The 54,815-nt window shown below is 68.7% G+C and carries 57 protein-coding genes, 1 tRNA gene and 1 riboswitch (1 of these 59 running past the window's edge); of the genes, 30 read left to right on the top strand and 28 right to left on the bottom strand.

Features of this window, described 5'->3' with window-relative positions; all coding sequences use genetic code 11:
- From ACIRPU_RS00290 to ACIRPU_RS00280, 3 genes are all read left to right on the top strand, one after another.
- Positions 1-774, top strand: partial view of an MFS transporter gene (locus ACIRPU_RS00290; RefSeq protein WP_403859614.1) — the 3' portion only. The gene continues 654 nt to the left of window position 1, outside the view; only the last 774 of its 1,428 coding nucleotides appear in the window; its start codon lies off the left edge, out of view; the stop codon is at positions 772-774.
- A gap of 286 nt (positions 775-1,060) precedes the next feature.
- Positions 1,061-1,816: a hypothetical protein gene (locus ACIRPU_RS00285; RefSeq protein WP_403859611.1), complete on the top strand. Its 756-nt coding sequence runs from the start codon at positions 1,061-1,063 to the stop codon at positions 1,814-1,816.
- Positions 1,809-2,192, top strand: coding sequence for a GntR family transcriptional regulator (locus ACIRPU_RS00280; RefSeq protein ID WP_403859608.1), 384 nt, complete (start codon positions 1,809-1,811; stop codon positions 2,190-2,192). Before ACIRPU_RS00285 ends, ACIRPU_RS00280 begins: the two co-directional genes overlap by 8 nt.
- An 88-nt stretch (positions 2,193-2,280) precedes the next feature.
- On the opposite strand, the gene ACIRPU_RS00275 is transcribed toward ACIRPU_RS00280, so the two are convergent.
- The gene (locus ACIRPU_RS00275; RefSeq protein ID WP_403859605.1) at positions 2,281-3,078 is read right to left on the bottom strand and encodes a class E sortase; all 798 of its coding nucleotides are present in this window, start codon (positions 3,076-3,078) and stop codon (positions 2,281-2,283) included.
- Positions 3,079-3,413: 335 nt separating this feature from the next.
- On the opposite strand from ACIRPU_RS00275, the gene ACIRPU_RS00270 reads away from it, so the two are divergent.
- The 4 genes from ACIRPU_RS00270 (at position 3,414) to ACIRPU_RS00255 (ending at position 8,606) form a co-directional block, all read left to right on the top strand.
- Entirely contained in the window at positions 3,414-4,889 is a 1,476-nt protein-coding gene (locus ACIRPU_RS00270) for a beta-1,6-galactanase (protein ID WP_403859602.1), read from the top strand.
- A 169-nt stretch (positions 4,890-5,058) separates the two neighbouring features.
- Positions 5,059-6,087, top strand: a complete 1,029-nt coding sequence (locus tag ACIRPU_RS00265) for an SEC-C domain-containing protein (protein WP_403859599.1) — start codon at positions 5,059-5,061, stop codon at positions 6,085-6,087.
- Positions 6,088-6,213: 126 nt separating this feature from the next.
- Positions 6,214-6,738: a very short patch repair endonuclease gene (locus ACIRPU_RS00260; protein WP_403859596.1), complete on the top strand. Its 525-nt coding sequence runs from the start codon at positions 6,214-6,216 to the stop codon at positions 6,736-6,738.
- 146 nt (positions 6,739-6,884) lie between these two features.
- Complete coding sequence (locus tag ACIRPU_RS00255) at positions 6,885-8,606, top strand: DUF262 domain-containing protein (protein WP_403859593.1); 1,722 nt, start codon at positions 6,885-6,887, stop codon at positions 8,604-8,606.
- A gap of 285 nt (positions 8,607-8,891) precedes the next feature.
- On the opposite strand, the gene ACIRPU_RS00250 is transcribed toward ACIRPU_RS00255, so the two are convergent.
- The 3 genes from ACIRPU_RS00250 to ACIRPU_RS00240 all read right to left on the bottom strand — a co-directional run bounded on the left by ACIRPU_RS00250 (position 8,892) and on the right by ACIRPU_RS00240 (position 12,980).
- A complete protein-coding gene (locus ACIRPU_RS00250) occupies positions 8,892-9,665 on the bottom strand; it encodes a protein NO VEIN domain-containing protein (RefSeq protein WP_403859590.1) in 774 nt (257 codons plus the stop codon).
- A gap of 61 nt (positions 9,666-9,726) precedes the next feature.
- Positions 9,727-11,571, bottom strand: a complete 1,845-nt coding sequence (locus ACIRPU_RS00245; protein WP_403859587.1) for a DEAD/DEAH box helicase — start codon at positions 11,569-11,571, stop codon at positions 9,727-9,729.
- Positions 11,571-12,980 (bottom strand): transcriptional regulator, encoded by a 1,410-nt coding sequence (locus ACIRPU_RS00240; protein ID WP_403859584.1) that lies wholly within the window; start codon positions 12,978-12,980, stop codon positions 11,571-11,573. Before ACIRPU_RS00240 ends, ACIRPU_RS00245 begins: the two co-directional genes overlap by 1 nt.
- Positions 12,981-13,103: 123 nt before the next feature.
- Here ACIRPU_RS00240 and ACIRPU_RS00235 point away from each other — a divergent pair, with 123 nt between their 5' ends.
- The gene (locus tag ACIRPU_RS00235) at positions 13,104-13,790 is read left to right on the top strand and encodes a hypothetical protein (RefSeq protein ID WP_403861519.1); all 687 of its coding nucleotides are present in this window, start codon (positions 13,104-13,106) and stop codon (positions 13,788-13,790) included.
- A gap of 235 nt (positions 13,791-14,025) precedes the next feature.
- The gene (locus ACIRPU_RS00230) at positions 14,026-15,393 is read left to right on the top strand and encodes a DNA cytosine methyltransferase (protein ID WP_403859581.1); all 1,368 of its coding nucleotides are present in this window, start codon (positions 14,026-14,028) and stop codon (positions 15,391-15,393) included.
- 60 nt (positions 15,394-15,453) lie between these two features.
- On the opposite strand, the gene ACIRPU_RS00225 is transcribed toward ACIRPU_RS00230, so the two are convergent.
- The 3 genes from ACIRPU_RS00225 to ACIRPU_RS00215 all read right to left on the bottom strand — a co-directional run bounded on the left by ACIRPU_RS00225 (position 15,454) and on the right by ACIRPU_RS00215 (position 18,363).
- Entirely contained in the window at positions 15,454-16,047 is a 594-nt protein-coding gene (locus tag ACIRPU_RS00225) for a hypothetical protein (RefSeq protein WP_403859578.1), read from the bottom strand.
- Positions 16,048-16,164: 117 nt separating this feature from the next.
- Complete coding sequence (locus ACIRPU_RS00220) at positions 16,165-17,583, bottom strand: PIN-like domain-containing protein (RefSeq protein WP_403859575.1); 1,419 nt, start codon at positions 17,581-17,583, stop codon at positions 16,165-16,167.
- A 147-nt stretch (positions 17,584-17,730) separates the two neighbouring features.
- Positions 17,731-18,363: an ATP-binding protein gene (locus ACIRPU_RS00215; RefSeq protein ID WP_403859572.1), complete on the bottom strand. Its 633-nt coding sequence runs from the start codon at positions 18,361-18,363 to the stop codon at positions 17,731-17,733.
- 220 nt (positions 18,364-18,583) lie between these two features.
- On the opposite strand from ACIRPU_RS00215, the gene ACIRPU_RS00210 reads away from it, so the two are divergent.
- The 11 genes from ACIRPU_RS00210 to ACIRPU_RS00160 all read left to right on the top strand — a co-directional run bounded on the left by ACIRPU_RS00210 (position 18,584) and on the right by ACIRPU_RS00160 (position 26,678).
- Positions 18,584-19,429 (top strand): helix-turn-helix domain-containing protein, encoded by an 846-nt coding sequence (locus tag ACIRPU_RS00210; protein ID WP_403859569.1) that lies wholly within the window; start codon positions 18,584-18,586, stop codon positions 19,427-19,429.
- Positions 19,430-19,627: a DUF397 domain-containing protein gene (locus ACIRPU_RS00205; RefSeq protein WP_403859566.1), complete on the top strand. Its 198-nt coding sequence runs from the start codon at positions 19,430-19,432 to the stop codon at positions 19,625-19,627.
- A gap of 229 nt (positions 19,628-19,856) precedes the next feature.
- Positions 19,857-20,597: a DUF6879 family protein gene (locus tag ACIRPU_RS00200; protein ID WP_403859563.1), complete on the top strand. Its 741-nt coding sequence runs from the start codon at positions 19,857-19,859 to the stop codon at positions 20,595-20,597.
- Positions 20,594-21,442: a helix-turn-helix domain-containing protein gene (locus ACIRPU_RS00195; RefSeq protein WP_403859560.1), complete on the top strand. Its 849-nt coding sequence runs from the start codon at positions 20,594-20,596 to the stop codon at positions 21,440-21,442. The genes ACIRPU_RS00200 and ACIRPU_RS00195 overlap by 4 nt, the downstream gene beginning before the upstream one ends.
- A gap of 656 nt (positions 21,443-22,098) precedes the next feature.
- Entirely contained in the window at positions 22,099-22,593 is a 495-nt protein-coding gene (locus tag ACIRPU_RS00190) for a hypothetical protein (RefSeq protein WP_403859557.1), read from the top strand.
- Positions 22,594-22,660: 67 nt separating this feature from the next.
- Positions 22,661-23,101, top strand: coding sequence for a hypothetical protein (locus ACIRPU_RS00185; RefSeq protein WP_384111874.1), 441 nt, complete (start codon positions 22,661-22,663; stop codon positions 23,099-23,101).
- Positions 23,102-23,179: 78 nt separating this feature from the next.
- Positions 23,180-23,560 (top strand): hypothetical protein, encoded by a 381-nt coding sequence (locus tag ACIRPU_RS00180; RefSeq protein ID WP_403859554.1) that lies wholly within the window; start codon positions 23,180-23,182, stop codon positions 23,558-23,560.
- A gap of 270 nt (positions 23,561-23,830) precedes the next feature.
- A complete protein-coding gene (locus tag ACIRPU_RS00175) occupies positions 23,831-24,247 on the top strand; it encodes a polyketide cyclase (RefSeq protein ID WP_403859551.1) in 417 nt (138 codons plus the stop codon).
- Positions 24,247-24,714, top strand: a complete 468-nt coding sequence (locus ACIRPU_RS00170) for a MarR family winged helix-turn-helix transcriptional regulator (RefSeq protein WP_403859548.1) — start codon at positions 24,247-24,249, stop codon at positions 24,712-24,714. Before ACIRPU_RS00175 ends, ACIRPU_RS00170 begins: the two co-directional genes overlap by 1 nt.
- A gap of 138 nt (positions 24,715-24,852) precedes the next feature.
- A complete protein-coding gene (locus tag ACIRPU_RS00165; protein WP_403861516.1) occupies positions 24,853-25,557 on the top strand; it encodes an RNA polymerase sigma factor in 705 nt (234 codons plus the stop codon).
- Complete coding sequence (locus ACIRPU_RS00160) at positions 25,554-26,678, top strand: CU044_5270 family protein (protein WP_403859545.1); 1,125 nt, start codon at positions 25,554-25,556, stop codon at positions 26,676-26,678. Before ACIRPU_RS00165 ends, ACIRPU_RS00160 begins: the two co-directional genes overlap by 4 nt.
- Before the next feature lie 196 nt (positions 26,679-26,874).
- On the opposite strand, the gene ACIRPU_RS00155 is transcribed toward ACIRPU_RS00160, so the two are convergent.
- The gene (locus ACIRPU_RS00155; protein WP_355701738.1) at positions 26,875-27,321 is read right to left on the bottom strand and encodes an Hsp20/alpha crystallin family protein; all 447 of its coding nucleotides are present in this window, start codon (positions 27,319-27,321) and stop codon (positions 26,875-26,877) included.
- Positions 27,322-27,473: 152 nt separating this feature from the next.
- Here ACIRPU_RS00155 and ACIRPU_RS00150 point away from each other — a divergent pair, with 152 nt between their 5' ends.
- Entirely contained in the window at positions 27,474-27,776 is a 303-nt protein-coding gene (locus ACIRPU_RS00150) for a hypothetical protein (RefSeq protein WP_385674075.1), read from the top strand.
- 13 nt (positions 27,777-27,789) lie between these two features.
- On the opposite strand, the gene ACIRPU_RS00145 is transcribed toward ACIRPU_RS00150, so the two are convergent.
- Positions 27,790-28,704 carry a hypothetical protein gene (locus tag ACIRPU_RS00145; RefSeq protein ID WP_403859542.1) on the bottom strand — a complete coding sequence of 305 codons (915 nt, stop codon included), beginning with the start codon at positions 28,702-28,704 and terminating at the stop codon, positions 27,790-27,792.
- 62 nt (positions 28,705-28,766) lie between these two features.
- Positions 28,767-29,753 carry a GlxA family transcriptional regulator gene (locus tag ACIRPU_RS00140; protein WP_403859539.1) on the bottom strand — a complete coding sequence of 329 codons (987 nt, stop codon included), beginning with the start codon at positions 29,751-29,753 and terminating at the stop codon, positions 28,767-28,769.
- 314 nt (positions 29,754-30,067) lie between these two features.
- Here ACIRPU_RS00140 and ACIRPU_RS00135 point away from each other — a divergent pair, with 314 nt between their 5' ends.
- Both ACIRPU_RS00135 and ACIRPU_RS00130 read left to right on the top strand, forming a co-directional pair.
- Positions 30,068-30,517, top strand: coding sequence for a hypothetical protein (locus tag ACIRPU_RS00135; RefSeq protein WP_171397530.1), 450 nt, complete (start codon positions 30,068-30,070; stop codon positions 30,515-30,517).
- Positions 30,518-30,579: 62 nt separating this feature from the next.
- Positions 30,580-32,238, top strand: a complete 1,659-nt coding sequence (locus tag ACIRPU_RS00130) for an alginate lyase family protein (RefSeq protein ID WP_403859536.1) — start codon at positions 30,580-30,582, stop codon at positions 32,236-32,238.
- A 141-nt stretch (positions 32,239-32,379) separates the two neighbouring features.
- Here ACIRPU_RS00130 and ACIRPU_RS00125 read toward each other — a convergent pair whose 3' ends face one another.
- Positions 32,380-33,852, bottom strand: a complete 1,473-nt coding sequence (locus ACIRPU_RS00125) for an MFS transporter (RefSeq protein ID WP_403859533.1) — start codon at positions 33,850-33,852, stop codon at positions 32,380-32,382.
- Positions 33,853-33,917: 65 nt separating this feature from the next.
- Positions 33,918-35,240: a DUF445 domain-containing protein gene (locus ACIRPU_RS00120; protein WP_403861513.1), complete on the bottom strand. Its 1,323-nt coding sequence runs from the start codon at positions 35,238-35,240 to the stop codon at positions 33,918-33,920.
- 264 nt (positions 35,241-35,504) lie between these two features.
- Between ACIRPU_RS00120 and ACIRPU_RS00115 the strand changes: the two genes are divergently transcribed.
- On the top strand, positions 35,505-36,866 hold the full coding sequence (locus tag ACIRPU_RS00115) for an SGNH/GDSL hydrolase family protein (RefSeq protein ID WP_403859530.1): 1,362 nt from the start codon (positions 35,505-35,507) through the stop codon (positions 36,864-36,866).
- Positions 36,867-37,076: 210 nt separating this feature from the next.
- Here ACIRPU_RS00115 and ACIRPU_RS00110 read toward each other — a convergent pair whose 3' ends face one another.
- Genes ACIRPU_RS00110 through ACIRPU_RS00095 form a run of 4 tightly spaced genes read right to left on the bottom strand, consistent with a single transcriptional unit; the run spans position 37,077 to position 40,601 of the window.
- On the bottom strand, positions 37,077-37,919 hold the full coding sequence (locus tag ACIRPU_RS00110) for a DUF1707 domain-containing protein (protein WP_403859527.1): 843 nt from the start codon (positions 37,917-37,919) through the stop codon (positions 37,077-37,079).
- A gap of 9 nt (positions 37,920-37,928) precedes the next feature.
- On the bottom strand, positions 37,929-38,984 hold the full coding sequence (locus ACIRPU_RS00105) for an ATP-binding cassette domain-containing protein (RefSeq protein ID WP_403859524.1): 1,056 nt from the start codon (positions 38,982-38,984) through the stop codon (positions 37,929-37,931).
- A 2-nt stretch (positions 38,985-38,986) separates the two neighbouring features.
- Positions 38,987-39,751: an ABC transporter permease gene (locus ACIRPU_RS00100; RefSeq protein WP_403861510.1), complete on the bottom strand. Its 765-nt coding sequence runs from the start codon at positions 39,749-39,751 to the stop codon at positions 38,987-38,989.
- Between the two features lie 49 nt (positions 39,752-39,800).
- Positions 39,801-40,601, bottom strand: coding sequence for an ABC-2 family transporter protein (locus ACIRPU_RS00095; RefSeq protein ID WP_355701620.1), 801 nt, complete (start codon positions 40,599-40,601; stop codon positions 39,801-39,803).
- A 242-nt stretch (positions 40,602-40,843) separates the two neighbouring features.
- Between ACIRPU_RS00095 and ACIRPU_RS00090 the strand changes: the two genes are divergently transcribed.
- Positions 40,844-43,270, top strand: a complete 2,427-nt coding sequence (locus ACIRPU_RS00090; protein WP_403859521.1) for a transglycosylase domain-containing protein — start codon at positions 40,844-40,846, stop codon at positions 43,268-43,270.
- Between the two features lie 6 nt (positions 43,271-43,276).
- Here ACIRPU_RS00090 and ACIRPU_RS00085 read toward each other — a convergent pair whose 3' ends face one another.
- From ACIRPU_RS00085 to ACIRPU_RS00075, 3 genes are all read right to left on the bottom strand, one after another.
- Entirely contained in the window at positions 43,277-43,597 is a 321-nt protein-coding gene (locus ACIRPU_RS00085; protein ID WP_015660107.1) for a multidrug efflux SMR transporter, read from the bottom strand.
- 35 nt (positions 43,598-43,632) lie between these two features.
- A riboswitch (guanidine-III (ykkC-III) riboswitch) is annotated at positions 43,633-43,705 on the bottom strand.
- 46 nt (positions 43,706-43,751) lie between these two features.
- Entirely contained in the window at positions 43,752-44,054 is a 303-nt protein-coding gene (locus tag ACIRPU_RS00080; RefSeq protein ID WP_384123671.1) for a GroES family chaperonin, read from the bottom strand.
- Between the two features lie 128 nt (positions 44,055-44,182).
- Positions 44,183-44,512: a DUF3618 domain-containing protein gene (locus ACIRPU_RS00075; RefSeq protein WP_384123657.1), complete on the bottom strand. Its 330-nt coding sequence runs from the start codon at positions 44,510-44,512 to the stop codon at positions 44,183-44,185.
- Positions 44,513-44,606: 94 nt separating this feature from the next.
- Between ACIRPU_RS00075 and bcp the strand changes: the two genes are divergently transcribed.
- Together bcp and ACIRPU_RS00065 are read left to right on the top strand one after the other, a co-directional pair.
- Positions 44,607-45,074: a thioredoxin-dependent thiol peroxidase gene (gene bcp / locus ACIRPU_RS00070; RefSeq protein ID WP_384123659.1), complete on the top strand. Its 468-nt coding sequence runs from the start codon at positions 44,607-44,609 to the stop codon at positions 45,072-45,074.
- Positions 45,075-45,117: 43 nt separating this feature from the next.
- A tRNA-Leu gene (locus ACIRPU_RS00065) sits at positions 45,118-45,201 on the top strand.
- 53 nt (positions 45,202-45,254) lie between these two features.
- Here ACIRPU_RS00065 and rdgB read toward each other — a convergent pair.
- The 4 genes from rdgB to ACIRPU_RS00045 form a co-directional block, all read right to left on the bottom strand.
- The gene (gene rdgB / locus ACIRPU_RS00060) at positions 45,255-45,857 is read right to left on the bottom strand and encodes an RdgB/HAM1 family non-canonical purine NTP pyrophosphatase (protein ID WP_403859516.1); all 603 of its coding nucleotides are present in this window, start codon (positions 45,855-45,857) and stop codon (positions 45,255-45,257) included.
- Positions 45,858-45,894: 37 nt separating this feature from the next.
- Positions 45,895-46,311: a hypothetical protein gene (locus tag ACIRPU_RS00055; protein WP_403859514.1), complete on the bottom strand. Its 417-nt coding sequence runs from the start codon at positions 46,309-46,311 to the stop codon at positions 45,895-45,897.
- Between the two features lie 114 nt (positions 46,312-46,425).
- Complete coding sequence (rph, locus tag ACIRPU_RS00050) at positions 46,426-47,163, bottom strand: ribonuclease PH (protein WP_057600392.1); 738 nt, start codon at positions 47,161-47,163, stop codon at positions 46,426-46,428.
- A gap of 79 nt (positions 47,164-47,242) precedes the next feature.
- Complete coding sequence (locus tag ACIRPU_RS00045; protein ID WP_020132213.1) at positions 47,243-47,476, bottom strand: glucose PTS transporter subunit EIIB; 234 nt, start codon at positions 47,474-47,476, stop codon at positions 47,243-47,245.
- Positions 47,477-47,675: 199 nt separating this feature from the next.
- Between ACIRPU_RS00045 and ACIRPU_RS00040 the strand changes: the two genes are divergently transcribed.
- Together ACIRPU_RS00040 and ACIRPU_RS00035 are read left to right on the top strand one after the other, a co-directional pair.
- Positions 47,676-48,974: a PTS transporter subunit EIIC gene (locus tag ACIRPU_RS00040; protein WP_403859510.1), complete on the top strand. Its 1,299-nt coding sequence runs from the start codon at positions 47,676-47,678 to the stop codon at positions 48,972-48,974.
- A gap of 113 nt (positions 48,975-49,087) precedes the next feature.
- Positions 49,088-50,338: a PTS transporter subunit EIIC gene (locus ACIRPU_RS00035; protein WP_403859507.1), complete on the top strand. Its 1,251-nt coding sequence runs from the start codon at positions 49,088-49,090 to the stop codon at positions 50,336-50,338.
- An 80-nt stretch (positions 50,339-50,418) separates the two neighbouring features.
- On the opposite strand, the gene ACIRPU_RS00030 is transcribed toward ACIRPU_RS00035, so the two are convergent.
- A complete protein-coding gene (locus tag ACIRPU_RS00030) occupies positions 50,419-51,171 on the bottom strand; it encodes an MBL fold metallo-hydrolase (protein WP_355701628.1) in 753 nt (250 codons plus the stop codon).
- Between the two features lie 260 nt (positions 51,172-51,431).
- On the opposite strand from ACIRPU_RS00030, the gene ACIRPU_RS00025 reads away from it, so the two are divergent.
- Entirely contained in the window at positions 51,432-51,902 is a 471-nt protein-coding gene (locus tag ACIRPU_RS00025; RefSeq protein WP_403859504.1) for a type II toxin-antitoxin system PemK/MazF family toxin, read from the top strand.
- Positions 51,903-51,906: 4 nt separating this feature from the next.
- On the opposite strand, the gene ACIRPU_RS00020 is transcribed toward ACIRPU_RS00025, so the two are convergent.
- The 4 genes from ACIRPU_RS00020 to ACIRPU_RS00005 form a co-directional block, all read right to left on the bottom strand.
- Entirely contained in the window at positions 51,907-52,857 is a 951-nt protein-coding gene (locus ACIRPU_RS00020; protein ID WP_355701630.1) for a cysteine synthase, read from the bottom strand.
- 16 nt (positions 52,858-52,873) lie between these two features.
- Positions 52,874-53,152: a MoaD/ThiS family protein gene (locus ACIRPU_RS00015; protein ID WP_079661963.1), complete on the bottom strand. Its 279-nt coding sequence runs from the start codon at positions 53,150-53,152 to the stop codon at positions 52,874-52,876.
- A gap of 123 nt (positions 53,153-53,275) precedes the next feature.
- Positions 53,276-53,371 carry a putative leader peptide gene (locus ACIRPU_RS00010; RefSeq protein ID WP_020132206.1) on the bottom strand — a complete coding sequence of 32 codons (96 nt, stop codon included), beginning with the start codon at positions 53,369-53,371 and terminating at the stop codon, positions 53,276-53,278.
- 92 nt (positions 53,372-53,463) lie between these two features.
- Positions 53,464-54,549, bottom strand: a complete 1,086-nt coding sequence (locus ACIRPU_RS00005) for a LacI family DNA-binding transcriptional regulator (protein WP_403861507.1) — start codon at positions 54,547-54,549, stop codon at positions 53,464-53,466.
- Positions 54,550-54,815: the final 266 nt, after the last annotated feature.

Raw genomic sequence — 54,815 nt, 5'->3', positions numbered from 1 at the left:
GCGGCGGCCTTCGGCGCGGCGACCGTCGCCCTGATCGCGGCCCTGACGCTGGGCCGGGACGGCTGGCTGCGGGCGCCGGTGGGGCTGCTGCTCCTGGCGTCGCTGATCCTGCTGGGGCTCTTCGTGGTCATCGAGCGCAGGGTGGCCACCCCGATGATCGACCTCTCCCTGCTCCGCAACCCGGCGTTCCTCGCCTCCTCCACCGGCGGGCTGGTGACCGGCCTCGCGGTGATCGGCCTGTTCAGCTTCCTGCCGACGGTGCTCCAGAAGTCGCTGGGCATGTCCCCGATGGCCACCGCCTGGCTGTTCCTGCTCTGGTCCGGCCTGTCCTTCGCGGTCGCCCTCCAGGCCCGCCGACTGGCCGGCCGCGTCCCGACCCGGGTCCAACTCGCCCTCGGCTTCGCCCTGCACGCGGTGGGCGTCCTGGCCCTGCTCGGCGCGGTGGACGCGGGCTCCTGGCGCCGGATGCTGCCGGGTCTCGTCCTCGCGGGCGTCGGCAGCGGCCTCCTGAACGCGGCGCTGCCCCTGCTGGCGGTGGAGTCGGTGCCGGCGGCGCGAGCGGCGATGGGGTCGGGCGCACAACAGACACTGCGCTACGTCGGCTCGTGCGCCGGCGTGGCCCTGACGATCGCCATCGCCACCGGGACGGGCGGCGGGCTCGCCCAGGGGACGGATGTGGCGATGGCGGTGTCGGCGGGACTGGCGGCCCTCGGGGCCGCGGGCGTGCTGGTCGCACTGGGCGTGACGCGCGCGGCGACCGCGGCGAGGGGCTAGGCCACGTCGAGCTCCCGGGAGCGGAACTGACGGTTCCGACGGAACCGCGGGAATCGACGGACCCGACGGACCCGAGGGAACCGACGGACACGCCAGCACCGACACAACCGACGCAGCCCGAGGGACCTGCCGACACGGACGCAACCGACGGAACCGACGCAACCGACGCAACCGACGCAACCGACCGGACACCCGGCGGGTACTTGTATCAACCGATTGACACAAGATGCGGCTCCCGGCATCTTGTACTCACCGCTTGATACAAGTACGCACCGGGGGACCCGACATGCTGGACACCGTTCCACCTGAGCGTCTGCTCGCCCGCGCCGACCTCTGCGCCCGTTGGGCCGGGCTGACCCTGGGCGCCGTCGTCGCACAGCAACTGGCGGTGCGGGACAGCGACGATGCCGCCATGACCTTCCTCAGCGCGGTCACCGCGTTCGGACTGTGCGCGGTCGGCGGCGTACTGCTCGGCGACTCCCTCACCCCCGCCCCTCTCGAAGCGGTCCGCACCGCCAGCCTCGCCCCGCGTCGGGTCCGCGACCATGTGCCGCCCCGGATGGCCCCGCTGCTGCTCTTCCAGACGGCGTGTCTCGTCGTCCTCCTGGCGATCGGGGCCGCCGCGGCCTCTCCCGACTCCATGGGCCGGGCGGGCCGGGCCGTCACCGTCACGTGCAGGAGCGTGACCAGACCCCTCGGCCCCTGGCCCGGCATCTTCTACGCCACCCCGATCCTCGCCTCCCTCGCCCTCGGCACCGCCGCCTGCGTGTGGGCCCTGCGCCGCATCGCCCACCGCCCGGGCGAGAACCAGCGGCGCCACGACCGCTCGTGGGCGATCACCGCGGCCTGGGGACTGCTGGTCTCCAGCCAGCTGCTGCTCGTCCTCGGCATGATCGGCAGGGTGCTGTCCCGCACGACCTGCGCCGGCATGCTGGGCAACGTCACCGCCCTGGTGATCTACCCCCTGGGCCTGCTGAGCCTGTTCACGCTGGGATGGTGCCTGTTCACCATCGTGATCCCCCGGGCCGTCGGCGATGAGTGAACCCGCGGTCCGCGTCGACACCACGAGCCAGGTGCCGCCGTTCGAGCAGATCCGCGCCCAGCTCGCCGCCCTGATCGTCACCGGCCGGCTGACGGAGGGCGAGCGCCTGCCGACCGTGCGCCAGCTGGCCTCCGACCTGGGTCTGGCCCCGGGCACGGTGGCCCGCGCCTACCGCGAGCTGGAGGCCGCCGAGCTGATCCGCACCCGTCGGGGCGCGGGCACCCGGGTGGCGGCGCCCCCGGCCGAACCGGCCCGCCCCGACCCGGACCAACTCGCCACCCTGGCCCGCGACTTCACCGCCTCCGCGCGCGCCATCGGCGCCGACACCGAGGCCGTCCTGACCGCCGTCCGAGAGGCTCTGGCGGAGGGGTCCTAGGCGGAGTTCGCGACGCGTCAAGCGCCACGCGGACACGTTCGGCGTCACCTTCGTCAGCTGCGGGACCGGGCGGTGGCGCGGCGGCGCGCTACCCCCGGGGCAGGGTCGCGACGAGCATGCCCCACACGACCAGGCGGTACCGGGAGGTGTACTCGGGCGTGCAGGTGGTGAGGGTGAGATAGCGGCCGGAGGCGTCGTAGCCGTGGGCCGGCTCGGTGAGGGAACGGGGCACGGGCCGGATGACGCCCGCGTCGCGGGGTGAGGTCTGCGGCAGGATCTTGTCGACGAGGTAGGTGTAGGTCGCGTTCCGGGTCTCCACCTCCACCTTGTCGCCCTTCCTGAGGCGGTTGAGATACCGGAAGGGCTCGCCGTGGGTGTTGCGGTGCCCGGCGACCGCGAAGTTCCCCTCCTGGCCCGGCTGTTGGGTGCCGGCGTAGTGGCCGACGTACCCCTTGTTGAGCACCTTCTGCTTGCTGGTGCCCTCGGCGACGGGGACGCGGAGATCGAGCCGGGGGATGCGGAGCACGGCGTAGGCCTGGGAGGAGCGCGGGGTGGTGGACGACGACGTCGTTCCGCCCTGCCCGGCGCCGCCTTCGGACGCCGAGGGCGCGCCCTCGGACCCGCCGGCGGAGCCGCCCCCGGGCTCGCCGCCACCGGTGCCGGTGGCGTCACCGCCACCCGTGTCGGCCCCCCACTCCCGCTCCAGCGCCTCCACCCTCCGCTCGGCGCCGCCCTTGGCCTCCCGGTTGGTCCACCACAGCTGATGCACGACGAGGAGCAACACCAACACCCCTGCGGTGACGAGGAGTTCGGCGCCGCTGAACAGCACCCGCCGGTACCGGGCACGCCGCCGCCGGGTGCTGTGCTGTACGAGGGGAATCCGCACGCGGGCACGATAGGCGGAGGGGGACGAGGTCTCCAGACCGTTCGCCCCCTCGAACCCTCCCCCACCCTTTCTCCACAGGTTTGAGAAAGGGCTGTCAGAACTCTCGACAACACCACGGGCCGCACCCGATGCTTCGTGACGCACTGAACACCGACGTACTCGCCGTACGGACGGACGCACGGACGCACGGACGCACGGACGCAATGAGCACAGACGTACTGACGCACTGACGCACGCACCGGTGCACTGCCGCACGCACACCCGTGCACCGACGCACCCGACGACGCCGGTTGGGACGACCGGCGGTCGATCGCTGTCATCGAAGCGGAGAAGTCATGATCCGACGCAGGACACTGCTGGCGGCCACGGGCGGCGCGCTCTTCGGAAGCGCCCTCGCGACGGGCACCGCCCACGCCGACGCGACGATTTCCGTCAACCCGTCGACGACGTACGGGACCTGGGAAGGCTGGGGCACCTCCCTCGCCTGGTGGGCGAACGTGTTCGGCGCCCGGGACGACTTCGCCGACATCTTCTTCACGACCAAGTCGGTCTCCTACAACGGCAAGACCCTCCCCGGTCTCGGCCTCAACATCGCCCGCTACAACCTGGGCGCGTGCAGCTGGAACACGGTCGGCGGCTCGAGCATGGTGGCCTCTGCCAACATCCCCGCGTTCAAGCAGATCGAGGGCTACTGGCAGGACTGGAACAACGAGGACCCCACCTCCTCGGCCTGGGACTGGACGGCGGACGCGGCCCAGCGCGCGATGCTCCAGAAGGCGGTGTCGCGCGGCGCGACGACCGAGCTCTTCGCCAACTCCCCCATGTGGTGGATGTGCGCGAACCACAACCCGTCCGGCGCCTCGGGCGGCGGCAACAACCTCCAGACCTGGAACTACCGTCAGCACGCCTCCCACCTGGCGGCGGTCGCGCTGTACGCGAAGTCGAACTGGGGCGTGAACTTCGCGACCGTCGACCCCTTCAACGAGCCGTCGTCGTCCTGGTGGACGGCGACCGGCACGCAGGAGGGCTGCCACATGGACGCGACCGTCCAGTCGGCCGTACTGCCGTACATGCGCAGCGAGTTGGACAAGCGGGGCCTGACGGCGACGAAGATCTCGGCGTCGGACGAGACGAGCTACGACCTCGCCCGCACCACGTGGAACTCCTTCTCGTCGACGACGAAGGGGTACGTGAACCGGGTCAACGTCCACGGCTACCAGGGCTCGGGGGGCCGCCGCGACCTGCTCTACACCGACGTGGTGACGACGGCCGGCAAGGCGTTGTGGAACTCGGAGACGGGCGACAACGACGGCACCGGCCTGTCGATGGCGAGCAACCTGCTCTACGACTTCCGCTGGCTGCACCCGACGGCATGGGTCTATTGGCAGGTCATGGACCCGTCGTCGAACTGGGCGATGATCGCGTACGACGCGAGCACGCTGGCGGCGGGCGCGGTCACCACGAAGTACTACGTGATGGCCCAGTTCAGCCGGCACATCCGCCCCGGCATGACGATCCTCGACACGGGCGTGAGCTACGCGGCGGCGGCGATCGACAAGACGGCGAAGCGCCTGGTGATAGTCGCCGCCAACACCTCCGCCTCGGCCCAGACCCTGACCTTCGACCTCTCCCGCTTCACGACGGTGTCGGGTGGCTCGTCCGGCCTGGTCCCCCGCTGGAACACCGTGACGAGCGGGTCGGGCGACCTCTACACCGCCCGCTCGGACACGTATCTGAGCGGCAAGACGATCAGCGTGCCGTTCGCGGCGGGCGCGGTGCAGACGCTCCAGGTGGACGGGGTGACGATCTAGGTACCACCGGTACCGCCAGAGTCCTACCACCAGACGATCAAGGCACAGCGGCTGATCGACCTGGAGATCGACGACGCCGTCCGGTCCCTGACCGACTCGGGGAGCTGATCTGCCGCTCTGGCCAGCAGATATCTCTCTTTCGTCACCGGGCGGCGCTACGGTGTCAACCATGCGCCCCGACACGCCTGCCGAGAACGTCGACCACACCGCCGAAGCGGCACGCCTGGAGCGGACCGCCGGCCTGTATCCCGAGGACGCGGAAGCCCTGCTGTTGCAGGCCGCGGCCCACCTGGAACTGGCCGGCGACCGCCCCGCCGCGACGACCTTGTACGACCGTCTCCTGTCCTCCGCGGAGGGTCCGGAGAACCTGGACGCCCCCCACCTGGTCCGCGCCCTGAAGGCCGCCAACCTGTGGGAGTACGGCCACGAGGCCGAGGCCCGAGCCATCATCGACGGCATCCGGGCCGCGGCCCCCCGCGACCCGGCCCCCTGGGTGATCGTCGCGGAGTCGCTGGAAGCCCACGACGAGCTCGAGGCGGCGCAGAAGACGTTCACGGAGGGCGTGACCCTGCTCCTGGCGGACGTCCCCGAACCCCCGCCGCACGCCTCCCACCCCCTGCTCTTCGGCCGCCATCGGGTACGCCGGATGCTGGGCGCGGCCCACGACGACTGGGACGTCCTGGCCGACACCCTCCACTCCTCCCCCGTCTCCCTGGACGAGCTCCACGACCCCAAGCGCGTCTGGTCCCTGGGCTCGGACAACCCGGCGGAACTGGAGGCGGAGATCTCCCGTCTCCGCGCCGAGCTGGGCGCGTACCGCGAGGAGCTGTCCCGCCCGTTCCCGGTGGCCGTCCTGCACTGGCCGGCGAGCGAACTGGCGGAACTGATCGCCGCGTACCCGTCGCTGTCCGACGAGTACCCCTCGCACGAGGAGCACCTGACGGGCATAGAGGCGTCACTGCGCGAACTGTCCGCCTCGGGCACGGCCAACCTCGGCATCGTGACCGGCACAGTCCCGTCCTACGAGGCCTTCGCAGCCTCCGAGGGCACGTCCCCGGCAGACACGGACCTACTCCCCCAGTACGCGACGACACTGGCAGCCCGGGGGCGGGCGGTGGCTTGGCCACCGGAGCGGGGGGCTTCTTGCTGGTGCGGGTCGGGGCAAAAGCACGGGGTGTGCCACGGGGCGGTGGCGTAGAACGGCAAAGCAGGGGGAGACTCCGCACCCGGCACTCGGCTGGTCCGGCCGCATCGCGTCCGCGATGGACTTGACGGGTCAAACAACCGTGTCCCTCTGGCTGCGCGCCGGTACTACGCTCGTCATGTGTCCGAAGATTCCCCGTGGGAAGCGCCAGAGGGTTCCTGGGCTTCGTCCGCAGCCCGCCGCCGCAACATGCAGGCGATCCGCAGCCGTGACACGAAGCCCGAGAAACTGATCCGCCGGCTGGTCCATGCCCAAGGGCTGCGGTACCGCGTCGCGGCCCGGCCGCTCCCGGACCTTCGCCGGACAGCAGACATGGTTTTCCGCCCGGTTAAGGTGGCGGTCTTCATCGATGGCTGCTACTGGCATGGATGCCCGGAGCACTACGTCCCGCCGAGGACGAATTCCGGCTACTGGTCAGCGAAGGTACTGCGCAACATGGAACGTGACCGCGACACGGACCAGCGGCTCCGGGAAGCAGGCTGGCTAGTACTTCGATTCTGGGAACACGAGCCGGCCGAAGAATGCTCGCTTGAAGTCTCCAAGGCGGTAGCCGACAGGAAGGCGCTGCACAGCAAAGACCGGCCTGTAAGCCGTCAGGCACAGGCCAGGAGCTCAGAGGTTGAGAACCCGGCTTCCCTCAGTTAGCCAAGGGCCCCGGTCACGCACCCTTACGCTATGTCCAGCGAGCGCGGTGGTAAGCGGCTTCTGTGGGGGAGGCTGTCTGGCTGGCTCGCCAGAGGCACAGCGGATGCGGGCAAGCCAGCCGCGACGCGCGGAACCATGGGGGCAGAGTGGCGGTCGAGCGCACCAATCGCGACGTCCGAACACTGATCACGCAGATCGCGGACGGGGAGATCATGCTTCCTGAGATCCAGCGTGGTTACGTGTGGAAGGCTTCGCAAGTTGCCAGGCTTATCGAGTCGTTGTACCGCGGATATCCGGCGGGCTCGCTTCTCTTCTGGAAGACCGGCCAGCCCGCCGAAACTCGCGGGGCAGCGATCGGTGTGACTCAGGCTCTGCCAAGTGTCATGCCTCTCTACCTGCTCGACGGCCAGCAGAGACTCACCTCACTCTTCCGCGTCCTGACCGATCACGCAGAGGCTCAGGTCGTTTTCAACATCGAGACCGAGGCCTTCCAGAACCAGAGCGCGGCTACCCGGCGGAACAAGAAGTGGATCAAGGTTTACGACGTCGTAGGCCCCGAAGCCGACGTCTTCGCTATCCATAGCGACCTCAAGGGCGCCGGGCTCGCCATCCCAGACGCTGAAATCGGGCGCCGCCTGAGCGCACTTCAAAAGATCACCCAGCGTGACTTCCACATGGAAGTGCTGCACGACTTCGAATACGAAGAAGTCGCTGACATCTTCGTCCGAGTAAACAGCGGCGGCCGAGCGCTCAAGACAACAGATCTCGCGCTTGCGACGCTCTCCGCGCGCACGCCCGGCTTCCTGGGACAACTGGAGACGGAATCAGCACGCTGGGCAGAGCGCGGGTACGGTGCCCTCGATGTCAACTTCCTTATCAAAGCACTGACGTTGAGCCTGTCGACCACAGGCAAGCGTCTGGCGTCCGTAGCCAAGCTCACCGCCGCTAGCAAAGAAACTGTCGAAGCGGGGTGGGTGCACGTCCATCGAGGGCTCGCCCGCGTCGTACCTCTCCTTGAGGAGAAGCTTCAGATCCCCACCACCGCTCTGGTGCCATCGCTCGCCGCCCTCCACCCGCTGATCCTTTTCTACGGGGGCCACGAAGAGGACACGAAGATCGCCGCCGAAGTGGAGAACGGCCTTCTCTATTGGTTCCTGGCTGCTACAGCCCGCAACCGGTACGGCGGCGCATCAGACACTGCTCTGACACAAGACATCAGAATGCTCGACGCTGAAAATCCTGTGCCAGCATTGCTGTCCAACCTGGGAATCCGCGACGGCGGCATTTCCGTCACCGCAGGTGACTTGGCCGGGCGCAACCACCAAAGCCCTTACTTGATGTTCTGTTACCTCGCAGCGGTCCACGCGGGTGCTACTGACTGGTGGGACGGCGGGCCCATCTCAGGGGGTGTCGACCGGTCGGGTAAACCGCAGTACAGCCTGGTGCATCCGGCTGCCAAACTGCGCACTTGCGGCAGCGAGTACTCCTCCACCGAGATCAACGAACTCGCAAATATCGTGTTCGTGTCCGAGCAGACGGCGAAGAACATCATCGGCAGTCGCTCCCCAGCCGCCTACATGCCGAGCGTAGGCGCCAGCGACCGTGCGGCGCACGCGATTCCGAACGACCCCGCAGTACTTGAACCGGAGGGGTACCGAGACTTCCTGGCTGCTCGGAGAGCTCTGCTCGCGGAACGGATCACAGCCCTTCTCGACCGGTTCCGGCCTGACTTCCTGCCCAAGGACGCCACTGCCACATCGACCCGGCCACCGCGATCGCTGGTGTTCGCTGGATACACGGGAGCCGGCCGGAGCGTACTGGTGGCGGAGGCCCGCAGCCGACAACCAGAGCTGGATCGGGTGGATTGACCCCACGGAGTTCGAAGCAGCACTAGACGCTGCCTCGACCGGCCTCGCCAGCGATGTACCGGTTGGCGACGAGATAGCGCCGCTGCGTGTCGACGACGAGAGCAGCGTGACCTTCGGACTCGGTCCGTTCGTGATCCGAGGGTCACTCGATCAGTGGCGCACCACCGTCAAGGACGCATTCGAGGACGCGCAGCCCCTTACCGAGTGTCCAGAACCCAACGACGACCAATGGCTCGCGGAGCCGGAAGAGTTTCTGCTCTCGGATACTGGAGTGCAGAACGTGGCCTAGCGCTCGGACACTCCCCTGAGTACCTCGGGCGCCGATTCGACGAGTATCGACGCGATGCTCGGAATACCAGGCACTGGTACCTCAGGGGGGATATCAAGTCGGCATGATTGCCAGCGTCCACGTGTCGTCCTGTCCGAGGGAACGTGGTCCGCGATCCATTCCCTTGGCACTGCGGCCACTTCTTTGAGTTTCAGCTCCGGAGTCAGACGGACTGCCACAAGTTCCCACGCGGGGTCACGCAACATCGTCTCGTACTCGTTGCGCGAGATGTATATGGTGAGTCGGCCCACTCGCAACGTGGTCTTCACTTCCAGGTGGGCTGAGTGCTGAGACGCATCTACGAAGATGTCGTAGCCGTAGCCGTCAGACCATGCCGCGACGTGTTCCACTCGGCCTTCGGCTGACTCAGACAGCAGTTCAAGGAGCGCGAGTTCACCGGCTGAGCCAATCCGGGACCGCTCCTCGGTGTCCACTTTTCCCCAGACAGCACCCACTTGCGCGTACGCCTCTTCTGGGGAGAGGCCGAGGGCCTCTGCGGCGCACAAAGCGTCCTCGGGGAGCTCGTCCGGCCGACGCACGAGCAGATCAGCGTCCCGGAACCACGGCACATCGCTGTGCGCCATCGCTGAGTCGAAAACTTGGCAGTTCACAGGCACACCACTGTTCACCTTGTCCAAGAGGCCTGCTTCCCGGATCCAGGCGTACGCCGCGTCGTACTGCGTCGGCGTTATGTCACTGAAATCGCTGTGCGTGGTAAACAGAGCGCGCACTCGGGCGACCCCGCTGACTGGAAGTCTCTCCAACCAGCGGACCGCCGCACGAAGGACTGGCTCAGGCGGCACGGGCACGGAGATGACCCATCAGCGCCTGAAGGTCTCGATGGTCCAGGCCACCGCCAATCGCCGGCTCTTCCTCAAGGTCAGCCAGTTGCTGGACCGCCGGATCGTCGAGGATACTTCCCATGAACTGGAGCTTGTCACTGAGCCGTTGATCAACGACTTCGTCAATCGTCCCCTCAGAGGCAAGCACGGTAATCCGTGTCTCCGTCTCCGGAGCGAGGCCGAGACGGTGAATTCGATCGAGGCTCTGCAGGAATCGGCCTGCCGCAAAATCGCGGTCGACATAAACGGCGTCATGGCAGTGGTGGTGAAGACTGATGCCCTCGCCGAGGGTACCGGGGTTGGACAAGAGGACCATGCAGTCGGGATCGTGCCGGAACCGCTTGATTGCTGCCTCACGGTCAGCGTCGCCCAAGGCACCGTAGACAAGGGCGGGCGAGAACTCACTGAGCATGCGCTCCAGCGTGTTGAGGCTACGTACGAACGTCGACCACACCAGGGTCTTTCGTCCCTGAGCCGCGTTCCGGCTGATGATCGCGAGGACCTCACGGTACTTCGGCGACATCTCGTAACTCGGCAGGTCCCGCATCAGCTCGAAGAGAGGCGTTCCCTCAGGCACGGTCAGCGGAGGCACCTGGTATGACAGCGGTTCATAGCGGGTGGTGCCGACAGCGAGCAGCGCAGGGCTGGTCGCCGCCATCAGCATGTAGACGATGATCTTTCCCAGAGCGAGGAAGTCGCCTTCCGAACCAGCGGCACGGGCGGAGAACCGTCCGACCAGGGCCTCATACACCTCTTGGTGCAAAGGCGACATAGGCACAGGCGTCAGATTCGTGGACACAGGTGGCAGACCAAGCTCACCCTTGGTAGTGCGCGTAAACAGAGGGCGCAGAACTTGGCTTGCCTTGGCAAGATCCCCGCCGGCCACCGCCTGGATCACCTTCTGGCGTCCATGGCCAGGCCATACGAACCCGAAGAGGTTCTCCAGGTCCTTGACGCCGTTCGGAGCCGGCGTCCCCGTAAGAATGAGCCGGTGCCTGCTTCGGGGACCGAGGGCGAGGCAGGCAGCACCATCGGTGCCGTCGGCTCCGCGCTTCATCCGGTGCGCCTCGTCGAGCAGGAGCATCGAGGGTCGTGCAGCCAGCCATTGGCCGAGTTCATTCACGACGCCGTCCTGGCGCAGGCGCTCGTAGTTGACGATGAGCGCATCCGCGCCCGGATCGGCGTCCTTGGAGAACACATCCATGCTAAGCGGTTCACTGAGACATTTCTGATTCTCGTACTTCCAAGACTCGTAGCAGGACTTCGGCCCCACGATCAGAAGCCGCTCAATACTCTTGCTGCGTCGCAAAGAGTGAAATACGGCAAGACCAACACGAGTCTTACCGGCACCGGGTACGGAGAAGTTGGCTCCGTGCCGCAGGGAGAGCAATTTCGCGATATCCCGGCGCTGGAACACCGTGAGATCCGCAATCCAGTCCGGGCCGAGCAGGCTCCCAACGTCCTCTGGGGCTACCTCCCCGTCTGAACCAGCCGTTGAGTCAAGACGTTTGGCAACCGTCTGTGCATCCACAGCAGAATCTGTAGCCAGAGCGGCCAGCTGAGGATCCCATGCCACACTGCTGGGCTCGGGCCAAGTAGCGAGCGCGACCAGATTCGTCAGGAGGTCATCGATCTCAACCTCCATGGTCCCCAGTGAGCGCTGCACGCTGCTCTGAAAACGCAGGGCAAGGCGGCGAAGGTCACTCTCGTACCCGGCTCCAGCCCGGAGCCGTGCTCGGGTCACCCCGTCGCCGAAACCGATCTCAAGACTGGGCGCAGGAGACTGCCCCGCCATCAGTTCTCCCGGGTGGAGTCGAGCAGCCAGGCAACCCCATTGCCGGGCGAACTGAAGGTGCGTCCCGCCTGCTTCGCGAGCCGGGTGAGACTGGCCTTCAGAGTGAGCAGCGCGTCGTCAAAGGCATCCTCGTCAAGTGCCCGCTTGGCCTTGGCGTCGGCGAACTCGGCGGCACACTGGTTGACGTAGTCAGCGGCGTCCGTGAGGCGCTCCGGGACAGCCACCTGACGCTTCTGGAGTTCGACGTTCGCTCCGGCCAGTTTCACCGCAGCGTCGAAGGTCTTGCGCGCAGACTTGATCAGCGCATCTGCCTGGGTCACGGTCGGGCCATCCAGCGTGTCACCGGCCTGCGCCGCGGCCTTTGCCTGCAACAGGGCATCGGTAAGAGCGCGAGTGGTCTTGACCGCAGCGGTGGCGTCCTGGACCGACACACCTGCCAGACCGGGAATTGCCACAGCGGCCGACTCTTGAACTGAAGGTCGCAGTTCACCCGGCAGACGCTCTTCGAGATAACGGCTGTGGAAGTCCGCTTCCGCCAGACGCACCGTCGTCTTCGCGTAGTTCAGCACCACCATGGCCAGACGCGATTCCTTGAGCTGCTCAGCAGCGTCCGGGTCGGTCTTGGCGAGCTTGGTGTAGTCACGGTGAAGCTCGCGCAGCTTCTCTTGTTGGTCCTCAAAGTCGATCAGCCGCAAGGCGGCGCCGTTCGCGGTCTGGCTGCGGTCAATCGCGTCCTTGATCAGCTGGTAGACCCAGCGGTCCTGCTGGAGGGTGGTTTTCTTGATGTTGAAGTCACGCGCCACGTCCTCCTCACGACGGCCGTCGGCGAGCTCATCTTCGATCGCGATGAGGCGGTTGATGTACGAGTACTCTCGGCGCTTGTCGCGGCGCAACTGCAGTGCAAGCTCAACGCTGTTGATGTCACGTCGGGACGTGTCCGCGGGGAGGACGCCGACCCGGATGTTCTTGATGCCCAGGTCTTTCAACGCGGCACAGCGGGTGTTGCCATCGACGAGGATGCCGTCCGGGCTGATGATGCCGGGCTCCCTCTGGCCCACGTCGTCCAGCTCATCCTGCAGCGCCACATAGTCTGGGTCGGTCTGGCTCGGGTTCGAGGGCCGACAACGCAGCAGGTCATGCAGATACGTTTGTGCGGATTCGCTCCACGGCTCCTCTTCCAGGACCCGGTTGCGGTCGGGGTTGAGGGTGCGCTGAGCGCGAATACGGTGGGTGTCTGGGTTGAAGTAGAGCATGTCGACTGGCATGGAGATCACATGCAAGTGCTTCTGCTCACCACGCCACTCCACGGTGATCTTCGCACCGCCCTCGGCCATGGCCTGCTTGAGCCGCTCGTCCACCAGCGAGCGAATTTTCTCACCCTCGGGCGGGACGCCGAACTTCACAGCCATAACCAGAGCCTCCAAGGAGCCAGACGCAGCGTGCAGCAGCATCATTGCAGGCCCCGCTGACAGAGGGTGTACCGATGTTCCACAATCAACGTCTCGATCACTTGGAGAACGGAGCACGACGTGATGCCGCCCGCTTGGAACGACCCTGAGCTCAAGGCTGGAACCATGGTCCGCGGGGCGCTCTGGCTGGTCCAAGTGATCCGCGAGGGGAACACCTTCACCAAGGAGCAGATCCGCAACGCCTTCCCGGGAATCTCGCAGGCGGACCGGCGCATACGCGATCTCCGTGACTACGGCTGGGTCCTTCTCACGAACTCCGACGATGCAACGCTCGTCGCTGAGGACCAGCGCTTCGTCAAGGCGGGCGTCCCTGTCTGGGACCCTTCGGCCCGCCGCGCTGCGGCACCGCAGAAGACCATCTCCAACAAGGAGAAGCAGGCCGTCTTGGCCCGCGACGACTACATGTGCAGCGTTTGCGGTATCTCCGGGGGCGAGCCGTACGTGGACGATTCGAACCAGACTGCCGTGCTCTCCATTACTCGTCGCGAGACCGTACTCCCGGATGGCCGGGAGCGGACCCTGCTGATCACGGAGTGCAAGCGATGCCGGGCAGGAAGTGACAATCATCCCGCCAGGGCCGACGAGGCAGTGGCTGACATCCGGTCCCTCGACCCAAGCGATCAGCGCCGCCTCCTCCGGTGGATCGAGCGCGGGCGGCGGGGCTCTACGGCTCTGGACCGGGCCTGGAACGCCTACCGGCGGCTCCCGGCCGATGCACGGGATGAGGTACGAGCGGCTCTCGAAAGCTGATCGCCTCCTGTGCATTATGGGGTGTTTGGGGCAAGCGGGGTTCGTGCCTGCCAGTGCGTCACCGTAGACTTCACTATCTCGCCCGGCTTGCCATCCCTACTGGGTGACGACATCGAAGATCGACGACTAGGGTGCTGCTGCGGGATGTTCAAGCTTGCGCCCGCTGTGATAGTGAGCCGAGCGCAAAATGTTCGGCCCCGCGCTGGCTTAGCCTGCGCGCCTGAAAGGAGATCGAATGGCGGCGTCAGAGCGCGACAGACAGCTCGAGGTCGTCGAGATCTGCGCGGGCGCGGGGGGTCAGACCCTCGGACTGGAGCGGGCTGGATTTCGCCACCGTGTCGCAGTGGAACTCGATGAAAACGCTGCGCACACACTGCGTTGCAACCTGCAAGAAATCCTTGGCTACAGTGAGCACGAGGCAGCAGAGACCGTAGCGATCGGCGATGTTGCCGACCCAGAGACCTGGACGCCGACAGAGCACAAGGGCGTCGACCTGCTCGCCGGCGGTGTCCCGTGCCCGCCCTTTAGCATCGCGGGCAAGCAACTGGGCGCCAATGACGAACGCGATCTCTTTGCCTGGGCGGTCGAACTCTGCGGCGAGATCCAGCCGAAGGCACTCCTGCTGGAGAACGTGCGGGGGCTCAGCGCGAACCGCTTCACGGCCTATCGGCAGCATGTCCTTGATCGGCTTCACGAGTACGGCTACATCGGTGACTGGAAGCTTCTCCATGCCAGCGAATTCGGCGTCTCGCAGCTCAGGCCGCGCTTTGTGCTAGTCGCCCTCAAGCGAGAGTACGCGGAGTACTTCGAGTGGCCGACACCCCGCGAGGAGGAGCCACCCACAGTGGGAGAGCTCCTTAAAGACCTCATGGCGAGCAACGGCTGGGAAGAGGAGCAAGTCACCGAGTGGGTCAAGCGGGCCGACCGCATCGCGCCGACAATCGTCGGCGGTTCCAAGAAGCACGGTGGCGCTGACCTCGGTCCCACACGGGCAAAGCGGGCATGGGCGGACCTCGGTGTGGACGCCATGGGTGTGGCTAACGAAGCCCCGCAGAAGGGATGGCGAGCGCCAGACGGCGTCCCGGGACCGAAGCTCACCACCGCCATGGTTGCCCGAATCCAGGGCTGGCACGACATGGAGGCGCCCAAGGGGAGCGACTCGGCCACATACGGCGACTTCCGCTGGAAGTTCCACGGGCGTAAAACGTCTGTCTACCGACAGATCGGCAACGCCTTTCCTCCGCCCGTGGCCAAGGCACTGGGAGTTGCCATCCGGAAGGCCATCCGCCAGGAGGGGGAGCGTAAGACCCTCGTGGAGAATACCGACCGAATCTTGGACCCCGTTTACAAGCTGCTCCGCGGTCTGGACCGGCCTCTGACTGTCGACCAGATCATTGAGAAGCTCGCCAAGAAGGGCACCGTCCTTGAACAGCCGGATGTCGAGCGACGCCTGAACCATCTTGGTCACGACTTCGTGGTACAGATGACCGCTCGGTCCAGCGGTGTCATCGCCTACAGTCTCGGCGAGTTCAAAGCCTTCACCGGTCAGGACGACCACCAGCGGCACGATCTGTTCACTCAACTCCGGGCAAAGATCAGCTAGTGCGGTGTGAGAGCAGCAGGGCGGCGCTTCATGCGATGGCGTCGCCCCGCAGTCGGAGTGCTACTCCGCCAGTCTGGTCTTCAAGCTATCCTTCTCAACCTCGGTGAGAGACTCAGTCTTATTGATCACCTTCGCTATGAGCTCCGGCACCTTGGAGTAGTCGATTTCCAGGTTGGCCAGGGTGTAGTACTGGCTGCCATCAGCCTCAGACGTAGCGATGTTGAACCCCAGCTCGCGTAGCTCTCTCGTGCGACGCTCTGTATGGATGTTGTCGCGGGTGGCAAGGCGGAGCTTGTCGCTATCGACCGGCTTACCGAGGCTCCGCAGGAGGATCATGAACAGAAGTTCGTGCACCTTGCTGCCGTAGAGGACCTTGAGGAAACGCTCTGGGATCCGGTCGGCGTAACGGTTCTCCATCTCAGCCTGGATGCAAGCCCGCAGCTCCGCGAACTCAGGGCAATGAGACGGCAGTTGCGAAAGAAGCAGCGCCTGCATGGACTGAGCAAGTTGGCGCTTCGCAAAGAGGTAAGCGTCGATGAGGGCATCCGGCGAGGCGTCCTCCCGCTCGAAGGCAGAGCTTAGCTCGCGCACCGCGTAGGCCGATGTCGGCTTGAGGCTCCTCCAGACCTCAGACTCCTCGTTCTCTGCTGGCACGGCAGCATCCCTTCTTCATTGTGGGAGTGGGTCGGACGAAAGCGCGTGACGCAATGGATCGCGCGACGATTTTCAATCCATACGCAAGGGTCGCGGGCAACCTGACCACAAGCGCGATCAGTCAGTGGGGCGTTGGTTCTCCGCGGCCTGCTCCGAGGCTAGGGCGCTCAGAATTCCGCGGTCGGCTGGAGGTACGGCCCCCAGAAGGTCAAGAAACCACGGTGCGATCCACGAAGACTCCCGATGGATCCATTCCCCGGAGGGCAGCACCGTGCCAGGCTCCCAATCGGGTGCAGGCCGGTCGCTTCCCCGCGCAGCAGCGGCAATGTCGACCCGAGGCTCCTCCTCGGAGACTTCCCGCCGCTGCAACTGTGCTGTGACGCCGATCAGCCACCACTGGACGAGCCGAGCCGCAGCCGTCGGCGACTCCATCATGTTGCGTACGGCCGGGGAGGTCAGCCCAGCCGACCGGTAGGCGGCGATCGGCAATTTGCTGGGCGGGGCTAGTTGCGCAGCTGTCCTCGCTGTGACCACTGCGCCGTCCTCCAAAGTCGGCGGGATGAACGTCGCGGACACTCGCCGGATCTCTTCATAAGTGTCGTCTGCGAGGTCGGCATCCAAGTAAGCGCCCACACCCGCGTAGAAGTCCGGCGGGGTCTCAAGGCGCAGCTCAGCGCCAGCACGGCGATGGATCTCGTCCAGGAGCGCCGGCCAAGGGCGCTGCTTGCCATTGCTGATGTCGTACCAGTCCTCCTTGACGTCGTTCGACACAAAGAGCACTCGCCGGCTCCCTTCGGGAAGGAGAGCGGCCCGCTCGATCACTTCCTCCCATATAAGGAAGTCGCCAGCCGCCATCAGCGGAGTGCCCTTGTCGAAGTCCGCGAAGCCTGGCGGTATCTGGTTGGGGAACCGGAACGCCACAGCTTCGTCCAGTCGTTGCTGGAGCAACTGATCATCTGGTTGATTGCCGATGCGATCTCCGTAGAGGTCTGCCACCCGAGGCAGGATCGGATCGGCCGTATCGACGTTGACGGGGGTCAGGTCGTGCCCGTTCTTCAGCATGCCCAAGTGGGCCTTGAATACATCGCGGTATGCAGAAAGATGCTCGTCGACGGCAGCCTCGCTGACCAATTGGTCCAGGGCGTCGATCTCGGCTGGCACCCGCGCGTACTTCTGCAGCTGTGCCCGTACGGTGTCCTTCGCTTCGATGATTGCCTTGCGCGCGGCTGTCAGCTTGGCGTTGACGGACTTCGATGCATCGGTGAGGACCCGTTTGCGTGACTCCAAGACGCTACGGCGCCCACGCACGAATTCGAGCCCCACCTGGTATGGCATCCACAGACGCTCCGACACTTGGCCCAGGGCGGTGAGGACTTCCTCTCGGGACTCAGCCGTGTACTCGTAGAGGCTGAGCAGTACGTTCGTGTCCAGAACGATCAGAGCATCCTGGAAGAAGGCGAGGCGGGCAGTGTCCTGAGGCGACGGCACGGGTTGGAGCCAGGCATGGAACCGCCGAAGCAGTACTGGATCCTCCATGTGCACATCCCCCTGAACTCGCTTGCTCTCAGCCTGAGATCATCCTGACACAGGGGCAGCGGCGGGGCGGATGCGAGTGCCCGCCATGGGGGATGCCCCGTTGGCGGGGCATCCCCCATGGCGGGCGGACGAGCAAGGACGCGATGACTAGGCCGCGTCCGCTTCGGCTTCGTAGTTCATCTGCGCCCGGTCGAGGATGTCGTCCGGGTCGTGGCCGCGAGCAGCGGACCAGTGGAGCAGATCCGCGATCAGCTCGACCGCTGACTCCTCAAGACCAATGTCCCGCCCGGTCCCCAGAAGCGGAGCACCACGGCTTGGCCCTTGATATCCCTCAAGCACCTGGACGGCACGCTCGATGCGTCGGCATGCCTGGTCTGAGCTGACCGAGATCTCGCACCAGACCGCCTTACCCGCAGCAGTCAGCACCGTGCCCCAGTCCACCGCCAACGCCGCGAGCAGATGCAGGCCACGACCACACTCCGCGTCACAATCCGCCATGCTTGGTGACGGCATCGTGCGGCTCTTGTCGTGCACTTCGAGACGAAGCCTCTCGCCGCGCCACTCAAGAATCAAAGTCGCTGATGAGCCTTCGCCGACGTGCTTGACGACGTTGGTGGCCAGCTCAGTGACGAGGAGCTCCGCCTCATCGACGGCAACAGGCGCGCCCCATCGGCTCAACTGTCGCGCGGCAGCCCTCCGAAGTAGGCGCACTTCCGCCGGCTCCGCCTCAAACGGCAGGACACAGCGGAAGCGAAACCCGTGCGCGTCGTAGCCAGGCATGGCTACTCCTCCCTCCCAAGCCACGCACATGCTGTACCTGCCGTGTCCGTACGGCTGCACTGCGTAGCGATCACGTAAGCGAGCATGACACGGAGAAGTCTCGCTGTGTAACTTCTCACGGGAATCCATCGAGTGAATCTGATGGTGAGGACGGCTTCTGGCTGCCTAGCCTGATGCTCATCAACGGGCTCACCGCCCGGCTCATGGGCGAAGGAGCCACATGCCCCAACGGACCACCACCCGCCGCCGTCAACTAGGCGCGATGATGCGTAAGTTGCGATCCCGCAAGGGGCTGACCCTGGAGGAGGCCGGCCGGCTCGTAGGGGTGTCCAAGGCAACGGTCAGCCGGTACGAGACGCAGGCCGGACCGGTCAAGTGGCTTGTCATTGATGCGCTGTGCCGCGAGTACGGGGCGACCGACGCCGAGCACAAGGCTGTCGTCAATATCGCAAAGGACGCCAAGCAGCAGGGCTGGTGGAGCTCATTCGCCGACTCCATCCCGGAAAGCATGAACCTGCTCCTCACCCTTGAGGACGAAGCCGTGCGCGAGAGTCACTTCTCGTGCGTCTACGTCCCGGGTCTCCTGCAGACCCGCGCCTACAGCACCGCGCTGCAGAGGGCCAACGAAGTCCCCCTGGAACCGTCGGAAATCGAGCGCCTGGTCGACATCCGCATGAAGCGGCAGGAGATCCTCGCCCGCCCGAAGCCACTCCGGCTGTGGGCGATCCTCGATGAGTCCGTGATCCGTCGCGTGGTCGGGTCACCGCAGATCATGCGTGAGCAACTCGACCGCCTGCTCGAAGCGAACGAGTCACCTCACATCACGCTTCAGGTGCTGCCCTTCGCCAAGGGCGCCCATGCCGCCGCGCTGGGAAGCTTCGTCATCATCGGCGGCCCCGAGCCGGCGCTGGATGTGGTGTACGTCGACTTCCACACTGGTTCCCTCTTCCTGGAGAAGGAAGAGGAACTGGAGCGATACAGACTTGCGTTCGAGTACCTCCAAGCACAAGCGTTGGACATGGAGGCCTCCTCCGCCATGATCCATCGCGCTCGCAAGGAGTTGTGAATGTCAGCCGGACCCCAGCCTGCCTCCGAGCCCGTCTGGTTCAAGTCGTCGTACAGCGGCGGCAATACAACCGAGTGTGTGGAGGCGGCCTTCGTGCCCGCAGGCGTGCTGGTGCGGGATTCCAAGACTCCGCATGGCCCTCGCGTCTCGGTCTCAGCTGATGCCTGGACCAGGTTCATGGGCGCCTCCGCGCTGTGATCGGAAACGTTTCGGCGATCTGAGGAGCTTCGACGGGCGCAGCGGGCATACGTCGGCTGCGCGTCTCGGGAATCTGGTTCTGGCAGTGCTTGGTGGGAGGTCCCTCGCCATATCCGCTTGCGCGCAATCTCAGACGACCGCCCGCTGGGAGCAATCTGCCGCAATTCAGAACGTGGTCTGAGGCAGTCCGCTCATCCTGGACTCCAACGACCGTAGACGGAGGGCGAGCATGACGCTTAGGTTCATCGGCACGACCAGCGAGGACGGCGACTGTCCCACCCTGTACGACATCGAGGGTACGGACGAGATGCTCGTCCAGGGTGAGCGAGAGACCGACCCGGAGCACCTGGTCCAGCTGCGGGACGTCAAGGAATCGGAGACATTCGTCCGCGTTCCCCGAAGTCTGCTGACCCGATATGCGCCCAGGAGTGATGACCCCACGCTCCAGCCGTTCGCCTCCGTCTCCGGACTGTTCCGGGACTTCAAGCACACCGCTTGGCGTCTGGAGACCCGCCGCGGCTATGCCTCTGACCGCAACAGCCCCAAGTGGGCCCGGTTCCTCACGGGCGAAGACGTCTCTCGCGATCCGGACAACCCCTGGCGGGAGAACGTCAGTACGCAGACGGCACAAGGCAAGCGGTTCGAGCGTGTCCGCGTCGTCGACGAGCCGCCCACCCAAGGACAGGGCTTCCTCCTCGCGACTGCGCCCAGCAACATCGCCGCAGGCGAGGACATCCGCAACCTGACCCGCGCCCAGGCACAGGAACTGCGGTTGCCGGAACACGACTTCTGGCTCTTCGACTCGGAGATCCTCGTCCGCTTCGCGTTCGACGACTGTGACACCACCCTCGGTGTGTACGTCACCGAAGACCCGACCGAAGTCCTTGCCGCCTGTCAGGTCCGGGACGCCGCCTGGCACCATGCCGTCCGTTCCGAAGAGTTCGCCGGGCGGGTACGTTCCCCCATGTGAGCACGGACTTCCAGACCGCCAGAGAAGCACTTGGTGCGCGACTGCGAGAGTTGCGCACCGAGGCCGGTCTGGAAGGCAGGCTTCTTGCCGTCAAGCTTGGTTGCCAGTCTTCCAAGGTCTCCCGTCTGCAGAACGGTAAACAGACCCCCGCACCAGCCGACTTGACTGCATGGGCGTCGGCGTGTGGTCGACCGGATGCCGAGGCTGAACTTCAAGGTCTGCTGGCCGGATTGGAAATGAAACAACGGCACCGCTCATGGCGACGCCAGCTGGCCGGCGGACACCGAGGCCGCCAGGAGATCGCCGTCCGGCAGACAGAAGTCACGAAGAGGATCCGCGGTCTTGAGGTCTCACGCGTTCCGGGGCTGTTCCAGACGCCGGAGTACGCCCGCGCCATCTTCGACGCCAACGCGGAGTTCCGGGGCATCACGCCGACGACCGAAGCTGCCGTCGAGGCCCGGATGCGCCGCCAAGAGGCTCTGTACGACCCCGCGAAGTCGTTCGGATTCCTCGTGTGCGAGGCCGCCTTGTACCACCGCTCATGCCCCGCCGACGTGATGGCCGAGCAACTGGACCGGTTGTACAACCTGGTGGGCCGAAGCCGGATCGAGCTCGGCATCCTGCCTTTCGGTGCGCAGCTACGCCGCACGGCCCCACATGCCTTCTGGATCTACGACCGGCGCTTGGTCATTGTCGAGACGATCAGCGAAGAGCTGTGGCTCAACGGCGAGGACGACATTCAGCTGTACGAACGAGCCTGGGATTGGCTGGCCGAGTCCGCCGAGTACGGTCCCCCCGCGCGTCGGCTGATCGGCCGTGCGCGAGCGTCCTTGGACCTCCCGTAGGCAATCAGCCGCAAGCGGCACACCGGCTCGCGCAATCACGCGCAATCGACGCGCGGACGCACAATCGCGCCGCCTAACGTCCCGGTCATGGTCATCAAGCCCGCCTGGTCCACCTGGCAGGCAAGCCGGGACTGGCTCCTGGCCTGCACTCGAAACCCGTCAGAGGTGCGCCGTGCCCCGGCCGCCGAGGAGCTCGCGCACATTTCCAACGGGGAGCACTGGCACGTAGCCGAGGGACCGGTGCTCCCCTCGCTCGGAGCGATGAGACACCCGGGCAGTCGGCGACTAGAACCCGTCCTGGTGGATGTCGCGGTGAGGTGGTCCTGGCCGCTTCTGACCGCGGGTCTCACTGACGGACTGGACGACGTGCCGCTGCCCACCCTGCACCCGCCAGGCTGGCAGCTTGCCGGTCCACCGGTCCAGTACTCGCCTGGCGAGCACGGATGGCAGGAGCGCCCGGAATGCTCCGGCCACCTCACGGACCCAACAGCCCTCGCTTCCACATGTGGCTTGGGTGGACGACTACTCGTGGAGGCACTCACGTGACGACCACTGCCGCCTCCCCGGATATGGCAGGGGACCACACGAGCACTCGGGCTCCGCAACCCGCCCCGCCGGAAGCAGGGACCCGTGTCCACACCCGCGCTGTTCGCGAGTTGGCCACTGCCTACTGGCTGTTGTCGGCTCACCCCGTACCCGGCCGCGCGGCGGCGGAGTGGACGGAGCGGGGCATCGCGCTGCTGCCCCTCGGCACCCTCATGTCGGCCGTACGCCTGCCGGAGGACCTCGTGCGCGCCGTGGCCGACCGCTATGGGCGCGAAGACGTCGACTCGTTTCTCGAGGAGGTCCTGGACGGTGGTCCGGTCATCTGCGATCCGCGGGGGGCCCGGGCTCGGTACTACGCTCTCGTCCCCGCCGGCATGCCCACCAGGTGGCGCATGGCCGTCATGGAATGGCGCGCGCTGGACGTGAAGTGCCTGGGCCTCGGCTCCTGTCTCGGCGTACCGAGACCGCAGGCCGTCTCGCTCGAACCCGGTACGTGGAAATCCTATTGGGCCGTGCCCATGCCCTCGGCGGGCGAACTGTGCCGCCCCCTCGACCTCGCACGGCTCATCGCCGCCGGAAAGCAGCTGACGGGCGATGAGCGGTGAGAGGCAAGTCAACGGCCCCCATGGCCGGCGGCCGGACCTCACGTTTCGTCTCGAAGGAGCTCACCCCATGGCCCCCACCACCGTCACCAGTCAGATCCGAACCGGCCGCTCCCTCGTCACCGACGTCGAGTTCGAGACTCTCGCCTCGTTCTGCGCCGACGAGTACGGCCTGGAACGCTGTGTCGCCGACCGGGTCGTCGACCAGGCCCTCGCTCTCGTCTTCGTCATGGGGTCGAGCGGTGAGGGCGTGAGCATGGCGCCGTCGCAGCAGGTCGACCCCGGATGGCACACGCTCATCCTGCACACCGGGTGGTACGCCGACTGGTGCGAGCGCAGCTTCGGCTACTTCCTGCATCACCAGCCGAAGTCCAAGGTCCGCACACGCGGGCTCATGGTCGACGTCGTCGGCAGGATCCGGGCCGCGGGCTTCGACGTCGACGAACGGCTGTGGGGTACGGCCGCCGAGTGCAACCCGCCCGCCTGCTGCGGCGACGGCCCCTGCTGCTGAACACCCCCTCCCCTCCCCTCCCACGCGGGCCGGCCGTCCCCTCGGCCGGCCCGCCCCTCGCCGCGCCAGAACGGACCCATGCCCGTGTCGCTGACCGTGCTGACCGCCACCAGCCGCGTCACCGTCTTCCCCCTGGAAGGCCTCAGCGTCGCTTACACCACCCGGTCCAGCGATGTACGCGGCCTTGGGGACATCGGGATCGTCACCGTCGTCGGCGAGCAGACGGACGGCGAGGAACTGTGGCGGCTCGCTCGTGACCTGGGCGGGCGAACCCTGGGCGCGGACCAGGCCCGTTGGATCCTCACGCAGGCGAGCCGGGCCCGCGTGGTCACGTCGTACACGGACCTGCGGAACGCGGCGTGGACGGCGCACATCCGTCGGCGCTTCGAGCTCAACGCCCTCTTCGCGAACCACCAAGTCCTCATGACCGGCCGGATCACCCTGCCGGGAAAACACTGATCCGGGGGAGCGGTCCCGCTGCGTCGAAGCCGGTACCGGGACCGGCCGGGAGATCGGGCCTACGCGTAACCCCGACCGGAGTCCGCGACGGCTGCTCGCCCTTGCCACGACACCCCTCGGCTCGCCGAAGTACGGCGGGCACTCGCCCGGTTGTGGCGGCACGAACGGGAGGTGATCGCGCGCCGCACGATGCGGGTCATGCCTGCCACTCGACAGATAGTCTGCGCGCAGATAATCTATGGATACATCATCTGATCGAGGAGGCCCCGCATGTGGACGTGCGAGCACAGCATCGAGACCAGTGCCACGCCTGAGGCGATCTGGGGGCTCTGGGCCGACGTCGAGCACTGGGGTGCCTGGAACGCCGAGATCGAGAAGATCGAGATCAGTGGCCCGTTCGCGGTGGGCAGTCAGATCACGATGACGCCGCCCGGGGACGACCCGATCGTGCTGCGCATCGCCGAAGCGGTCGAAGGCGAACTGTTCGTCGACGAGGCCCGCTTCGGCGACCTGCTGCTGCGCACCAGCCACCGGATCGACCGGATCGATCAGGGCCGGAACCGGGTGGTGTACCGGATGGAGATCACCGGCACGGGCGCCGACGAGATCGGCCCTCAGATCGGCCCGGGCATCACCGCCGACTGGCCGGACACCATGGCCTCGCTGGTCGAACTGGCCCTGCGCTGATGGCTCTCAGCCCCGGCGAGAGCCCCGGATTCCTGTTGTGGCACGCCACTCTGCGCTGGCAGCGTGACGTCGCCGCGGCCCTGGCGCCCCTCGGCCTCACCCACGTGCAGTTCGTGCTGCTCGCCTGTACCTGGTGGTTCAACAACCAGGGCGAACGCCCCAACCAACTGGCCCTCGCCCGCCAGGCCGGCACCGACGTCAAGATGACCTCCCAGGTTCTGCGCGCCCTGGAGAGCAAGGGGCTCATCGAGCGGGAAGTAGACCCGGCCGACACCCGCGCCAAACGGCTGCGCGTCACCGACACCGGCGCCGAACTGGCTCCCCGCGCGATGGCCGCCGTCGAGCACGCGGACGCGCTCTTCTTCGAGCCGGTGCCTCTCGACGACGCCGTAGCCCTGCTCGGTCGCCTGGCCCATCCTCAGCCCGGCCCTGAAGCTCCCGCCGGCGCCGACCACCTGGACGGATAGGGCGGGCACACGGGGTGTCGGATGCGGTGGCGAGTGTGAGCCACGCCACGGGAACTCTCTGTGCGGTCCCGGAGAGGTACATGTGTGAGTTCCAACGAAGACGATGACGGTGGCGACGACCGTGACGACGACGGGCGTTTGCGGGCGCGAGTTCGGGGTGGGGAGCGGGCCGCCTTCGGGGAGTTGTACGAGTCGTACGCGACGGCCGTGTACAACCATGCCCTCCGGCTGACCGGTGACTGGTCCGCCGCCGAGGAGGTCATGTCGGAGACGTTCCTGGCCGCGTGGCGGGGGCGCGGGGCCGTGGAGGCCGAGGGCGGGTCGTTGCGGCCCTGGTTGTTCGGTATCGCCACCAACAAGGCGCGCAACGCCGACCGGAGTCTTCGGCGGCGGCTCGCCTTCCTCGCCCGGCGGGCCGAGGCCGGAGCCGGTACGGCTTCCGGTTCCGGAGGGGACGAAGCGGTCGGCGACTTCGCCGAGGACGTCGTCGGGCGGATCGACGACGCCCGTCGGCTCGCCGAAGTGCGGCGGGTGCTCGGGCGGTTGCGGCGGCACGAGCGGGAGGTCATCGCCCTGTGCGTGTGGGGCGGGCTCGACTACGCGCAGGCCGCGGAGGCGCTCGGCGTGCCCGTCGGGACCGTTCGCTCCCGGTTGTCCCGGGCCCGTGCCCGGCTTCGGGAGATCGTCGAGCGGGAGACCCGGCAGTCCGGGCGTACGGAGGGACGTATGGAGGGACGTGCCGAGCGGCGTACGGAACCGCGTGCGGAACCCCGCTCCCGTCGCGGAGAGGTAGAGAGTGAGACCGCGTTCGCGGTCCTGCCCATTCAGGAGGAAGCCCGATGAACGCCGTTCCCGCCGGGTCCGAGCAGGAGGAGCGCGCGGAACTCGAGGAACTGGCCCGGCTGTTGCCGGCCGGTCCCGTCGAGCAGGTGCTGCCTCCCGGGCGTCGCTCCCACCACAAGGACGTTCTGATGCAGCTCATCGACCGCGATCACGAGACAGACAGCGGCGTTTCGCCGGTCCGGCCCCGTCGGCGGCCGGCGCGACCCGCTCTCGTCGCCGGTTCCGTCGCCGTCGCCGTCGCGTTGGCCGCCGGGCTCACCGTCGGGATCGGCGCGGGGCGGGGCGACGGGGGTACCGCGGGCCGGCCCGGTGCGAGCAGCACGACGGGCGGCACGGCGGGCGGCACGGCGGGCGGGAGCCGTGGCGCGGTCGTGACCCTCGACCGTATCGCCGCCGTCGCCCTGCGGACGGACGTCGAGCCCGTGGACGACGGTCAGTTCGTGTACGTGCGCAGCAAGGGCGCCGGGAACGAGGGCGTCTTCGACGGACCCGTCGAGCTCGGGAAGATGCACGAGCGGCAGGTGTGGTTCTCGCAGCGGCAGGGGCCCGTGACCGACGTCGGGTTGATCCGCGAGTACGGGCAGGACTGGCCGATCGAGGTCGGCGTGCCGAACGGTACGGATCCGGAGGACGCCGCGGTGCCGGCCGGGTTCGACCGGCCCACCTACGCCTGGCTCGCCTCGCTGCCCACCGACCCCGACGCCCTGTTGAAGCTGCTGTACGCCGATACGCGCGTCGAGCAGGGGGAGGACGAGGATCAGGAGGTGTTCGGCCGGATCGGTGATCTCGTCGGCGAGCAGATCATGCCGTCCGCTACCGCTGCCGCGTTCTACCAGGCCACCGCGCGGATTCCCGGGGTGACCGAGGTGGCCGACGCGGTGGACGCCGTCGGCCGGCACGGTATCGCCATCGCCCGGGAGGACACCCGGCACGGCACCCGCACCGAGTGGATCTTCGATCCCGGCACGCTCGACTACCTCGGCGTACGTACCGTCTTCAGCCGGGACACCGAGCGGGCCGAGGCGGGGACGGTCTACGACACGAGTGCGGTGCTGGAACGGGCCGTCGTGGACAAGAGCGGTCAGGAACCGGGAGCGCGGCGTCGGGCCGGGCGCGGCTAGCCCAAGACGCCGGGCGGCGCGGGCACGGCGAGGACTTCCTCCCGGGCCCCGCGCTCGGCAGGGGACTTCCTCGTGCGGCGGCTCGGGGCCCGGTGGTGCGGGGGCTCAGGGGCTCAGGGGCTCAGGGGCTCAGGGGCTCAGGGGAGCGTCGGGATGTGGGTGCCTCGGCGCTCCCCCGAGTCCCGTCAGGCACCCGTCATCCGCTGAGCTGCCTGCGGTCGTTCCTCGCGCCGCCCGTGATCTGGATACGGCGCGGCTTGGCCTGTTCGGCCACCGGGATGCGGAGGGTCAGGACACCTGCCTCGTAGGACGCGTCGATGCGGTCCGTGTCGAGGGTCTCGCCCAGGAAGAGCTGGCGGGTGAAGGTGCCGGTCGACCGCTCGGCGACGATCAGCTCCGCGCCCTCGGGGGCGGGGGAACGGCGCTCGGCGCGCACGTTGAGGACGTTGCGTTCGACGTCGAGTTCGATCGTCTCCGGGTCGATGCCCGGGAGGTCGAAGTGGACGAGGAACTCGTCGCCCGACCGGTAGGCGTCCATCGCCATCGCCGCGGGGTGGTGGTCGGTGCCTGTTCCCGTGCCGGGACCGAAGAACTGCTGGGCGAGTCGGTCGAATTCACGGAACGGGTCGGTCCGCATGAGCATCACGGGTCACTCCTTTCCTAAGTGCTGGGTGCGATGCCCTACGCCTTCTTATATAGCTCGCGAGAGGAAAGTTGACAAGCCTCGGCTCATGTTCGTGGTGTCGGCGGGCCCGCGCGTTAGCCTCGGGGCGACCGAGGAGAGGGCAGGCACACATGGCGAAGGTTCCCAGTGCGGTGATCGCGGCGGGCGGTTTGGTCGGCGGGTACGGCGTGGCCCGGTGGACGAGGAAGCGGCCGCTGGGCGGGGCCGTCCTCGCCGTCGCGGGGGCCGCGGCCGCGCGGCAGTGGCGGCAGCAGGCGGGCGGGAAGGCGGCGGGGGCGCTGACCGTCGCGTACGTCGCCGCCTTCGCGGGGTCGCATCCGCTGGCGAAGAAGGTCGGCGCCTGGCCGTCCGTGTTCGGCGTGGCCGGCGCGGTCGCCCTCGCGTCGTGGGCGGTCGCCGACCGGCACGCCTGACCGGAGGCCGATCTCAGGAGGACGGCGGGTAAGGAGGGTAGGGGGCCGAGGGCGCCGTATACGGCGATGCCCCGTGACCGGGGTCCTGGCCCGCTACCGGCAGCGTCGGCTCCCACTCCGGCTCCGGCTCCGGCGTCCACTCCGGCCCTCGTCCCATCGCCGACGTGAACGTCATCCCGTACCGCTGGTTCAGCCGTCGTGTCTCCCACACCGACAGAAGAGTCACCGACAGGGGGCCGCCCAGCAGGAACGGGTAGAGGACGAGCGGCGGGGCGGCCACTTCGGGGCCGTCGAGGCAGCTCAGGACGAACAGGGACCACACCAGGACCGGGGAGATCAGCGCGGGCAGCAGCTCATGCACGTCGCCGAGGCGGAAGCAGGAGTTGAAGGAGTACCAGACGCAGCTGAGCACCGAGAATCCCCCCATGACCACGACGACGAGGCAGAGGGGCAGGACGAGGACGAGGAACGGCACGAACGCCGCCACCGTGGCGAGGATGCCGTGGGAGTGGATGTCGCTCCACGGGATGATCTCTCCCCGCAGCAACTTGGCCAGCAGCGTGCCGCCGCCACCGGCCAGGATCGCGCCGATCAGCAGAGCGCGAAGCGTCTCTCCCGGCGCCTTGAGACGGCTGACGTAGACACGACGCAGCGGAGGACGGGTCGCGGTGATGAAGACCGCCACGGCGACCAGACCGGCCACGCAGAGGATTCCGAAGCCGGCCACCAGGTCCACCAGCTTGCCCAGGACGAACTCCGCGCGCCCTTCGGCGAGCGGGTAGGACACCAGCATCCATCCCGTCGCAGCGAGCCCGGCCACCGTACGGCCGGACTGGAGCCGCTTGATGACGGGGTCCTGGATCTGACCCGGGCGCGGGTCGGCGGCGCCGGCGCCGATCTCGAGGAACTCGCGAACAGTACGGAACATGCCGTTGAGATCCCTGCCGTCGCTGTTGACCAAGACGTTCGGCGGATCACCTTATACGATCTTTACTCCCCCGAGCTCGGTTCCCGCCCCCTGTCCGGCTCCCCCGAGCGGAACGCCCGCCGGTACCCCTGTGGGCTTGTGCCGACCACCTTGCGGAAGCGTTCGCGGAAGGCCGTCGGGGAGCCGAAGCCCGCCTGGGTGGCGATGCGTTCCACCGGGTACGCCGTCGACTCCAGCAGGTACTGCGCGCGCCGCACCCGCGCCCTGTGCAGCCAGCGCAGCGGTGTCGTGCCGGTCTGTTCGCGGAAGCGGCGGTTGAGGGTGCGGGCGCTCATACCGGCCCGCCCGGCGATCTGCTCCAGCGTCACCTCCCGGCCGCAGTTGTCCTCCAGCCAGGCCAGCACGGGTTCGAGAGTCGCCCCGGCCGGTGCGGGCGGCAGGTCGTGGGCGATGAACTGGGCCTGACCGCCCTCCCGTTCGAGTGGCATGACACACATCCGGGCCGCCTGCGCGGCGACCGCCGAGCCGTAGTCGCCGCGGATCATGTGCAGGCACATGTCGAGGGCCGCGGCGGCGCCCGCCGAGGTGAGGAACTGGCCGTTGTCGACGTAGAGGACGTTCGGGTCGACCGTCACCTTCGGGTAGCGCTCGGCCAGTTCACGCGCCGCGATCCAGTGCGTCGTCGCGCGCAGTCCGTCCAGCAGGCCCGTCGCGGCGAACAGGAACGCGCCGACGCAGACCGAGGCGATCCGGGTGCCGTCCGCCGCCGCGTCCCGCAGGGCCTGCGCGACGCCGATCGGCAGCTCGTCCGGCGGGTTCGCGACCCCGGGCAGGATGATCGTGTCCGCCTCGGCCAGCGCCTCGAGCCCGTGCGGCGCCCGCACGGTGAACGCCCCCGCGCTCACCTCCCCGGAGGGGGACGGCGAGCAGACCCTGACCCGGTACGCCGGTCGCCCGTCGGGCAGCCGCGGCCAACCGAAGGCGTCGATCGGGGCGGACATGTCGAACGGGACGACCCCGTCCAGGACCAGTACGGCGACGGTGTGCATGGCAAGAGGGTAGGCACACGACGGATTACGGCCACCTCGGCCCCCTCGGCCGCCTGGGCCACCACTGCTCCCTCGGCCCCCTCGGCCCCCCTGGTCGCCGACGGCCACCGCCCGCGCCCCGCCCTCGCCTGGACCGCGCCTCGCCCGCGCCCCGCCCTCGCCCCGCACCCGCCCCGCACCCCCACTCACGGCCCGCCGCCCCACGCCCACACCCACGCCCACACCCACACGCTCACCCCCCACTGGCGAGAACCCGTCGCCCCCTGGCATTTCCGCCGCTTCTGCGGGTCGCCCCTGCCGCCTAGCGTCGGGGCGTGACCAAGTTCCTCCTCGCCGTGCACGTCCTCGCCGCGATCGTCGCGATCGGGCCCGTCACCGTCGCCGCCAGCATGTTCCCGCCCGCCGCGCGCCGCGCCCTGGCCGCGCCCGACGACGCCCGCGCGAGCGAGACCGTACGGCTGCTGCACCGCATCTGCCAGGTGTACGCGGCCGTCGGCCTCGCCGTCCCCGTCTTCGGGTTCGCCACGGCGGGCGCGATGGGCGTGATGGGCGACCCCTGGCTGATCACGTCGATCGTGCTGACCGTGCTGGCCGCGGGAGTGCTGCTGGTCCTCGTGCTGCCCCGACAGGAGGTGCTCGTCGAGGGCACGGGGGCGCGCGAGACGACGGTGCAACTGGCCATGTTCACCGGGGTGTTCAACCTGCTGTGGGCGACCGTGACGATTCTGATGATCGTCCGGCCGGGGTCGACGACGGGGGCCTGACCCCGGGCCGGCCGACGGCCAGGTTTTCGTTATCGGCCCGGCCTCTCGGCCGTCTCCCCGGCATGCATCCGCAACCGCACCTGAACCGACCCGCACAGATCAGCCTCCGCCAGAACGGCCCCCGACAGGACGGCCTCCGCCAGAACGACCCCCGGCAGGACGGCAGTCAACAGACCGGCAGCGGGCACGTCAGCGTCCGGCAGGTCAGCCGCCGTGGCGTGCTGAAGGCCGCGGGCACGGCGGCCGGCGCCGTCGGTGTGGCGGCGGCCCTCCCCGCGGCCCCCGCGGCCGCCGTCGGATACGCGCACCCGGGCCTGCTGCACACCGGCGCCGACCTGGCCCGCATGGCCGCCAAGGTGAAGGCCGGCGCCGCGCCCTACACGGCCGGATACGCCAGACTCACCGCCAACCGGCACGCACAGAGCGGCTGGACGGCCAACCCGCAGGCGACCGTGTACCGGGGTTCGGGCTCGCCGCAGAACTACGCGATCCTCTACAACGACCTCCACGCCGCCTACCAGAACGGCCTGCGGTTCCACATCAGCGGTGAGAGCGCCTACGCCGACACGGCCGTCGCGATCCTCAACGCCTGGTCGGCGAAGCTCACTTCGCTCGCGGGCTCGGCCGACCGGTTCCTCGCGGCCGGGCTCTACGGCTACCAGGCCGCCAACGCCGCCGAACTCGTGCGCGACCGGCCCGACTTCGAGCTGGAACGCTTCCAGAGGATGCTGAGCACGGTCTTCTCGCCGCTCAGCGAGAGCTTCCTGACCGACCACAACAACGCGGTCGTCACCAACTACTGGCCCAACTGGGATCTCACCGCGATGGCCTGCGTCCTCGCCACCGGCATCTTCTGCGACGACAGCGCCAAGGTGGAGCAGGCCGTCGAGTACTTCAAGAACGGCTCCGGGCTCGGCGCCGTCGAGAAGGCCATCCCCGTGGTGCACGACGACGGTCTCGCCGAGTGGCTGGAGGCGGGCCGGGACCAGGGGCACGCGCTGCTCGGCGTCGGTCTCATGGGCACCTTCTGCGAGATGGCCTGGAACCAGGGCATCGACCTCTACGGCCACGACGACAGCCGTTTCCTCAAGGGCGCCCAGTACGTGGCCAAGTGGAGCCTCGGCGGAGAGGTCGGCTATACGGCCAACACCCGGGCGAAGGGGGCCGTGGGCGGCTGGTCGGGCCGCGAGACCGCCTCCGACGCGGCCGCCGTCGACCCGGCGATGACCCGGCCGATCTGGGCGATGATCGCCAACCACTACACGAAGCGCCGGGGGCTGTCCGCGTCCTACCTCACCCGTATCGCCGCCAAGGCGGCGCCCGAGGGCGGCGGCGGGGACTACGGGCCCAACAGCGGCGGCTACGACCAACTCGGCTTCGGGACACTGGCGTTCACCCGGGACAGGGCGACGACGGGTGCGGGCGGATCGGCAGCGGGCGGATCGGCGGCCACCTCGTCCCCGTCCCCGGCCCAGTCCTCGGCCCAGTCCCCCTCCTCGTCCGGGGCCGGAGTGGCTGCCTCGGGCGGCTCGGCGGCGCCCTCCGCCTCGACGGCGGCCGGGGCGGAGGCCGCCGCCGCGAAGAGCGGCGGCCTCGCCTCCACCGGCTCCACCGACCTCGTCGCGTGGACCGCGACCACCGGCCTCACCGCCCTGGTCGGCGGCCTGCTGTTGCTGCGCCGGCGGGGGCAGCGGGGACGGGCCGGGGGCGACGCCGAGTAGGAGGCGCCGAGGGGCACCCAAGGGGCGCCCGCGTGAGCCGACCGCGCGCCCTCGGGCGGTGGCCTCGCGCGGCCCGCCCGACGCCGACCCGTCTGCCGCCGATCCGCCCGACGTCGGCCCGCCCGATGTCGTCGCCTCGCGTTACTTCGTTGGCGCCGCCGTCAGCGGCTGGGCGATGTCCTCCAGGGAGCGTTGCTCGGCCTTGACCGCCAGGAACACCGCCACCAGACCCGCCGCGCACATCAGGGTCGCGCCGATGCAGAAGGCGAGGACCGTGTCGCCGACCTTGCCCGTGTCGGTGAGCTCGGCGAACAGCAGGGGGCCGCTGATGCCGCCGGCGGCGGTGCCGAGGGCGTAGAAGAAGGCGATGGACATCGCGCGGGTCTCCATCGGGAAGACCTCGGACACCGTCAGATAGGCGCTCGACGCGCCCGCCGACGCGAAGAACAGCACCGCGCACCAGCAGGCCGTCATGGTCGTCGCGGTCAGCGCGCCCTGGTCGAACAGCCAGGCCGTGCCGAACAGCAGCACACCGGAGAGCAGATACGTCGAGGAGATCATGATCCGTCGGCCCACCGTGTCGAACAGCTTGCCCAGCAGCAGCGGACCGCAGAAGTTGCCGATGGCGATGACGGCGAAGTAGTAGCCGGTGTTGCCGCTCGGCACGTCGAAGAACTTGGTCAGGATCGCGCCGAAGCCGAAGGTGATCGCGTTGTAGAGGAAGGCCTGCCCGATGAAGAGGGAGAAGCCGAGGACCGAGCGGCGTCGGTAGGAGGAGAACACCGTGCGGGCGATCTCGACGAAGGAGACGCTGCGGCGCTGGTGGATGGTGAGCTCGCCCTCGGCCCGGGGCAGCCGCTCCCCCTTGTCCTCCTCGATCTGCCGTTCGATCGAGGTGACGATCTCCTCGGCCTCCCGGTCCCGGCCGTGGATCAGCAGCCAGCGCGGGCTCTCCGGGACGTGCCGCCGGACGAGCAGGATCACCAGGGCGAGGACGGCGCCCAGCGCGAACGTCAGCCGCCAGCCCACGTCCGCCGCGAAGATGTCCGTGTTCAGCGCGACGATCGACAGCAGCGAACCGGCGACCGCGCCCAGCCAGAAACTGCCGTTGATGATCAGGTCGACGCGGCCCCGGTACTTCGCGGGGATCAGCTCGTCGATCGCTGAGTTGATGGCCGCGTACTCGCCGCCGATGCCGAAACCGGTGAGGAACCGGAAGAGCAGGAACCACCAGGTGTCGAAGGAGACCGCGGTCAGGGCGGTGGCCGCCAGATACACCGCGAGGGTGATCATGAACAGCTTCTTGCGGCCCCACTTGTCGGTCAGTCGGCCCCAGAACAGGGCGCCGACACAGGCGCCCGCCACATACAGCGCGGCCGCGATGCCGGTGACCTGCCCGGAGGTGATCGGCAGGCCGCTGCCCGGCTCCGACAGCCGGCTCGCGATGTTCCCGACGACCGTGACCTCCAGGCCGTCCAGGATCCACACGGTGCCGAGTCCGAAGACGATGGTCCAGTGCCAGCGCGACCAAGGCAGCCGGTCGAGGCGGGCGGGGATGTCGGTGGTGATCGTGCGGTCCTGCTCGGCCGGCACGGCGGCTTCGGTGCTGGTCATGGGCTCCCTCCTCGGCACGCTCCCCATCGGGCGGCACGGGGACCGGATTCCCACGACCGGCTGATTCACGCCCCGAGCGCGCGCGCCACCGTGTAGATCAGCAACCCGGCCAGCGAACCCACCACCGTGCCGTTGATCCGGATGAACTGGAGGTCACGACCGATGTTGGCCTCGATCTTGCGGGTCGTGTGCTCCGCGTCCCAGCCCGCGACCGTGTCGGTGATCAGGGAGGTGATCTCCTTCCGGTACGTCGTCACCACGTGCACCGCCACGCCCTCGACCCAGCTGTCGACCTTCTCCTGGACCTTGCGCTCGGTGGCCATCCGGGCCCCCAGGGTCAGAAGCGAGGCCCGCACCCGCAGCCGCAGCTCACTGCGCTCGTCCTCCGCCGCCGCGACGATCATGGAGCGGACGGCCGTCCAGGCGGACGCGATCAGATCCTGCACCTCGCCCCGGCCCAGCACCTCGCCCTTGAGCCGCTCCACCCGCACCCGGGTGTCCGTGTCGGACTGGAGGTCGGAGGCGAAGTCGGTGAGGAACCGGTCGAGGGCGCCCCGGGCCGGGTGGGACGGCATGTCCCGCATCTCCGCGCAGAACCGCAGCAGCTCCTTGTAGACGCGCTCGCCGATCCGCTTGTCGACGAAACGGGGCGTCCAGCCGGGCGCGCCGCCCTCCACCGCGCCCATCACCGAGTCGCCGTGCAGCATCAGCCAGTCGTACGCCCGGGTCACCACCAGGTCCACGGCCCGCCGGTGACCGCCGTCCGCGACGACCCTCTCCAGCATCTTCCCGATGCCCGGCGCGATCTCCTGCGCGTCCGCGCGACGCGTGATCGCCTCCCCCACCACCGCCTGCACGTCCGAGTCGCGCAGCACCGTGAGCGCGCCCCGCAGCGCCGTCGCCAGCTCGGCCGTCACCCGGTCGGCGTGGACCGGGTCGGCCAGCCAGGCGCCCAGCCGGGTGCCGATGCCGACCGCGCGCAGCCGCTGCCGTACGACGTCCTCGGAGAGGAAGTTCTCCCCGACGAACTCACCGAGCGAGACACCCAGTTGGTCCTTCTTGTTCGGGATGATCGCGGTGTGCGGGATGGGCAGGCCGAGCGGGTGGCGGAAGAGCGCCGTGACCGCGAACCAGTCGGCGAGCGCACCGACCATGCCCGCCTCCGCGGCGGCCGCCACATAGCCCGCCCAGGGGCCCGCGCCCCGATGGGAGGCCCACTCGGCGAGGACGTACACCACCGCCACGAACAGCAGCAGCCCGGCCGCGGTGAGCTTCATCCGGCGCACACCGCGCTGCTTCTCCTCGTCGGCCGCGCTGAAGACGGTCATCGTGCGCGCCGCCCTGGTGCCGGCCGGCCGCTCCGCTTCCGTACGTTCCATCCGCTCCATCCGTTCCGGTCGACGCCCCGAGCCACCCGTGTCCCGCACGCAGATATTGTCCCTACTTGACCGACTCCTGGAACGGAACAAGAGTTCCCGGCGTCTGTCAGGTGGGGGAGCTCAACGGTGAACTCCTGCACGAACGCATGAACACAGGACCGCAGAACCACATGCCCCGCATGCCCGCATGACTGCATACCCCTCATGCCCGCATGCCCGCATGACTGCGTGCCCCGGAGCCGCGCCGCTCCCCTCACCGAGGAGAACCCCCGCATGACCAGGCCACACGTCGGGGGTGCGGGGATGTCCCCCACCAGACACAGCGCCCTCCTGTCGGCGATCATCGCCCTGGTGGTGGGCCTGTCCGCCGCCATATACGTCTCCGTCGCCTCCGATCACGGCGCCGGGCTCGACCCCCGCGCGGTCACCCGCGCCGCCGCCCCCGGCCCCGGCAGCGCCGCCCCCATCTCGACGGGCGTCTGGGTCGGCACCTGGGCGGCCTCCCCGGTCAGCGGGGAGCCGGGCACCGCGACCGACGGCATGGCGGGCCGCACGGTCCGCAACGTCGTGCACACCAGCGTCGGCGGGACGAGTGCCCGCGTCACGCTGTCCAACCTCTACGGCACCGGCCCGCTCGCCGTGACGCACGCCACCCTCGCCGTCGCGGCCGGCGACGGGAGCGCGGCCGCCGTCCCCGACACGCTGCGCCGGCTCACCTTCGGCGGCGCCACCACCGTCGTCGTCCCGGCCGGCGGGCAGACGGTCAGCGACGCCGTGACCGTCGCCGTCCCGCACGACTCCGACGTCCTGGTCAGCACCTACTCCCCCACCTCCGCCGGGCCGGTCACCTACCACCCGCACGCCCGGCAGACCAACTACGTCGCCGAGGGCGAGTCCACCGAGGACGTCAGCGGCGCCGCGTTCACCGGGGCCGGCGAGTCCTGGCGCTACCTGACCGCCCTCGACGTGCTCAGCAACGAGGCCGACGGCACCGTCGTCGCCCTCGGCGACTCCATCACCGACGGCATCACCTCCACCGCGGGCGCCGACCTCCGCTGGCCCGACGTCCTCGCCGACCGGCTGCGGGCGAGCGTCGCCGCCGACGGGGACACGCCCCGCTACGGCGTCGTCAACGAGGGCATCAGCGGCAACCGGGTCCTCGCCGACGACTCCCGGCGCGGCGCCGCCGGCGTCAACCGCTTCGAACGGGACGTCCTAGGCCGTACGAACGTCAAGGTCGTCGTCGTCGATCTCGGCGTCAACGACATCCTGCGCGACCCGGGGCTCGCCGACCCACAGGCGATCGTGAACGGACTGCGCACCCTCGTCGAACGCGCCCACGCCCACGGCATCAGGGTCGTCGGCACCACCCTCATGCCGTTCCGCGGCCACCGCGGCTACGGCGACGGCCGCGAGGACGTACGGCAGCGGGTCAACCAGGCGATCCGGGCGGACGGGGTGTTCGACGCGGTCGTCGACTTCGATCAGGCCCTGCGCGACCCGTACGACCCGCGCAGCCTGCGCTCGGAGTACGACTCGGGCGACCATCTGCACCCCAGCGACCGGGGCTACCGCAAGATGGCGGAGACCGTCGACCTGACGGACCTGGAAGGCCCGGCGCCCGCCCGGCTGTGACAGCCGCCGACCCGCACGACGGCCCCAGCCCTCAGGGCGGCCTCGGCCCCCGGGGCGGGCTCAGCACCCGGGGTGGGCTCAGCACCGGCAGCGGCTCTTGCTGCCGCAACGGGGCCAGCCCTCGCAGCAGCGGGCTCAGCCCACGGCCTCCGCCCCCACGACGGCCCCAGCCCTCGTGACCGGCTCAGGCCACCGGCTCAGGCCACCGGCTCAGTCCTCGTGGCGGCGCTCCCGCTGTTCCTCGCGGGGCGCGGCCCCTGCGCCGTGACCGTGGCTCTGGCCGAGGCCATGGCCGTGCAGGATGTCCTTGTGGCCCTCCAGCACCCGCCGGTGGGCCTCCCCGGCCTCCCCCTCGTCGTCCCGGGACGACGAACGCAGCCCGCGCTTCGCCGCCTTGCGGTCCAGCTTCTCCTGCCGCCGGGCGGCCCGCGTCTTCTTGCGCTCGATGCCGACCCCGCCCCAGAAGGCGAACCCGCCGACGACCACCCGCGGCGCGCCCGGCTCACCGGGAGCATCGGTCTCGCGCTGGTCGAAGCCGCCCATCACGCCGATCCCGCGGACCACGACCTCGACCCCCGGCGGCACCGTGATCTGCACCCCGCCCATGATCGCGACACAGTTGATCTCGATCTCACCGGCGGCGAAGTTCGCCTCCCGCAGGTCGATCTCGCCGCCGCCCCAGAAGGCGAAGCAGTTGAACCGCCGGGGGGCCGTCCAGCGGCCCCGGCGCTGGAAGCCGGAGAGCACGGCCACCGCCCAGGTCGACGAACCTTCGCCGCCCACGATCCGCCCGGCCCAACTCCCGTCCTCCAGCGGCTCCTTGTGCAGCGACACGACGGGCGGGGACACGACCCCGGCGACCGGCAGATCACGGGTGATCGGCGCCAACTCCCGGTACGTGCGCGCCTTGTACGTCTCCTCCAGCCGCTCCTCGAACTCCGTCATGTCGAGCCGGCCCTCCGCGAGGGCGTCCCGCAGAACCTCCGCGACCCGCTCACGATCGGCGTCGGAGGCACGGAGATCCGGCAGGCCCGGGGCTGCGTCGTCGGTCATGTCAGCAGCCTACGAGTTGCCGGCCCCCGGCACTACGGTCTCCCGCGCCGCCTCCCGGTCCGGCGGTTCGAAGGCGTCCGGCGTCGAATACAGCATCTTCGCGATCACGGCCTCGATGTCCGGCTCGCGCACCGACAGGTCCACCAGCGGGTACTCCGCCGCGATCCGGGCGACGAGCGGAGCCGCCGACTCCGACGCCGGGAACGCCAGCCACTGCCTCGGCCCGTCCACCTTCACCACCCGCGCCGCCTCCCCCACCTCGACCGGCGGCAGCTCCCGCTCCAGGTCCACCACCAGCGTCCGCTCGCTCTCCCCCGCCTCGTGCAGCCCGGCGAGCGCGCCGTCGTAGACCAGACGACCGCGGTCGATGACCATCACCCGGGAGCAGAGCAGCTCGATGTCCTGGAGATCGTGCGTGGTGAGCAGGACCGTCGTGCCGCGCTCGGTGTTCAGCTCGCGCAGGAACTCCCGCACCCGCGCCTTGGAGACCACGTCCAGCCCGATCGTCGGCTCGTCCAGGTAGAGCACCTCGGGGTCGTGCAGCAGGGCCGCCACGATGTCCCCGCGCATCCGCTGACCGAGCGACAGCTGACGCACCGGCACGTCCAACAGGGACGACAGATCGAGGAGCTCGACGAGCCGGTCGAGGTTCTCCCGGTAACGGCCGTCCGGGATCCGGTACATGCGGTGCATCAGCCGGTAGGAGTCGATCAGCGGAAGGTCCCACCACAGCGTCGTACGCTGCCCGAACACCACCCCTATGCGATGCGCCAGCCGCGTCCGCTCGCGGGACGGATCGATCCCGGCGACCCGCAGCCGGCCCCCGCTCGGCGTCAGGATCCCCGTCAGCATCTTGATCGTCGTCGACTTCCCCGCGCCGTTCGGCCCGATGTAGCCGACCATCTCACCGCGCGCCACGGTGAAGGAGATCGAGTCCACCGCCCGCACCCGCCGCAGCTCCCGCTTCAGGAAACCGGTCCTCCGCCGTACGTCGAAGACCTTCTCGACCCGGTCCACCTCGATGAACGCGCTCTCCGACACCCTCGCACCCTCCGACACGGTCACCCTCAACTCCCCGTACTCCGATACGTCCGCAGCCCCGCCCGCCACGCCAGCCCCGCCGCCGCACAGCACGCCACCGCCACCAGCGGCGGAGCGAACGCCGCCCACTCCGGCAGCCCCAACGGATACGGCCGCCCCAACACATACGCCGCCGGAACCCAGTTGACGAACGCCAGCGGCAGCACGAACGTCACCCCGCGCACCAGCTCCTTGCCGAACACCGTCGGCGGATACTGCAACAGCGTCTGACCGCCGTACGTGAACGCGGCCTGCACCTCGGACGCGTCCTGCGCCACGAACTGGAACGCCGCGCCCGCCACGAACACCGCCGAGAAGATCACCCCGCCGCACACCAGCATCACCGGCACCAGCGCCACCTTCACCGGCGTCCAGGCGACGTCCAGCGCGACACACGCGTAGCCCAGCACCAGCGCGCCCTGGATCAGCCGGGCGACCCGCCGCAGCGCGAACCGGTCCGCGGCGACCTGGGCCAGCACCGGCGCCGGCCGCACCAGCAGCGTGTCGAGCGTGCCGTCCCGCACCCGCGTGCCCAGCCGGCCCGCCGAGCCGATCGACAGGTCCGCGAGCCCGAACGACATCGCCGACAGCCCGTACAGAAACGCGATCTCCGGCAGCGTGTAACCGCCGAGCACGTCCACCTGCGAGAACATCAGCAGGATCGCGACAAAGTCCAGCCCGGTCACCAGCAGGCCACCGACCACGGTCAGCACGAACGACACCCGGTAGGCCAGCGTCGAACGGATCCACATCCCGGCGATCAGCCGATAGGCCCGCAGCCCCTCCGCCAGCCGGCCGCCCTCACCCACCCTGCACCACCACCCGCCGCGTCGCCGCCCCCTGCACCAGCCGACCCACCGCCAACAGCACCACCGCCCAACCCGCCTGGAAGGCGAACGCGGGCAGCGGATCGGTCCGCCCCATCAGCACGTCGGCGGGCATCTGCAGCAACGCCGACCACGGCAGCAGCGTCACGATGTCACCGAGCGGCTGGGGAAACGCGTTGAGCGGCAGCGCCATCCCCGAGAAGAACATCCCGGTGACCATCAGCACCTGCACCGCGCCCGTGCCGTCCATCAGCCAGAACCCGCTCAACGCCACCAGGAACCGGATCCCGTAACCGACCACCATCGCCAACGCGATCGTCACCGCGAAGGCCAGCCAGATCACCGGATCGTGGGGCAGCGCGGTGGGAAAGAACAGCGACCCGAAGACGAACGGCAGCACCCCGCGGCCCAGCAGCTGGAACAACGCCCGCCCCAGATCGGCCGCCAGCCACCACGCCTGGAGATCGGCCGGCCGGTACAGGTCGATGGCGATCTCACCCGTGCGGATCCGCTCCATCAACTCGATCTCGAACCCGCCGCCCTGGATCGCCAGCGTCGCGAACAGCGCCTGCCCCAGCCACACATAGGTGACCGCCTGCGCCTGGTCATAGCCCCCGAGGTGCGGCCGCTCGTCCCACAACGCCAGATACGCGTAGACGAGGATCAGGCCGAAAACGGTGTTGGTGAACACCCCCGCGGCCGTGGCCACCCGATAGGTCGCGTACCTTCTGAAACCCCCCGCCGCGACGGCCGCGTACAAACGCGCCGATCCCAAGGCAACCGTCCTCCTCGCCCGCTAGTCACCCTTGGCGCCCGCTTCGACACCGAAGCGCAGGAGCCTAGTGCGCCGCCGCCGTCGCGTGCCACGCGTTTTCCGGGCACGACGTGTGACCCAACGCGCGCCGATTGTCGGGAACGGAACGCTGGGTGCGAGAGTCTTCAACAGGGGACGCAGAAGGCGTACGAGGCTTACGAGGCGTACGGAACGTACGACGCGAAACAGGAGTCCAGCAACACATGAGTGACGAGCCACAGCCGCAGCAGCCCACCGAGGGCTCGGCGCCCGGAGCACCCGAGGCGGGTGACGGGGGAAGTGGCAAGGAAGGCAAGAAGATGAAGCGACCCAAGCGCACCGGCTGGCGCCGCCTCCTGCCCACCTGGCGGATGGTGCTCGGCACGTTCGTCCTCGGCGTCCTGGTGCTCGGCGGACTCTTCTTCCTCGGCTACTCCATGGTCGAGATCCCGCCGGCCAACGCGCTCGCCACCAAGCAGTCCAACGTCTACCTCTACGCCGACGGCACCGAGATCGCCCGCGACGGCACCGTCAACCGCGAGAACGTCACCCTCGCCCAGATCTCCAAGGACGCCCAGCACGCCATCCTCGCCGCCGAGGACCGCGACTTCTACACCGAGTCCGCCATCGACCCCAAGGCGATGCTGCGGGCCGGCTGGAACACCGCCACCGGCAAGGGCAAGCAGTCCGGCTCCACGATCACCCAGCAGTACGTGAAGAACTACTACCTCGCGCAGGAGCAGACCGCCACCCGCAAGGTGAAGGAGTTCTTCATCTCGATCAAGCTGGACCGCGAGAAGTCCAAGGACGCCATCCTCGAGGGCTACCTCAACACCAGCTACTTCGGCCGCAACGCCTACGGCATCCAGGCCGCCGCCAAGGCCTACTACGGCGTCGACGCCACCAAGCTCACCCCCGCCCAGGGCGCCTACCTCGCCGCCCTGGTCAACGCGCCCAGCGAGTACGACATCATCGCCCACCCCGAGAACAAGGCCGCCGCCGAGGCCCGCTGGAACTACGTCCTCGACGGCATGGTCACCAAGGGCTGGCTCAGCGAGTCCGCGCGCACGGGCATGAAGTTCCCCGCGGTCAAGGAGACCTCGGGCGCCGACACCGGCATGTCCGGGCAGCGCGGCTACCTCGTCAACGCGATCAAGGACTACCTGAAGAACAACAAGATCGTCACCTCCGACGAGCTGGAGGCCGGCGGCTACCGCATCACCACGACGATCGAGAAGAAGAAGCAGACCGCCTTCGTCGACGCCGTCAACGACAAGCTGATCAAGAAGCTCGACAAGAAGGACCGCAAGGTCGACGGCTACGTCCGCGCGGGCGGCGCCGCCGTCGAACCCAAGACCGGCAAGGTCCTCGCCCTCTACGGCGGCATCGACTACATCAAGCAGTACACCAACAACGCCACCCGCGAGGACTTCCAGGTCGGCTCCACCTTCAAGCCGTTCGTCTTCACCTCGGCCGTCGAGAACGACTCCGAGACCCAGGACGGCCGCCAGATCACGCCCAACACGGTCTACGACGGCACCAACAAGCGGCCCATCCAGGGCTGGAGCGGCGGCACCTACGCCCCCGAGAACGAGGACTACGTCAACTACGGCGACATCAACGTGCGCACCGCCACCGACAAGTCGGTCAACTCGGTGTACGCGCAGATGGCCGTCGACGTCGGCCCCGCGAAGGTCAAGCAGACCGCGATCGAGCTCGGCCTGCCCACCGACACCCCCGACCTCCAGCCCTACCCCTCCATCGCGCTGGGCACGGCCACCGCCAGCGTCCTGGACATGGCGGAGGCCTACGCCACCCTCGCCAACCACGGCAAGCACGGCACGTACACCCTGATCGAGAAGGTCACCAAGGACGGCTCCGACGTGGTGGACCTGCCCGAGCAGAAGGCCTCCCAGGTCGTCAGCCGCGAGGCCGCCGACACCACCACCTCGGTCCTGCGCAGCGTCGTCCAGAACGGCACCGCCACCGCGGCCCTCGCCGCCGGCCGCCCCGCCGCCGGCAAGACCGGCACCGCCGAGGAGGACACCGCGGCCTGGTTCGCCGGCTACACCCCCGACCTGGCCACCGTCGTCGCGGTCATGGGTCAGGACCCGGAGACCGCCGCCCACAAGTCCCTCAAGGGCGCGATGGGCCTGCCCCGCATCAACGGCGGCGGCGCGCCCACCGAGATCTGGGCCCAGTTCACCAGGAACGCCCTCAAGGGCACCCCGGCCTCGGACTTCAACCTCCAGATCCAGGAGGGCGGCGAGGACTCGGTCTACCCCTCGTCCCCGCCCTCCGAGGACGAGCCCAGCGACGACGAGAGCGACAGCGGCACGCCGAGCTCCGACGCCACCAAGGGCCGGACGCAGGGCCAGACCCAGGGGCAGACGGGCGGCAACACGACCACCGGCACCACGTCGACCGGCGCCACCTCCGGCAGCACCACCCAGGGCGGCACCACCGACGGCGGGACGTCGACCGGCACCACCGACGGCGGGACGACGACCAACGGGACGTCCTCGGGCACCAGTTCGGGCACCACCGACGGCAACACGTCCACCGGCACCACCGACGGAGGGACCGGAGACACCGGCAACACGACGGGCACCACGACCGGACCCCAGCTCACGGCCACCGGCTGGGACTGACGTCCCTCAGTGACCGCTGGTCGCCTTGAGCCCCACCACGGCGACCAGCAGCAGACACACGAAGAAGATCCGGGCGGCGGTCGCCGGCTCCCCCAGCACCACCATGCCGACCACCGCGGCCCCGGCCGCCCCGATCCCGACCCACACGCCGTAGGCGGTACCGATGGGGAGGGATCGGGCGGCGTACGACAGCAGCAGCATGCTGGCGACGATGCCGGCGCCGGTGAACAGACTCGGGACGAGCCGGGTGAACCCGTCCGTGTACTTCATCCCGACCGACCAGCCGACTTCCAGCAGACCGGCGACGACGAGCAGAACCCAGGCCATGAGGGACACCTCCGAGACGCGAACCGACTGACGGCGGTGCGTCGTCTTTTCCTGCGTCCCGGTACGGCGCGTCTCGTCGGGCTCCTTCCCAACGTAGCAAAGAAACGACAAAAGGGCTGGTGACCATGGTCACCAGCCCTTCCTGCCAACCAAATCAGAGGTACAGGCCGGTCGAGTCCTCCGACCCCTCGAACCGGTCGGCCGCCACGGCATGCAGATCGCGCTCCCGCATCAGCACGTACGCGACACCCCGCACCTCGACCTCCGCACGGTCCTCGGGGTCGTACAGCACCCGGTCCCCCGGCTCCACGGTCCGCACGTTCTGCCCCACCGCGACGACCGCCGCCCAGGCCAGCCGACGACCGACGGCCGCGGTGGCGGGAATGAGAATGCCACCACCCGAACGCCGCTCACCCTCGCCGGTCTCCTGCTTCACGAGCACACGGTCGTGCAGCATCCGGATGGGCAGCTTGTCGTGCGTGGTACTCAGGTCGTCTCTCTTGGCGCTCACACCACTGAACCTACCTGCCCGAAGCGGATCCGTACGCGAGTGGGCCCCGGGGAACACCCGGGGAGGCACGGCGGTCAGCGCTTGCGGCGCAGCCCGCTGAACGTGAGCAGCCCCACGACGCCGACGACCACGAGCGCCACCGGCACGACCCGCTCCAGCCGGGGCGCGCCCTCCTCGTCCACGAACTGCGCCCGCACCTCGCTCACGGCGCGGTTGACCTGGACGTAGGCCCTCCCGAGCGTGTGATCGACGTTGGCGACGACCTTGGCCTTGGCGTCCCCGACGATGGTCTTCGGGTGCACCCGCACCCCGATCTCGTCCAGCGTCTCCGCCAGCACCTCGCGGCGGGCCCTGATGTCCGCCTCGATCTGCGCCGGGGTTCTGGTGTCCGACGTCTCCGCCACGGTAAGGCCTCCGAAGTCAGCTGTGTCTTGTTCTGGACAGTGTGTCAGCTCTGCCCGCCGCCGCACTGTCAGGACCCCCGGTTACGCTGGCCCGATGAGCGAGCGACTCCAGCCCGGGGACGTGGCCCCGGCCTTCACCCTCCCCGACGCCGACGGCAACCAGGTGTCCCTGTCGGACCACAAGGGCCGCAAGGTCATCGTCTACTTCTACCCGGCCGCGCTTACCCCCGGCTGCACGAAGCAGGCCTGCGACTTCACGGACAACCTGGAACTGCTGACCGGCGCCGGGTACGACGTCATCGGCATCTCCCCCGACAGCCCCGAGAAGCTGGGCAGGTTCCGCGACAAGGAGTCCCTGAAGGTCACCCTCCTGGCCGACCCCGAGAAGACCGTCACCGAGGCCTACGCGGCGTACGGCGAGAAGAAGAACTACGGCAAGACCTACATGGGCGTCATCCGCTCCACGATCGTGGTCGACGAGTCCGGCAAGGTCGAACGAGCCCTGTACAACGTCCGCGCGACCGGCCACGTAGCAAAGATCATCAAGGACCTCGACATCTAGGCGGAACGCGCCGAGCGACTGCCGGTACGATGACAGGCGACCGGCGGCGGTGGTGCAATGGCGACACAGCAGACTTAGGATCTGTGGCCCTTGATCGGGCTTGAGGGTTCGAATCCCTTCCGCCGCACATGAACGGCCTGTGAATCGAAGGATCGATCACAGGCCGTTTCCGTGCCCTTCTCAGCCCAGCAGTTCCCGCACCACCGGTACCAGACCTCGGAAGGCCTTCCCCCGGTGGCTGATCGCGTTCTTCTCGGGCGGCGTCAGTTCCGCGCAGGTGCGTGACTCGCCGTCCGGCTGGAGGATCGGGTCGTAGCCGAAGCCGTTGGCGCCCGTGGGGGAATGCCTCAGGACTCCCCTCAGCCGGCCCTCGACGACGCGTTCCGTGCCGTCCGGGAGGGCCAGGGCCGCCGCGCAGGCGAAGTGGGCGCCTCGGTGTTCGTCGGCGATGTCCGAGAGTTGGGCCAGGAGCAGGTCCAGGTTGGCCCGGTCGTCGCCGTGCTTGCCCGCCCAGCGGGCGGAGAAGATGCCCGGGGCGCCGTTCAGGACGTCGACGCAGAGGCCGGAGTCGTCGGCGACCGCCGGGTGGCCCGTGGCCCGGGCCAGGGCGTGGGCCTTGAGCAGCGCGTTCTCGGCGAAGGTGACGCCGGTCTCCCTGACGTCGGGGATGTCGGGGTAGGCGTCCGCGCCGACGAGGTCGTGGGGCAGGCCTGCGTCGGCGAGGATCGACCTCAGTTCGGTGATCTTTCCGGCGTTGCGGGTGGCGAGGATCAGGCGGGTCATGTCCACCAGTATCCCGGCCGCCTCGGCCGTCCCGGCCCTACGGGGTGCAGACCTTGGTCAGTTCGCCCGCCGCGTCGGTGACGGGGCTGAGGTCGGGGGTGTCGTCGCCGTTCTTCACGGCCGTACGGACGTTGGCGACGGCTGTCTGGAGGTCGTCGACCGCCTTGTTGACGTCGGTGTTGTCCGTCTTGTCGCCTATCTTGTCGAGGTTGTTCTCGATGGAGGTCAGCGACTCCTCCGTCTGCGTGGGGTCGTTCGCGGCGTTCTCCACGGCCTGCTGGAGGTCGGTGACGCTGTCGGCGATGGAGTCGGCGGTCTGGACGCAGTCCAGGGCCTTGTTGACTGCGTCGCAGCCGGTCACCGTCAGCCCCAGGGTGAGGGCGACGGCCGCCGTGGTGGCGGCTATGGCGGTACGACGACGCCGCTGCGGGCGTCGGCTCGCGGCCGTGGACATAAGTGGTTCCTCCCCTTGTCAGGCCCAGGAGGCCCCCGTTGACGTATGTACCGCCCAAGACGCCATGACGGGCGGGGTGGTTGCTCCCGCCCGTCGTCCCGCTTGGGGTGCTCTTTACTTTTCCAGGACCGTATCAAGTGCCGTGCGCTGGAGGACAGTCAGTTCCGTGCAGCCCAGAACGGCCAGGTCCAGCAGGGAGTTGAGTTCCTCGCGGGCGAACGGCTCGGCCTCGGCGGTGCCCTGGACCTCGACGAAGCGGCCGTCGCCGGTGCAGACGACGTTCATGTCGGTCTCGGCGCGGACGTCCTCCTCGTAGCGGAGGTCCAGGAGCGGGACCCCGCCCACGATGCCGACGGAGACCGCGGAGACCGTTCCCGTCAGGGGCTGGCGGCCGGCCTTGATGAGCTTCTTGCCCTGGGCCCACGTGATGGCGTCCGCCAACGCGACGTACGCGCCGGTGATGGCCGCCGTACGCGTGCCTCCGTCGGCCTGGAGGACGTCGCAGTCGAGGACGATGGTGTTCTCGCCCAGCGCCTTGTAGTCGATCACCGCGCGCAGGGAGCGGCCGATGAGGCGGGAGATCTCGTGGGTGCGGCCGCCGATCTTGCCGCGGACGGACTCGCGGTCGCCGCGGGTGTTGGTGGCGCGGGGAAGCATGGAGTACTCCGCGGTGACCCAGCCCTCGCCGCTGCCCTTGCGCCAGCGGGGGACGCCTTCGGTGACGGAGGCGGTGCAGAAGACCTTCGTGTCGCCGAAGGAGACGAGGACGGAGCCCTCGGCGTGCTTGCTCCAGCCGCGTTCGATGGTGACGGGGCGGAGCTGTTCGGGGGTGCGGCCGTCGATTCGAGACATGGCGCTGAGCCTAGCCGCACCTGCGGAAGGGCCCCTCCCGCGGTGGTGGGAGGAGCCCCTCAAGGGTGAGCGCGAAGGCTCACATCATGTCTTCGATCTCCGCGGCGATGGGGTCGGCGTCCGTGCCGATGACGACCTGGATGGCGGTTCCCATCTTGACGACGCCGTGGGCGCCGGCGGCCTTCAGGGCGGCTTCGTCGACGAGCGAGGCGTCGTTGACCTCGGTGCGCAGCCGGGTGATGCAGCCTTCGATCTCTTCGATGTTGTCGAGGCCGCCGAGTCCGGCGACGATCTTCTCAGCCTTGGTGGCCATGTTCCGTCTCCCTGAATTCCCTGATGCGAACCGCGATGTGAACCGCTTTGTCGCAGTAACCCACAGTTGGCCCAACTTTGCGAGCGATTGTGCCGGGTGTGCCGAAGGATGACGTCAGGGATGACGTCGCAGCAACCCGATCGAACAATGCCCATCGTCCGTAGCTGGTCTACACCACCTGACAGGCGGTCGCCAAACGATGAGTGCCGAGAGCGCCGAGACCGAGATCAGCCCCGCACGTCGGCGCTGGCACACCGCGTTCCAGGGTCTGCAGAAAATGGGGCGCAGTCTTCAGCTGCCGATCGCGGTCCTGCCGGCCGCGGGCATCCTCAACCGGCTCGGCCAGCCTGATGTGTTCGGGGACGACGGGCTCGGCTGGACGAACGTGGCGAAGGTGATGGCGGGTGCGGGCGCGGCGTTGCTCGACGGTTCCCTCGGGCTGCCCCTGCTGTTCTGCATCGGTGTGGCCATCGGCATGGCGAAGAAGTCGGACGGTTCGACGGCGCTGGCGGCGGTGGCGGGATTCCTCGTCTACTACAACGTGTTGCGGCAGTTCCCGGAGGACTGCGGGCCGGGTTCGAAGGTGATCCCGAACATCGGGTGCCAGGCGACGGACAACACGGTGGGCGCCTTCGCGTACCAGAATCCGGGGGTGTTCGGCGGGATCGTCATGGGGTTGCTGACGGCGTTCTTCTGGCAGCGGTACCACCGTACGAAGCTGGTGGACTGGCTGGGCTTCTTCAACGGGCGGCGGCTGGTGCCGATCATCATGGCGTTCGTGGCGATCGTGTTCGCCGCGTTGTGTCTGTGGGTCTGGCCGCCGATCGGCGACGCCCTGGAGAGCTTCAGCGACTGGCTGGACGGGCTGGACGCGTGGGGTGCGGGCATCTTCGGTGTCGCGAACCGGGCGTTGCTGGTGATCGGTCTGCACCAGTTCCTGAACGTGCCCATCTGGTTCCAGTTCGGCAGTTTCACGAAGCCGGACGGCACGGTGGTGCACGGTGACATCAACATGTTCCTGGCGGGCGACCCGGACGCGGGTCAGTTCACCTCCGGCTTCTTCCCGATCATGATGTTCGCGCTGCCCGCGGCGGCGCTCGCCATCACGCACTGCGCGAGGCCGTCCCGCCGCAAGGAGGTCGGCGGTCTGATGCTGTCGGTGGCGTTGACGTCGTTCGTCACCGGTATCACCGAGCCGATCGAGTACTCGTTCCTGTTCGTCGCACCCCTGCTGTACGCGGTGCACGCGGTGTTGACGGGCGCGTCGATGGCGGTGACGTGGGGGCTGGGGGTGCACGACGGTTTCAGCTTCTCCGCCGGGCTCATCGACTACGTCATCAACTGGAACCTGGCGACGCGGCCGTGGGCGATCGTCCCGATCGGCCTGGGCTTCGCCGTCGTCTACTACGCGATCTTCCGTTTCGCGATCACGAGGTTCGATCTGAAGACCCCCGGGCGGGAGCCGGAGGAGGAGCGGGAGGACGTCACGAAGGCGTAGCTCTGCGTAATACCACGATTACGCGAATCGTGGGTTCCTTATGCCACCTTCATCGTGCTACAACATGGTCTACACCACTGAGTGGTGTAGACCACCACCGATGGAGGAAGTCCATGAGCACCGCCACCGCGCCCCCGGCGGCCCCCGCGAAGAAGCGGGGGTCCGGCCTGTTGCAGGGTCTCCAGAAGGTCGGCCGCAGCCTTCAGCTCCCGATCGCCGTGCTGCCGGCGGCCGGCCTGCTGCTGCGGCTCGGACAGTCGGACGTCCAGGCGAAGCTGCATCTGCCCGACAAGGTCACGGCGGTCTTCGCCACGGCCGGCGGTGCGATCTTCGACAACCTGCCGATGCTCTTCTGCATAGGCGTGGCGATCGGCTTCGCCAAGAAGTCGGACGGCTCCACGGCGCTGGCCGCGCTGGTCGGCTTCCTGGTCTACAGCAACGTCCTCAAGGCGTTCCCGGTCTCCGAGGCCAAGGTCCAGGCGGGTGCGGACATAGCCGCGACCTACAACAACCCCGGTGTCCTCGGCGGCATCGTGATGGGTCTGCTCGGCGCGGTGGTCTGGCAGCGGTTCCACCGCACGAAGCTGGTGGACTGGCTCGGCTTCTTCAACGGCCGCCGTCTGGTACCGATCATCATGGCGTTCGTCGGCACGCTCATAGGTGTCTTCTTCGGCCTGGTCTGGGAGCCGATCGGTGAGGTCATCTCGGCCTTCGGCGAGTGGATGACGGGTCTGGGCGCGTTCGGCGCGGGCCTGTTCGGTCTGATCAACCGCGCGCTGATCCCGGTCGGCATGCACCAGTTCGTGAACTCCGTCGCCTGGTTCCAGATCGGCGACTTCAAGGACGCCACCGGTGCCGTCGTGCACGGCGACCTGACCCGCTTCTTCGCCGGTGACCCGACCGCCGGTCAGTTCATGTCCGGCTTCTTCCCGATCATGATGTTCGGTCTGCCGGCCGCCGCCCTGGCCATCGCGCACACCGCCCGCCCCGAGCGCCGCAAGGCCGTGCTGGGCATGATGATCTCGCTCGCGCTGACCTCCTTCGTCACCGGCGTCACCGAGCCCATCGAGTTCTCGTTCATGTTCATCGCCCCGCTGCTCTACGCGATCCACGCGGTGCTGACGGCCCTGTCCATGGCGATCACCTGGGCCCTCGGCGTCCACGCGGGCTTCACCTTCTCCGCGGGCTTCATCGACTACGCGCTGAACTGGAACCTGGCCACCAAGCCCTGGCTGATCATCCCGATCGGCCTGGTGTTCGGCGCGATCTACTACGTCGTCTTCCGCTTCGCCATCACGAAGTTCAACCTCCCCACCCCGGGCCGTGAGCCCGAGGAGGAGGTCGAGGACCTCACCAAGGCGTAGGCGCGCACCACGCCCGCGCAGGACACGCGAAGGCCCCCGGAGCCCTGAACCGCTCCGGGGGCCTTCGCGTGCGTCGGGGTCTAGATCTCGTACGTCTTGCGGGGCGCGGCCAGTTCCACCGGGCCGTCGAACACCGTGCGGGCGTCCGCCAGGTTGACCCGCGGGTCCGTCCACGGCGGGATGTGGGTCAGCACGAGCTTCCTCGCGCCCGCCCTGCTCGCCGTCTCGCCGGCTTCGCGGCCGTTGAGGTGCAGGTCGGGGATGTTCTCCTTGCCGTGCGTGAAGGCGGCCTCACACAGGAAGAGGTCGGTGTCGCGGGCGAGTTCCTCCAGCGCGGGGCTGATGCCGGTGTCGCCGGAGTACGTCAGCGACCTGCCGCCGTGTTCGACGCGGATGCCGTACGCCTCCACCGGGTGCGCCACGCGTTCGGTGTGCACGGTGAAGGGGCCGATGTCGAAGGTGGACGGCTTGACCGTGTGGAAGTCGAAGACCTCGCTCATCGAGGAGGCCGACGGGGTGTCGGCGTAGGCCGTGGTCAGGCGGTGTTCCGTGCCCTCCGGGCCGTAGACCGGGATGGGGTCGCAGCGACCGCCGTCGTGCCGGTAGTAGCGCGCGACGAAGTAGGCGCACATGTCGATGCAGTGGTCGGCGTGCAGATGACTCAGGAAGATCGCGTCGAGGTCGTAGAGACCGCAGTGGCGCTGCAGCTCGCCCAGGGCGCCGTTGCCCATGTCGAGAAGCAGCCGGAAGCCGTCGGCCTCGAGGAGGTAGCTCGAGCAGGCCGATTCCGCGGACGGGAACGACCCCGAGCAGCCGACGACGGTGAGCTTCATGAAGGCGAAACCTCCGCTGGCGGGAAACCGAGAAGTACCGGGTGAGGTCCGGGGGACGGATCGTGGAACGAATGATCGTTAAATGGGGCGACGGGGGTCGTGCGGTGCGTTGAGCGTAAGGCGCAAAACCCCGGGTCGCTCCTCCACCAGGGGCCGTTGTGGGCGAACTCACCTGTGGTGTCACCGGTTCGGCTGGACCGGGGGCATGTGAAGTGTGGATGGGGCGCGCGAGGGCGCTCACGCGCCGGTAACGTCGTCGTATGGACACGTCCTGGTGGCTCGCGCTCGCGGCGGTGATACTGCTCGCGCTGGTCGCGACGCTCGTGGACGGCTGGGGGCGGGGACGACGACCGCAGCGGCGCAGGACCCGGCCGCCGGGCCGGCCTTCGGGCCGCTCGACCCGGGGCCGCGGCTCGGCCGACCGTCCCCGGCCCGCGGAGATCTGGTGGGCGGACGTGCCCTTCGAGGACGGCCCCGGGGCGAAGGACAGGCCGTGTCTGGTGCTCATGGTGCGCGGTGACCGCGCCACCGTCGCGAAGATCACCAGCAAGTACCACGACGAGCGGGCCGGAGTGATCCCGCTGCCGCCGGGTGCCGTGGGCGACGCGCAGGGGCGGCCGAGCTTCCTGGAGACGGACGAGCTGCGCCAGATCCGGATGCGCGACTTCCGGCGCAGGGTGGGTGTGGTGGACCCGGTCCTGTGGGACCAGGTCCGTCACCTGGCTACCTGAAACCCTACGCCCAGAGCTGGCCCTGAAGGGTTTCGATCGCTTCCTCCGTGGTGGCCGCGGTGTAGACGCCCGTCGACAGGTACTTCCAGCCGCCGTCCGCCACGACGAACGCGATGTCGGCGCTCTCCCCCGCCTTCAGCGCCTTCTTGCCGACGCCGATCGCCGCGTGCAGGGCGGCCCCGGTGGAGACGCCCGCGAAGATGCCCTCCTGCTGGAGGAGTTCCCGGGTGCGGGTCACGGCGTCCGCCGAGCCGACCGAGAAGCGGGTGGTGAGGACGGAGGCGTCGTACAGCTCGGGTACGAAGCCCTCGTCGAGGTTGCGCAGGCCGTAGACCAGATCGTCGTAGCGCGGCTCGGCGGCGACGATCTTCACGTCCGGCTTGTTCTCGCGGAGGAACCGGCCGACGCCCATCAGCGTGCCCGTCGTGCCGAGACCGGCGACGAAGTGGGTGATGGACGGGAGGTCAGCGAGGATCTCGGGGCCGGTGGTGGCGTAGTGGGCGCCGGCGTTGTCGGGGTTGCCGTACTGGTAGAGCATCACCCAGTCGGGGTGCTCGGCGGCGAGCTCCTTGGCGACGCGGACCGCGGTGTTGGAGCCGCCCGCGGCCGGGGAGGGGACGATCTCGGCGCCCCACATGGCGAGCAGTTCCCGGCGCTCCTGCGAGGTGTTCTCGGGCATCACGCAGACCATGCGGTAGCCCTTGAGTCTGGCCGCCATGGCGAGGGAGATGCCGGTGTTGCCGCTCGTCGGTTCCAGGATGGTGCAGCCGGGGGTGAGACGGCCGTCCTTCTCGGCCTGCTCGACCATGTGCAGGGCGGGGCGGTCCTTGACCGAGCCGGTGGGGTTGCGGTCCTCGAGCTTCGCCCAGATGCGGACGTCGGCGGACGGCGAGAGCCGCGGCAGGCGCACCAGAGGGGTGTTGCCCACCGCGGCCAGCGGGGAGTCGTAGCGCATGGGGTCCGGCGGCCGATCAGGCCATGCCGCCGGCCACGGCCGGCAGGATGGTCACGGTGTCGCCGTCGGTCAGCTTGGTGTCGATGCCGTCGACGAAGCGGACGTCCTCGTCGTTCAGGTAGACGTTGACGAAGCGGCGCAGCTTTCCGTCGTCCACGATGCGGGCGTGGATGCCCGCGTGCCGGGTCTCGAGGTCGGTGAACAGGTCGGCGAGGGTGTCACCGCTGCCCTCCACCGCCTTCTGACCGTCGGTGTACTGGCGGAGGATGGTGGGGATGCGGACCTCGATGGCCATGGCTCAGGGCTCCTGTCGGAAGGTGTGGGCAGCGCGGTTCATGCGTGTGGCTCCCCACGCTCGGCTGCGCTCGCGCGGGTGGTGCCCCCGTCGGCTCACGGCCGTACGGCGGCGGGTGGTGCGTCAACAGATGGCGCTGGCGAGCCTGCACAGGTCGACGTGCAGCCGCGCCACGAGCAGTGCGCCCGGCGTCTTCTCGCTCACGTCGTTCAAAACCATGGGCTCATCGTATCGATTCCCGGTCCGGCTTCCGGAAGGTGATCCCACATCGCGGACGGTATGGGGCCGGTGAGTGAGATGTCACCGCGCCGTCAGGCCGACGCGCGGCGCACCAGGCGGGTGGGGACGATCACCGAGGGGCCGTCCGGTGAGCCGCCGGGCGAGCCGTCCGGTGAGCCGTCGGGTGACGTGTCCGGCGCGTCTTCCCGGGCGAACAGCAGCCGGGCCATCAGCCGGCCCATCTCCTCGATGTCCTGGTGGACGGTGGTGAGCGGCGGCTCGGTCGTCTCGGCGATGGAGGTGAGGTCGTCGAAGCCGACGACGGCCACGTCCTCGGGGACCCTGCGTCCGCGCTCGCGCAGCGTCTGCAGGGCGCCCGAGGCCATGAGGTCGGAGGCGACGAACACGGCGTCGAGGTCGGGGGCGCGGTCCAGCAGCGCCGCCATCGCGTCGGCGCCGCCCTGCCGGGTGTAGTCGGCCCGCTCGACGAGGTGCGGCCCGGCGTCGCGCAGGACGTCCCGGTACCCGGCCAGCCGGTCCGCGGCGGAGTTCTCCTGGTCGTAGGGCCCGGCGACGGTCGCGATCCGCCGGCGCCCGACGGAGACCAGGTGCTGGACGGCCAGCCGGGCGCCGCCCCGGTTGTCGCCGTCGACATGGGCCTGGCCGGGCCGTACGGGGTCGCCGTCGCGCAGCAGCGGGCGGCCGCCGAACACGGCCGGGAGACCGAGCCGGTCGATCATCTCGGCCAGCCGGTCGCCGGGGCGCAGGGAGAACAGGATCGCGCCGTCGACGTGGCCGCCGCCGAGGTAGTCGGCCACGCGCGGGTAGTCGTCGGGGTCCTCCAGGAACAGCAGGACGGCCTGGGCGCCGTGGAGCGCGAGTTCGCGGCGCACGCCGCGCAGGAGGAGGTCGAAGAAGGGGTCGATGAAGAGCCGGTTCTCGGGCTGGGCGGCGACCACGGCGACGGCGTTCGTGCGGTGGGTGACGAGTTGCCGGGCCCCCTGGTTGGGGACGTACCCGAGCTCGGAAATCACCTGACGGACCCGGTCGACGACCTCCGCCCGTACCCGGGCCTCCCCGTTGATCACCCGGGACACGGTCGACTTCGAGACCCCCGACTGCCGGGCGACGTCTTCGAGCGTGGGCCGCCGTACGTGCGAGCGTTGCGTCAACACCATCTCCGTCGGGGTGAGTTGTGCGTGCACCTGACGGAAACGGTAACCGGCGGGCGGAGACGGCGCCGGGACCAGGGCCTGTCGTTTGGATCATGCCGCGCGTCAGGCCGACCTGATCCGAACGACAGGCCCTAGGCCGTGTCTTCAAAAGATCTTGAGTGGTGGATCATGGTCGGGTGATACGTCGCCATGAACTGTCCGATGCCGAGTGGGAGTTCGTCGGACCGCTGCTGCCGGTGTCCCTGCGGGGCCGGAAGCGGCTGGACGAC

The organism is Streptomyces sp. NPDC102259, from assembly GCF_044766465.1.
GTDB lineage: Bacteria > Actinomycetota > Actinomycetes > Streptomycetales > Streptomycetaceae > Streptomyces.
Note: the sequence above shows the minus strand (reverse complement) of the source record. Positions and strands in the feature narration are given on the sequence as shown.

Bases quoted from the DNA above. Each gene is read 5' to 3' on its own strand.
- ACIRPU_RS00285 (WP_403859611.1), top strand. From the start codon at position 1,061: ATGCTGGACACCGTTCCACCTGAGCGTCTGCTCGCCCGCGCCGACCTC.
- ACIRPU_RS00280 (WP_403859608.1), top strand. From the start codon at position 1,809: ATGAGTGAACCCGCGGTCCGCGTCGACACCACGAGCCAGGTGCCGCCG.
- ACIRPU_RS00270 (WP_403859602.1), top strand. From the start codon at position 3,414: ATGATCCGACGCAGGACACTGCTGGCGGCCACGGGCGGCGCGCTCTTC.
- ACIRPU_RS00265 (WP_403859599.1), top strand. From the start codon at position 5,059: ATGCGCCCCGACACGCCTGCCGAGAACGTCGACCACACCGCCGAAGCG.
- ACIRPU_RS00245 (WP_403859587.1), bottom strand. From the start codon at position 11,571: ATGGCGGGGCAGTCTCCTGCGCCCAGTCTTGAGATCGGTTTCGGCGAC.
- ACIRPU_RS00240 (WP_403859584.1), bottom strand. From the start codon at position 12,980: ATGGCTGTGAAGTTCGGCGTCCCGCCCGAGGGTGAGAAAATTCGCTCG.
- ACIRPU_RS00235 (WP_403861519.1), top strand. From the start codon at position 13,104: ATGCCGCCCGCTTGGAACGACCCTGAGCTCAAGGCTGGAACCATGGTC.
- ACIRPU_RS00230 (WP_403859581.1), top strand. From the start codon at position 14,026: ATGGCGGCGTCAGAGCGCGACAGACAGCTCGAGGTCGTCGAGATCTGC.
- ACIRPU_RS00220 (WP_403859575.1), bottom strand. From the start codon at position 17,583: ATGGAGGATCCAGTACTGCTTCGGCGGTTCCATGCCTGGCTCCAACCC.
- ACIRPU_RS00215 (WP_403859572.1), bottom strand. From the start codon at position 18,363: ATGCCTGGCTACGACGCGCACGGGTTTCGCTTCCGCTGTGTCCTGCCG.
- ACIRPU_RS00210 (WP_403859569.1), top strand. From the start codon at position 18,584: ATGCCCCAACGGACCACCACCCGCCGCCGTCAACTAGGCGCGATGATG.
- ACIRPU_RS00205 (WP_403859566.1), top strand. From the start codon at position 19,430: ATGTCAGCCGGACCCCAGCCTGCCTCCGAGCCCGTCTGGTTCAAGTCG.
- ACIRPU_RS00200 (WP_403859563.1), top strand. From the start codon at position 19,857: ATGACGCTTAGGTTCATCGGCACGACCAGCGAGGACGGCGACTGTCCC.
- ACIRPU_RS00185 (WP_384111874.1), top strand. From the start codon at position 22,661: ATGGCCCCCACCACCGTCACCAGTCAGATCCGAACCGGCCGCTCCCTC.
- ACIRPU_RS00180 (WP_403859554.1), top strand. From the start codon at position 23,180: ATGCCCGTGTCGCTGACCGTGCTGACCGCCACCAGCCGCGTCACCGTC.
- ACIRPU_RS00175 (WP_403859551.1), top strand. From the start codon at position 23,831: ATGTGGACGTGCGAGCACAGCATCGAGACCAGTGCCACGCCTGAGGCG.
- ACIRPU_RS00170 (WP_403859548.1), top strand. From the start codon at position 24,247: ATGGCTCTCAGCCCCGGCGAGAGCCCCGGATTCCTGTTGTGGCACGCC.
- ACIRPU_RS00160 (WP_403859545.1), top strand. From the start codon at position 25,554: ATGAACGCCGTTCCCGCCGGGTCCGAGCAGGAGGAGCGCGCGGAACTC.
- ACIRPU_RS00155 (WP_355701738.1), bottom strand. From the start codon at position 27,321: ATGCTCATGCGGACCGACCCGTTCCGTGAATTCGACCGACTCGCCCAG.
- ACIRPU_RS00150 (WP_385674075.1), top strand. From the start codon at position 27,474: ATGGCGAAGGTTCCCAGTGCGGTGATCGCGGCGGGCGGTTTGGTCGGC.
- ACIRPU_RS00145 (WP_403859542.1), bottom strand. From the start codon at position 28,704: ATGTTCCGTACTGTTCGCGAGTTCCTCGAGATCGGCGCCGGCGCCGCC.
- ACIRPU_RS00140 (WP_403859539.1), bottom strand. From the start codon at position 29,753: ATGCACACCGTCGCCGTACTGGTCCTGGACGGGGTCGTCCCGTTCGAC.
- ACIRPU_RS00130 (WP_403859536.1), top strand. From the start codon at position 30,580: ATGCATCCGCAACCGCACCTGAACCGACCCGCACAGATCAGCCTCCGC.
- ACIRPU_RS00125 (WP_403859533.1), bottom strand. From the start codon at position 33,852: ATGACCAGCACCGAAGCCGCCGTGCCGGCCGAGCAGGACCGCACGATC.
- ACIRPU_RS00120 (WP_403861513.1), bottom strand. From the start codon at position 35,240: ATGGAGCGGATGGAACGTACGGAAGCGGAGCGGCCGGCCGGCACCAGG.
- ACIRPU_RS00115 (WP_403859530.1), top strand. From the start codon at position 35,505: ATGACCAGGCCACACGTCGGGGGTGCGGGGATGTCCCCCACCAGACAC.
- ACIRPU_RS00110 (WP_403859527.1), bottom strand. From the start codon at position 37,919: ATGACCGACGACGCAGCCCCGGGCCTGCCGGATCTCCGTGCCTCCGAC.
- ACIRPU_RS00100 (WP_403861510.1), bottom strand. From the start codon at position 39,751: ATGTGGATCCGTTCGACGCTGGCCTACCGGGTGTCGTTCGTGCTGACC.
- ACIRPU_RS00090 (WP_403859521.1), top strand. From the start codon at position 40,844: ATGAGTGACGAGCCACAGCCGCAGCAGCCCACCGAGGGCTCGGCGCCC.
- ACIRPU_RS00085 (WP_015660107.1), bottom strand. From the start codon at position 43,597: ATGGCCTGGGTTCTGCTCGTCGTCGCCGGTCTGCTGGAAGTCGGCTGG.
- ACIRPU_RS00080 (WP_384123671.1), bottom strand. From the start codon at position 44,054: ATGCTGCACGACCGTGTGCTCGTGAAGCAGGAGACCGGCGAGGGTGAG.
- bcp (WP_384123659.1), top strand. From the start codon at position 44,607: ATGAGCGAGCGACTCCAGCCCGGGGACGTGGCCCCGGCCTTCACCCTC.
- rdgB (WP_403859516.1), bottom strand. From the start codon at position 45,857: ATGACCCGCCTGATCCTCGCCACCCGCAACGCCGGAAAGATCACCGAA.
- ACIRPU_RS00055 (WP_403859514.1), bottom strand. From the start codon at position 46,311: ATGTCCACGGCCGCGAGCCGACGCCCGCAGCGGCGTCGTCGTACCGCC.
- rph (WP_057600392.1), bottom strand. From the start codon at position 47,163: ATGTCTCGAATCGACGGCCGCACCCCCGAACAGCTCCGCCCCGTCACC.
- ACIRPU_RS00045 (WP_020132213.1), bottom strand. From the start codon at position 47,476: ATGGCCACCAAGGCTGAGAAGATCGTCGCCGGACTCGGCGGCCTCGAC.
- ACIRPU_RS00040 (WP_403859510.1), top strand. From the start codon at position 47,676: ATGAGTGCCGAGAGCGCCGAGACCGAGATCAGCCCCGCACGTCGGCGC.
- ACIRPU_RS00035 (WP_403859507.1), top strand. From the start codon at position 49,088: ATGAGCACCGCCACCGCGCCCCCGGCGGCCCCCGCGAAGAAGCGGGGG.
- ACIRPU_RS00030 (WP_355701628.1), bottom strand. From the start codon at position 51,171: ATGAAGCTCACCGTCGTCGGCTGCTCGGGGTCGTTCCCGTCCGCGGAA.
- ACIRPU_RS00025 (WP_403859504.1), top strand. From the start codon at position 51,432: ATGGACACGTCCTGGTGGCTCGCGCTCGCGGCGGTGATACTGCTCGCG.
- ACIRPU_RS00020 (WP_355701630.1), bottom strand. From the start codon at position 52,857: ATGCGCTACGACTCCCCGCTGGCCGCGGTGGGCAACACCCCTCTGGTG.
- ACIRPU_RS00015 (WP_079661963.1), bottom strand. From the start codon at position 53,152: ATGGCCATCGAGGTCCGCATCCCCACCATCCTCCGCCAGTACACCGAC.
- ACIRPU_RS00010 (WP_020132206.1), bottom strand. From the start codon at position 53,371: ATGGTTTTGAACGACGTGAGCGAGAAGACGCCGGGCGCACTGCTCGTG.
- ACIRPU_RS00005 (WP_403861507.1), bottom strand. From the start codon at position 54,549: ATGGTGTTGACGCAACGCTCGCACGTACGGCGGCCCACGCTCGAAGAC.